Raw genomic sequence first — 43926 nt, forward strand, 5'->3', positions numbered from 1 at the left:
CCAAAAAAATGGTTGATTTTCTGCTTTTTAGTGTTGACTGGGAAACTCGGGATAAAATGCTAAGCATTTTATTAAATTAATATAAAATACAAATAGGTTATAAAAACACTGGTGCACTTTATATTTCATTTAAGGAAACTCAACTAAATTGAGTTTTTTTATTTATTAATTTTAAATATTCTTCCAGAGTTTAGATCTTTAATTATAGAACCGGATAAATTTTCTGGTAAATTATCATTTATATAGAAAGTTAGTGTGTTTAAATCTGTATATCCTTTATATTCTTTATCGTTTTTTACTATTGAAAATAGGTGATTTAACTCGTTATTTAGATAAGTATTTGGTAGTTCAAAATGTAAATAAGTTGTATTATTTATAGTTTCTCTTTTTAAAATATTAATATTTGTTATATTATTTTCGAATGTTGAAATTTTAGTGATTTTATTATTATCGAAAGGAATAAGCATATGGGAAGCATTATTAATAAATTCTATTGAAGATAAATAATATGTTTTATTAGCTTCAAAGAAAGAATCATTTAGCATAATTTCTAGTTTGTTTTTATCTATTAAGTGTAATATTTTTTCTTCATTTGTAGTAATATGATTGTTTTCATCTATTACAACAAAATTTGCTTTTATTTCTGAATTATTTGTAGTTTCTAAATTATTTTTTAGTAAAATGTTTAATTTATTTTCTTCTTTTTGAACAGTAATAAGATTGTTTGTTTCTATTGTATTTTTATTAAAAATAAACTTATTTTTATTTAAATTAATTTCAGTATTGGAATATTCAACTTCAATAAAATCTTCTGTTTGAAAAGAATTTTTAAATTGAAATAATACTGCTTTTTTATTTAAATCTACAACGTTGAAATTATTAACTTCTTCTAACAATTCTTTATTTTTATTATAATGTTTAATTTTAAAATTTTGAGAACTTAAATCTATTCAATTATTTGGATCATTTATAAAAAGTAAAGAACTTTTATTTGTTACAAAAGAATTTTCAAACGAAACTTCTTTATTTTTCGCTTTATAATAATTTTTTATAGTTTCACTAAAATCTTTATAATTGGCAATAATTTTATTTTGTTCATTTGAAGAATTTGCAATTTCTAATTGTAAAATATTTCAAACATATTTATCACTTAATTGATTTAAATCAAAAGAAAGATTTTTTTCTTCAATTGTTCCTAATATTTTTTTAATTTCATTATTTCTATTTTCAAAAATTAAAGAAAAATTATTAAAATTATTTGGATTTTTTATATTTTTATTTAAAGTTTCTAAATTTATAATCAGTTTATTTTTAATGATTTGTCCAAAATTTAAATTTGAAATAGTTAATTTTTCTTTATTTATTTCTAAAAAATGATTATCAATTAAATTATCAGTGGGATTAAAATATAATTTTTTAAGTAAGTATCTTCCTTTTTCTAAATCATTAGGTATATCTATTTTAAATGAATTATTTAATATAGTTATGTTTTTTGTTTTGTTTATATTTGTATTTTCGATATTTTCTAAAGTATAAGTTATAGAATTACTGTTTAAAATATTGGTAAAGAAAATTTCTAATTCCCCAGTTTTTTCCGTATTTTTGATTTCAAAAAAAGGAAAATTAATTTTTATATTTTCTGTTTTTTCAACAAGTGTAATGTCGCTTGGTATCTGAATGGAATAACTACCTTTTTTTGGAATAGATAAATCATTTATATCTATAACTCAAAAATTATCATTGTTAATTTTTTTTCAAGATGCTTTAAAAGTAATGCTTTCGTTTTGTTCATTAGTAAATTCAATTTCTTTGGCTGAATTGTTTGTAGGTTGATTATCTTTAGTTTTTAGAAAAATTTGTCATCCATTGGTGTTTTTAGAAATACTAAAATTAGTTGCTTCATTTTTTTTAATATCAATCTTTTGATTATTTTTATGTTTTAAAACAATAGCAGTTGTTCCTACAGCAACAGGAATTCCGATTGCAACAATTGGTAAAGCTATAAATAATGCTTTTTTTGTTTCTTTTTTATTTTTAAACATTTTTCTCCTTTTGATTATTTAAAAATTACTATTTATAAATTATAAAACTAATACAAAAAAATAAAATAACTTTCTTTATTTTTTATTAATTTCTATAAAAAAACGAAAATAATTCTTTTATTGAATTTATTTTCAATAATAAAGAAATAGTTTTTTAAAAAAGTATTATAATTTTTATTATTAAATAAATAAGGAGAAAAAATGTTTTTTCAAAAAGAATTAGAAAATAAAATTGATATAAAAAACAAAGAATTAAAATCAAAAAAAACCATTTTACTAATAGATGGAGAAGATCAAAGAGCTATTGATGCGGCGGAAAAATTAGTTAATACTGATTTAGTAAATGTTATTTTACTTGTAAATAAAGAAAATAAAAATGTTTCTTCTAAAATTCAACAAGAAGTAATTAGTTCTTCTAAAAAGGAAAAATACGCAAAATTATTTTTTGAAGCAAGAAATGGAAAAGAAACAATGGAATCTGCTCAAAAAAGTTTAGAAAGCAATCCTTTTTATGGAATGATGATGTTAAAAAACAAAGAAGTAGATGGTGTAGTTGGTGGTTTAAATTACACAACAGCCGATATTTTAAGAGCTGGTTTTAAAGTGATTGGTCCTAAAAAAGGAATAAAAACTATTTCATCTGCTATGATAATGCATAAGGAAAATGAAAAATTTATTTTTTCAGATATATCTGTAAATATAAAACCAAATTCAGATCAGTTGGCTGAAATTGGTTTAAATGCAAAAGAATTTGCAAAAAATTTAGGAATAGAACCAAAAATTGCTTTCCTTTCTTTTTCAACAGATGGTTCAGCTGTTAGTGATGAATCTAAATTAAGCTCAGAAGCAACTATTAAATTTAATGAATTAAGTAGTGATGTTAAAGCTATTGGTGAAATTCAATTCGATGCCGCTATTAGCGAAAACGTAAGAAAAGCTAAATATAAAAAAGAGTCATATGATGGACAAACTAATGTGTTTATATTCCCTAATTTAGATGCAGGAAATATAGGATATAAAATAGCACAAAGACTTGGAAATTATGGAGCAATTGGTCCAGTTATTACAGGTATTGCAGAACCTGTAAATGATTTATCTAGAGGATCAACTGTAGAAGACGTTTATAACACAGTTTTAATTACAACATTACAGACTTTTAAAGAGGAAAAATAATATGAATAAAAAAATATTAGTAATAAATGCTGGTTCTTCATCAATGAAATGATCATTATTTAATAAAGAAGATTTTAAAGTTATAGCTTCAGGAATCGCAGAAAGAGTTGGGATAGCTAATTCTTTTATTAAAATGTCATTTGGTGATAATGATATTAAAAAAGAAGTTGAAATGCAAAATCATAAAGAAGCAGCAAATAAAACACTTGATTTATGACAAGAAAATAAAATTATTAATTCTTTAGATGAAATTGAGTTAATCGGATTTAGAGTAGTTCATGGTGGTGAATATTTTAAAGATTCTACAAAATTAACAAAAGAAGCAATTGAATTAATAGATGAATGTTCAAAATTTGCTCCATTACATAATCCTGGAGCAATCCAAGCAATTAAAGCTATGCAAGAAGTTTTACCTAATGCTAAAATGAGTGCTAGTTTTGACACAGCCTTCCATACTTCTATTCCTGATATTAATTCAAAATACGGGATTAATAAAGAATTTGCAGAAAAATACGGCATTAAAAAATATGGAATGCATGGAATTAGTCATAAATTTATTACATTAAAATTAGAAAAAATTTTAAATAAAGAAAAAATAAATTTTGTTAATTTACATATAGGAAATGGAGCATCTTTATGTGCTATTAAAGATTCTAAATCATTTGATACATCTATGGGATTTACTCCATTAGCGGGCATAATGATGGGAACAAGAAGTGGAGATATAGATCCGGCGATTCATGAATATGCAACCGAAGCTGCTAATATTTCTTTAAAAGAATTTACCAATTTATTAAATAAACAATCTGGATTATTAGGTGTTTCTGGTATTTCATCTGATATGAGAGATTTGGTTCAAAGATACAAAGAAAATGATCAAAATGTAATTTTTACTTTAAATTTATATATTCAAAAAATTGTAGATTATTTAGTTAACTACATTAATAAAGTTGGTAAAAAAATAGATGCATTAGTTTTTACAGCAGGAATTGGTGAAAATTCTAGTTTTATTAGAGAATTAGTTATTGAAAAATTAACCTTACCAAATTTAAATATTGAACTGGATAAAGATAAAAATAATGTTTCACCTTCAGAAATTAAAGATTATACATTAATTTCTTCTTCTAAATCCGACATTCCTGTTTATGTAATAAGAACTAATGAAGAATTACTTATTGCACAAGACGCATTAAAATTATATGAATAAAGCAATATTTGCAGGTAGTTTTGATCCTTTTCACGAAGGGCATTTAAATATTTTACAAAAAGCTTTAAAAGTATTTGATTTTATATATGTTGTAATAACTAGAAATCCAGATAAAAAGCAAATAAGTTCATTTCAAGAAAAAAAATCAATAGTTCAGCAAAAAATAGATAAACTTAAAAATGTAGAAATATTGATTAACGATAAAGAGTTGACTGCAGAATTTGCAAAAAAACTAGATGTTAAATTTTTAATAAGAGCAGCAAGAAATGATATAGACTTTAGTTATGAATTAGAACTTGCATATGGAAATAAAGAAATTTACAGCGAATTAGAAACAATTGTATTTTTTCCAGATGAAAAAAACCGAGAAATAAGTTCAACATTAGAAAGACATAAAAAAATTTATGATAAAGGATTTTAGATGTGAAAATTTATAGTATCTTCTTCAAAAAAAGAAAATTGATATTTTCATAAAGGAAAAGAAATTTGTTTTATAGGTAGATCTAATGTTGGTAAATCTTCTTTAATAAACGCTCTTGCAAACACAAAAATAGCAAAAACTTCAAATACTCCCGGTAGAACACAATTAATTAATTTTTTTGAAAACAACGACCAAAAAATAATCGTGGATTTACCTGGTTATGGATATGCTAAAATGTCAAAATCTCTTTCTGAAAAAATGTTCAATATGATTGAAGAATATTTTACTTTTAGGGAAAATTTAGATACTACTTTTTTACTTTTTGATTCTAGAATTGGATTAACTGATAATGACAAAAGTATGTTAGAATTTTTAGAATTTTTAAATAAAAAAATTATTTTAGTTGCAACTAAAATAGACAAATTAAACCAGTCACAATTATATAAAGTCAAAAAAGAAATCGAATTACTAAATAAATATGAATGTTTTTTTGTTTCTTCAACAAAAAAGAAAAATTTAAATTTATTAATTCAAAAAATGGATGAAATTTTAATGTAAAATAAAATCTATTTAATTGATATAATTTTATTAGTAGGATTATTTGTTCATAAAAAATCATCTTAGTTGAATATCAAAACAAATTTTACTACTGATTTAATTTATATAAAGTTAAACATAATTTAATAATATAAATATAAAAAAAAGAAAGGAAAATTATGGCAAATTTATTTAATCCAAATAATAACAATGAACCAAAAGGATTTGAACCTACAGTTGATAATAGTGCAAAAAAACCTGTTTGTTCAGTAGCGGCAAAAGTATTTTTCTGAGTTTTTGGAACATTACTTCTATTTTTTGCACCAATTTATTTCTTAGTTAAAAGAAATGGATTTTTAAGACAACAAAATGAAATCAATGAGGCAGCTGGTACAATCGAAACTCAATTAGCTAAACGTAGTGATACATTAATAAAATTAGTAGATCAAGTTAAATCACACAAAAATTTTGAACAATCTATTCTTACTGATGTAACTAAATTAAGAAATATGACTAAAAGTATTGATAATGCTTCTCAAGTAGAAGGTTTAACTAATTCAGTTTTAGGTAGATTGATTGCTGTTTCAGAAAACTATCCAGATTTAAAAACATCAGCACTTTATGGTGAATTAATGGAACAAACAAGTTATTTAGAAAGAGAAATAGCTGCAGCAAGAAGACTATATAATAGTAAAGTTAACACATTTAACACTTCTATTTTAGTTTTCCCAGCAACAGTTATATCAAGTTCATTACACTTAGAAACTTATCCATTATTCCAAGCAAGCGCACAACAAAGACAAGATGTTTCTATGAAAGATTTATAAAATTAGATGAAAACAATAGACAATTATAAAACATTTTCAGAGTTTCAACATATTTCAAAAGAAACAATTTATCCATTTATTAAAAATACAATAGATGAAACTTTTGATAAGACAAAAGATTTACAAGAAAAAATAAAAAAAGCACATTTAATTTTTTCTATTTTTATAATCACAACACTAGTTTTACTTGGATTATCTATTTTATTTGTTGTTATTTGATTACTTCAAAAAAATGTTTCTTTAACAGTAGCTGCATTAGTTTTCTTTGTTTTAGGTTTAATAAGTTCTTTGGTAGCTTCAATATTTATGAAGAAAAAGAAAAATTTAATTTTGATGCTTCAACTTGAAATTCAAAAAAACCTCAATGTTCCTTCTATTTATAAAGAAAGCATTAAAGTTTTAGATGAAACCTATGATTATAAAATAAATAAAGAAATTGACGAAAGTAATAATTTTAGTTTAGATAAAAGACACATTGAAGAAGTTCAAAGTGATTTAGCAAGAAGCTATGATAAAGTTGTTTTAGAAAGCAAAACATCAATTAAAAGAGTTTTAATTAATCAAAAATATCCTGTTGTTTTTTTAAACTTAAAATGAAAATGTATTGATTATGCTAAGAAAAAAGGGGATAACGATAGAGTTACATACGTAGATAACGGTATTATGCAAATCGATACAACAGTGCTTGGTGATAAAGGTTTTGCCTTTGAATTATTTAGATCATCTTTTTTTAGTAAAAAAAACATAGAGAAATTAGAAAATAAAGATTTTGTTAAAACATTTTCTCCACGTTCAAATAACGAATTAAAAATAAGACAAATGTATACACCTCTTGCAATGGAACTATCACTAAAGAGATATCATGATAAAAACGGTGTTCAAATTACAGGATTACATTTATTATCATCAGGATCTAGAATTTATTATACTTATAATTGTAGTTTTGGTTTTATGGAACTAGATTTTCCAAAATCATCTGATAAAGTTAAAATTTTAAATAAAGTTTATAATGATATATTAGTTGATGTTTATTCTCTATATTATCTAATTTCATTGATTAATAATACTACACTTTATTTACAATAATAAAAAAATGAGATTTAAGTATCTCATTTTTTATTTTCCAAATTTAAATAAACAAATATCGCCATCTTGCATTTCGTAATTTTTTCCTTCTAGACGCATTTTTCCTTGTTCTTTAGCGTTTTTTTCACCACCATTATCAATATAATCACTATAACTAATTATTTCTGCTTTTATGAATTTTTTTTCAAAATCGCTATGAATAATTCCTGCACATTGTGGTGCAAACATTCCTTTGGTGAAAGTTCAAGCCCTAACTTCTTTAACACCTGCTGTAAAATAAGTTGCTAAATTTAAAAGCTTAAATGCTTCTCTTGTTAAAATTTCAAGTCCTGAATATTCTAGTTTATATTCATCTAGAAATATTTGTTTATCTTCGTCATTTAATAAACTAATTTCATATTCTAATTGGATAGAAATAGGAAGTAATAAATTATTGTAAGAATCAACAAGAGTTTTAAGATTATAAAAATGCTTATTATTTAAAGGATTTTCTATATCTTCTTGAGAGATATTTCCAACATATAATATAGGTTTTAATGTTAATAACTGGTAACCTTTGACAATTTTTAATTCTTCTTCTGATAAATTAACGTTTCTTGCTGGAATATTATTATCAAATGCTTTTTTGAGTTTTAAAGCAACTTGATATTCCGCCTTTACATCTTTATCACTACTATTGAGTGCTTTCTTTTCTACCCTTTTAATTACATTTTCAATTACTTGCATATCAGCAAGTAATAATTCTAAATTAATTACTTCCACATCGTTTTTAGGATTTATTTCATTTGCAACATGTAAAATATCTTTGTTTTCAAAGCAACGAACAACTTGAATAATTGCATCTACTTCTCTTATATTAGATAAAAATTTATTACCAAGACCTTCTCCTTTAGAAGCTCCTGATACTAACCCTGCTATATCAACGAAAGTAAAGGTTGTTGGCAAGATTCTTTCAGGATTAACAAATTTTGCAATTTCGTTTAATCTTTTATCTTTTAATTCAACTATTGAAATATTTGGTTCAATAGTTGTAAAAGCATAATTTGCTGATTCAGCTTGCACTTTTGTTAATGCAGAAAACAAAGTGGATTTTCCTACGTTAGGTAATCCAACTATTCCGGCTTTTAATGACATATTTCTCCTTTAAAAAATCTTTAGAGTATTGCTCTAAAGATTTTTATATTATTTTCTAATTATTTCAGATACGAATGGTAATAATGCAATAATTCTTGCTCTTTTGATAGCTGTAGATAATAATCTTTGATGTCTAGAACATGTACCAGTTAATCTTGAAGGATGAATTTTTCCATGACTACTAATATATTTTTTAAGTAATTCTGTGTTTTTGTAATCAATATATTGCATTGATTCTAAACAAAAATTACAAGGTCTTTTTTTGAATTGTTTTTTTACTTTACGATTAATCATTTTTCTCCTTAGTTAATTATAAAAAACTTTCAACATCTCAATCTGTTTCTTCTTCATCATCATTTAAAGTAGTTTTTTCTACATTATTTTTTGATGAATATTCTGAATTATTTACAGTTGAAAATGTTGGTTCTGCAGGATTTGTTGCTGAAACAGAAGGGTTATTATTAATATTTTTTCTTCTATTTTCGCTTTCTTGCTTGCTTTCTAATAAAGTTACATTTTCAGCAGAAACTTCATTTGAAGTAACGTTTTGTCCTTGATTATTAACAAAACTATTTGTAGCAAAGGAACCTTCCACAAGGATTCTAGAACCTTTTGATGCATTTCTTGCTAAAAATTCAGCACTATTTCTTCAAACTACAACAGGTATAAAATCAGTAATTTCATTGCCATCATTAGTTGAATATCTTCTTGATACAGCAACTGTTAATCTTAAATAACTAATATTAGATTTAGTTTTATTTAATTCTAAATTATTCGCTATTCTTCCTATTAATATAACTTTATTCATTGCAAACTCCCTTATTATTCTTTATTTTCAGTTTTTTTTGTAACTCTTGTTCTTTTAACAACTTTTTTTTCTTCAGCTTTTGTTTCTTTATTTTGTTCTGAATTTTCAGAATTAGAATTTTCTTTTGAGTTTTGTTGATTTTTAAAGAATGAAAGTTTACGTTTTTTAGGTTTTACTTTTCTATTTAAACCTTTTTCTGTATCTAAGTTAACAACAAGACTTCTTCAAATTGTTTTTTGAATGTTTGTTTTTCTAACAAATTCAGCAATTTTGCTTTCTTCTGATTCTACATTCATTAAAACAAAAATTCCTGTTTTAGATTTATTGATTGGATAAGCTAACTCAGTTCTTTCTAATTTTTCTACACTTTTAACACCATTTGAAAAAACTTCTTTTGCAATTTTTTCTGCTAATGCAACATCTTCTGTTGGTGCTAAAATTAGCATAATTTCGTATTTTGCCATTTTGGCTCCTTTCGGTCATCAGGATCTTTTTTCAAGATCAAGGAGTATATATTAGAAATACTCTTTTGAATTATATAATATTTTGCTTAATTATCTATTAAATTTGTAAAAAGATTTTACTTAAACATATTTTCTTATACAAAATATAATACATTTTTTTATTATATATTAATTAAAAAGTGTTATAATTAAATAGTTACTTGTGTAACCATTCTAAAAAGGTAGTGACTAAAAAGTCCAATCATTTATAAAATGAACCTCAAAGATGAGCCATATGAGGAGGAAGCATGTTTGCAATAATCAAAACTGGTGGAAAACAACTTATTGTTAAATCAGGAGATACAATTTTTATTGAAAAAATTGATGGAAACGAAGGAGACAAAGTTTCTTTTAACGAAGTTCTTGTTCTTGATAAAAAAGTTGGAACACCTTTTGTTAAAGGTGCAGTTGTTGAAGGTGTAATTGAAAAACAAGGAAAAGCTAAAAAAATCGTTGTTTATCGTCACAACCCTAAATCAACTCATAAAAGAAAATTAGGTCATCGTCAACCTTATACTCGTGTAAAAATAACAGAATTGAAAGGATAATTTAAAATGGCAAAAACCAAAGCTGGTGGTTCTACTAGAAACGGTAGAGATTCGATAGGTAGACGTCTTGGTGTTAAATTAAGTGATGGTCAATTCGCAACTGCAGGAGCAATTATTTTCAGACAAAGAGGAACTAAAATCTTCCCTGGAAATAATGTTGGACGTGGAAACGATGACACATTATACTCACTAATTGACGGATATGTAAAATTCGAAACAAAAAGAAACAGAAAAGTTGCTTCTGTTTATGAAGAAAGAAAATAGAAAAAAAACTTAAAAAATAACTAGATTTAATCATCTAGTTATTGTTTTATTCTGTTTAATGTAAATTATGATATAATTCCATAATCATTACTATTAAATATAACACAAAATTAATTAAAAAAGGAAGAAAAATGGAAAAAAAATTCAAAATTAGAAAATTTGGACCAATAACTGAAAGAAGAGATTATTCAAAAACTAAACATACGTTAGAAACTCCTGATTTTCTTGAAACACAAAGAAAATCATTTAACTGATTTTTAACAGATGGTTTAGATGAATCATTGAATAAAATTTACCCTATTGTTTCTGCAAATGGAAAAATTGAAATTCAATACATACCTGGTTCAGTAAGAGTTGAAATTCCAAAAGATGAATTTCAAGCAATTAAAGAAGCAAAACAAAAAGGAACATCTTATACAGGGAAAATAGTTGGTTCTTTAAGAAAACATACTGTGGAAACAGGAGAAATTGACGAAAGTACAGATATTATTTATGGAGAAGTTCCTTTAATGACAAGTGGTGGTACTTTTATCATAAATGGTTCTGAAAAAGTTATTGTTGCTCAGTTGATTAGATCTGCTGGGGCATATTTTGGTAAAAACGTTCGTAATAAACAAGCGGATGACTTGTTTAACAAAGTTGAAATTATTCCACAACTTGGATCTTGAATTGAAATTTTCCACAGAGTTACAGGTAACTCAATTGATACAGTAAAAATTAGAATTGATAAACATAAAAACATTCCTTTAACCACTTTTTTAAATGGTTTAGGTTTGAAAAAAGAAACAATGTTACAACTATTTGGTAATTCAAGTGTTTTAAAAGAGTCAATTAAAAAAGAAAAAATCGAATCCAGTAAAGATAATTTAGAGTTAATTTATAGAATTATTAGAAAAGGAGATAGAATCACCGATGAAGCTATTTTCAATTTAATTCCTTTAACTTTATTTAATGACAGAAGATACAATTTATCTAAAACTGGTAGATACATGTTGAATAGAAAGTTAAATTTAGTTGAAAGAATTTTAGAAACTTATTTAGCAGAAGATTTAACAAATGACAAAGGGGAAATTCTTTACAAAAAAGAAACTTTTATTACTCCAAAACTTGCTTTAGAAATTCAATCTCAATTTGATAAAGGTATCTTAAAAACAGTAGACATTCCAGATATTACTTCTCAAGTTTATGGAAAACAACTTGATATAAATCCTTCTTTAGAAAAAAGAACAAAAGTAATTATGGTAAAAGTATGACCAAACAAAAGATCTTTAGAAAATGGCAAAGATCCTATTTTAGTTATTGCAAACGATCCTACTTCTACAGAAATGCATTTATTAATTTCTGATATTATTGCAACCATTTCATATTACTTTAATTTAATTGATAATTTAGGAAAAGAAGATGATCCTGACTCACTTGTTAATAAAAGAATAGTTGGAGTTGGTGAATTATTACAAAACCAATTCATTGTGGGACTTACTAAACTAGAAAAACACGCAAAAGAAAAACTATCTACAAAAGAAATGGATAAAATTACACCTAAAAGTATTCATAATAATAAACCAATTTATAACCAATTTAAAACATTTTTTAACTCTTCAAAATTATCACAATTTATGGATCAAATTAATCCACTTGCTGAAATTGCAAACAAAAGAAGAGTTACATCTCTTGGACCTGGAGGTTTAAATAGAGATACAGCTCAATTTGAAGTTCGTGACGTTCATGCAACTCATTACGGAAGAATTTGTCCTATTGAAACACCTGAAGGACAAAACATTGGACTTATTTTAAACCTTGCTTCTTATTCGAAAGTTGATGATTACGGATTTATCCAAACTCCTTATTATGGAGTTGAAAACGGAATCATTAACTATGATAAAGTTTACTGATTAACAGCAGTGCAAGAATATGGTTTTAAATTTGCTCAATCTTCTGTTGATGTTGATGAAAATAACAAAATTTTAGGGGATAAAATTACTGTTAGAAAAGATCACGAATATTTAATTGTTAAACCTGAAGAAGTTGATTATATTGATGTAGCTTCAAAACAAATGACTTCTATTGCTGCAAGTACCATTCCATTTTTAGAAAACGATGATGCTAACCGTGCATTGATGGGCGCAAACATGCAAAGACAAGCAGTACCATTAATTGAATCTGAAACTCCACTAGTTGGAACTGGTGCTGAATATGATGTTGCAAGATATGCTGCAACCAATTTAAAAGCAAAGAAAGCTGGAGAAGTTGTTTTTGTCGATTCACAACAAATTAAAATAAAAAGTAGTGACAAAATAAACGAAATAATCGATTATAATTTAAGAATTTTTGAAAGATCCAATCAAGGAACTGTTATTAATCAAAAACCAATAGTAAAAGTAGGGGATAAAGTTGAAGCAGGACAATTAATTTGTGATGGTCCTTCAACTAAAAATGGAGAATTAGCTCTTGGTAAAAATGTGCTAGTTGCCTTCTCTACATGACATGGATTCAACTTCGAGGATGCTGTTATTATAAGTGAAAAATTAGTTAAAGATGATGTCTTTACTTCTATTCACATTGAAGAGCAAACTATTCAATTTAGAGCATCAAAAGCAGGAGATGATATTCTAACAACAGATATTCCAAATGCTTCTTTACGTTCAAAAAGACATTTAGATGAAAACGGGATTGTTCGTGTTGGTTCTGAAGTAAGTACAGGAGATATTCTTGTTGGTAGAACCAGTCCGAAAGGAGAAGATAATCCAACTCCTGAAGAAAAATTAATGAATGCAATTTTTGGTAATAAATCTTCAAATCAAAAAGATACATCATTAAAAGTAAAACACGGAGATGCTGGTACAGTTATTGATGTGCAAATTCTTTCAAGAGCACAAGGGGATTCACTGGAAGACGGAATTGATAAAATTGTTAAAGTATTTATTGCTCAAAAAAGAAAAATAAAAGTTGGGGACAAAATGGCTGGTCGTCACGGAAACAAAGGGGTTATTTCTCTTGTATTACCAGTAGAGGATATGCCATACTTAGAAGATGGAACTCCAATCGATATTCTATTAAATCCACAAGGGGTTCCTTCACGTATGAACATTGGTCAAGTACTTGAATTACACCTTGGAATGGCTGCTAGAAAACTTAATGTTAAATTTGTTTCTCCTGTATTTGACGGAGTAAAAAATAACGACATAACAAATGTTTTAAAAGAAGCTAACTTACCTACTTCTGGTAAATTTAAACTATACGATGGAATTACAGGAATACCATTTGACAACGAAGTATCAGTTGGTGTTATGTATATGTTAAAACTACAACACATGGTCGATGACAAAATGAATGCTCGTAGTGTTGGACCATATTCACTAATTACTCAACAACCATTAGGAGGTAAATCTCAAAATGGTGGACAAAGATTTGGAGAAATGGAAACCTGAGCATTAGAAGCATTTGGTGCATCTACTGTTTTACAAGAATTATTAACATATAAATCTGATAACATTCAAGGAAGAAATATTCTTTATAATGTTTTAGCAACAGGAGGAAAAATTCCTAAACCTGGAATGCCTGAATCATTTAACGTTTTAGCTTATGAATTAAGAGGTCTTGGAATCAAATTAGAAGTGCACAAAAAAGAAAACTACCTAAAAGACGAAGAATTTGAACAAGATTTTAGTAGTTATGAAGAAAATAACATTAGTATTGAAGACGAATTTTCACCAGAAATTATTAATGATTATAATTTAATTAGTGAAAAAATTGATACTCATGAAAATAATTTTGAAGAAGAAGAAGGAGATTATTAATGATTAAGAAGGAACCAAATAAAATTACAAGAAAATACGCAACAATTGATGAAAATTCTATTGATAAAATTTCACTTTCTCTTGCTACTTCTGAAGATGTTTTAGAATGATCACATGGTGAAGTTACTAAACCAGAAACCATTAATTATAAAACATATAAACCAGAAAGAGAAGGGTTATTCGATGAGTTAATTTTTGGACCTATTATTGATTATAAATGTTCAATTTGTGGAAGAAAATATAAAAAATCCAACGAAGGAACTCTTTGTTCTGCAACAGATCAATGTAAGGCATTAAAATCTGAAATTTTACCAAAAATTTCTAGAAGATCAAGAATGGGACACATTGAGTTACAATCACCAGTTGTGCACTTTTGATTTTTCAGAATTGATCACTCAATTATTTCTAAATTACTTGGAATAAAAACAGAAGACTCAAATAAAGCAGTTTCTAAATCATCATTAGAATCCTTAATTTACTATAAAGCTCACATTATTTTGGAATCTGGAGACATCAAAGCATTACCAAAAAATCAAATTATCGAACTAAATGAAGCTGGAGTTATTTATAGAGATGCATTAATTGAAATTCGTTCCCGTTATAAAGAAGGAACTGAAGCTTATGAAGAATTATCAGAAGCTTTAAAAGATTTAACTGAACTTGCATCTTCCAAAATTGGTAAAGAATACGGAATTGATTTTTATGAATTAAATGAAATTATTGAAGAGTATTCAGATGCTAAAATTTCTACCGGTTCAGCGGCTATTGAATACTTATTAAAAAATATTAATCTTGAAGAAGAAAGAGATAAAGTTAAAAAACAAGTTGATGAAATTCAGCAATTAAGTCCTGAAAAACAAACATCAACAAAAATTCAAGAAAGAGATAAATTGTATAAAAGATTACAAGTTATTAACTCTTTTATTAACTCTCAACAAAAACCAACTTCTATGTTAATTAAACATTTACCAGTTATTCCTGCTGATTTAAGACCATTAATTCAATTAGATGGTGGAAGACACTCAACTAGTGATATTAACGAACTTTATCGTCGTATTATTATTAGAAATAACCGTTTAAAAGGATGAATGGAAAAAGATGCTCCAATCTTGATAATTCAAAATGAATTAAGAATGATTCAAGAAGCTGTAGATGCATTAATTGATAATCAAAGAAGAAGTCCTTCTCCAGTTTCGGCTAAAGATGGAAGACCATTAAAATCTATTTCTGACGCTTTAACAGGTAAAAAAGGGAGATTTAGACAAAATTTACTTGGAAAAAGGGTTGATTATTCAGGGCGTAGTGTTATCGTTGTTGGTCCAAATCTAAAAATGAACCAAGTTGGTATTCCACGGGAAATGGTTGCAAAACTATTTGAACCATGAATTATCAAAAGATTAACTGAGCGTGAATTAGCTTCTTCAATTAAAAGTGCTAGAAAAATGATTGAAGAATTAAATCCAATCATTTGACCACACGTTGATGAAGTTATTAAAGGAAAATTAGTTCTTTTAAACCGTGCTCCTTCATTACACCGTTTATCAATTAGAGCTTTTGAACCGATTTTAGTTAGAGGGCGTGCTATTAAATTGCATCCGCTTGTAACAGCAGGGTTCAATGCTGACTTTGATGGTGATCAAATGGCTGTTCACGTTCCTATTTCTCCTGAAGCAATTAGAGAATCTAGAGAATTAATGTTTGCAAATAAAAACATTCTTGGACCTAAAGATGGTGAACCTATTGTTAACCCTTCACAAGATATGATTCTTGGTTTATACTATTTAACTAAAGAAGAACAAGAAGAAAGCGGTAGAAAAGGAGAAGGAAGATATTTTGCAGATTACGATGAAATGATGAGAGCTCACGAAGTTGGTGTTGTTTCATTACACGCAAGAGTTGCTTTACCTTTTGAAAAAGTTAAAAAAACTTTAGAAACTTCAGTTCAAGGATACGTAGTTTCTACAGTTGGTAAATTTATTTTTAACAATGCTTTTCCAGATAATTTCCCATTTGTTTTTGACACAAATGTAGATAATTTATATGCAGATCAACAAAAACAATTAGAAAAATATGTTATTAAAAAACATGGAAACATTCCTGAATTTATTAAAGCATTACCATTAAATGAACCACTAAACAAAAAACATATTGCTAAAATAATAAGACAAACTTATGACAATTTTGATATCGTGGTTTCAATGGAAGATGTAGCTTCTGTTGTTAAAAAAATAAATTATGAAAATTATAAAGATGTTTTTCAATATTATTCAGAATTAATTGATTACAAAAATGAAATAATTTCTAGCAAACATGCTTCCAATTTAACTAAATTTACAATTGAAGAATTTGAAAACATATATAAAAGAGTTAAATACAGAAACAATAACATTGATAGAGAGTTAGAAAAAGAAGAAAAAGCAGAATTATTGGAAAAAATTTGATTTAAATATACAAATTTAGTTGCTGAAATTCTAGATAAAATTAAAGATTTAGGTTTCACATATTCAATGCTTTCAGGTACTTCAATTTCCATTGGAGATATTAAATTAGCTCCAAGAAAAGATGAATTTATTAAACAAGGTGAAGAACACACTGCTAAACTTAATAAATACTTTAGAATGGGAATGTTAACCGATGATGAAAGATATATTTTAACCATTGAAAAATGAACCAAAATTAAAGATGAAATTCAAAAAGACTTAAATACAGTAACTTTACAAGAACCAAATAACCCTATTTTTATGATGATGAAATCAGGAGCAAGGGGAAATATTTCTAACTTCGTTCAATTAGCTGGAATGCGTGGATTGATGGCTAATAACGTTAAAACATTAAAAGCCGATGCTGAAAATGAGCGTGTGGTACGTTCTACTGTTGAAGTTCCAGTTAAAAGTTCTTTCCTTGAAGGATTAACTTCTTATGAATTTTATTCTTCAACTCACGGTGCTAGAAAAGGGGGAACCGATACTGCTCTTAACACAGCTAAATCAGGTTACTTAACTCGTCGTTTAGTTGATGTTGCACAAAATATTGTAGTAACTCAAAAAGATTGTGGTTCAGACTTTGGGTTTTTAGTAAAAGAAATCATCGATACTAAAACCAATTCTACAATTGTTTCTTTATACGAAAGAATTGAAGGAAGATATACTAACTCACCTGTAATTCACCCAGAAACAGGCGAAATCATAATCGAAGATAATAAATTTATTACTCCTGAAATTGCACAAAAAATTATTGATGCTAACATAAAAGAAGTAGATATCCGTTCTATTTTAAGTTGTCACACTAGAAATGGTGTATGTAAAAAATGTTACGGAAAAGATCTTGCAACCAATAGAATTGTTGCAATCGGAGAAGCTGTAGGGATTATTGCTGCTCAATCAATCGGTGAACCTGGTACACAGTTAACAATGCGTACATTCCATACAGGAGGGGTTGCTGGGGTTGAAGATATTACAGGAGGTTTTGCTAGATTGATTGAATTAATCGATGCTTTTGAACGTCCATGAGGAAAACCAGCACAAATTTCTCCAGTTAAAGGTTATGTAAAATCTATTGATCAATTAATGGATAAAGAAAGAAATCAAACAGATGATAAGTTAGTAAAAGTTGCTTATATAAATAAAGATGGTGAAGAATTAGAAAAAGTATTCCATGTCCCTGTAAATAGAAAATTAAGAGTACAAGTTGGTGATTCTATTACTCCAGGACAAAAAATTACAGAAGGTCCTATTATTTTAAAAGAGTTACTAAACTACACTGATGCTCGTAAAGTACAAAATTATTTATTAAAAGAAGTACAAAGACTATATAGAATGCAAGGAATTTCCATTAGTGATAAATATATAGAAATTATTATTCGTCAAATGCTTTCTAAAATTTTAATTACTGATGCAGGAGATTCAAACTTATTTGTTGGATCTTTAGTTGATATTTTTGAATATCAAGAAGTTAATGGAGAATTACTATCTCAAGGAAAAAAACCTGCATTTGGTAAAATTGTAATTAAAGGAGCAAAACAAACTCCACTATTATCTGATTCATTCTTAGCTGCCGCTTCATATCAAGAAACTTCAAAAATTTTAGTTCACGCTTCAATTTCTTCACAAATTGATAAATTAGAAGGATTAAAAGAAAATATTATTGTAGGACATAAAATTCCAGCAGGAACAAACTCTAAATATGAAGCAAAATCTAAATATGATATTCAAGACCCAATTAATTACTTTAAAGACTAAAATTACAATAAAATAACATTTTGTTTAATTACAAAATGTTTTTTATTTAATTCAGTTCAAATGAAATGGGCGTATAATACTACTTTTTGCAAAAAAGTCAAATAATTTATCTAGAAATAGCAAAAAATTTTAAAAAACAAGAATTTTATTATAAGAAATAGGGTTTTGTTATCAATTTCTTCCAACAGACCTATAATAATTCAAATAGATTTTTAGATCTATTTTAAAAAACTTTAAATATAAAGGAGAAATTATGAAAAAAAGATTTAAATCAGTTTTATTATTAGGTTTACCAACACTAACAACTGTTTTTGCAGTTGTTTCATGTTCTAATCCTGCTAAAACTACTAACGAAACTAATCAATCATTAGATTATACAACCTATGGAATTGCTAAAGCAAACCAAGTAAAAGAAAGAGTATTAGAATTTCCTGCTGCAAGAGGAGAAAATAGAATGGATGAAAACGGAGTTTTCTCATTCCACTTACATAACACACCAGTACAAGGAGTTTCAGGTGAGTGAACAGCTTTTGCAACAGAAGTAAAATCATTAACTGATAACACTCTTGTAAAAGACACAAAAGGAAAACCAGTAGTTAAAAAAGCTATGGCGATGGCAAAAGAAGTAGATGCTTCCAAAGATTTTCCATTAGTATTTTCATGAACTGGTGACAATAAACTTACAGAAGGAAAATTCTATACATTCATTTTTTGAAAAAATGACGGCACAGAAAAAATAACTTTCAAAAATGATTTTATTAAAGACAATAAAGACATTTTCCCTGCAACTTCCATTAAAACAATTACTAATTTATCAATTGACTTTACTGTACCAGAATATGGAGTAACTAAACTTACAACAGGAACTGTAAAAGAAAGACAATTAGAATTTCCAGCAGTTAGAAGTGAAAACGTATTAGATGCAAATGGTATATTTACTTTTAAATTACATAACACACCAGTACAAGGTGTTAAAGGAGAATGATTAGCATTTGCAACAGAAGTAACTTCATTACATGACAATACTTTAGTAAAAGATGCTAATGGAAAACCAATAGTTAAAAAAGCTATGGCTATGGCAAAAGCTAATGCAGACGTAGTTAATGAAAATGCTTTAGAATTTTCATGAACTGGAGACAATAAACTAACAGAAGGAAAATTCTATACATTTATTTTCTTTGCGAAAGATGGGACTGAAAGAATAGTATTTAAACCAGAATTTGTAGTTGAAAGCAAAGATACATTTGAAGCAATAAAAGGAACCTCTACAAGAAAATCAAATTCAACAGAAACAATGCATTCAATGGATAAATCAAATATGATGATGAAAGATTCTAGCGATAAATCAACATCAAAACAAAATCCTAATACTTCAAATGATATGATGCATTCTGATTCTAATAGTATGGAAAAAAATAAAACAACATCAGATAATTCAATGATGAGTGGTGACCAACACCAAGATTCAACAAATGCACCACAACCAATGAAAAATTCATAATATTTATTATCTAAATTTTATGAATTAATTCATTTTTTTGTTTTAAAATAAGAGTTTTTATGCACTTTTTTACTTTTTTTCTTGAAAAATGTAAAAATAGTATTATAATTAATATGTAATAACCAAAAAGTTATTACAATATAGTAAATGCACATTATTAAAAAAACAAATCTAGAATACCCTTTTTAGGGTATTTTTTTAGCCCTATACATATAAAAAAGGAGAAAAATGAAAAAAAGTTTAAAATTATTATCTAATTTTAGCAACTTTAGAGCAATATTTATAATCAGTAATAGAAAAAACAAAATTAAAATAGATAATTTAGGTTAATATGGAACTATATGTTTTAATCCCTTTAGTTATTATCTTTTTTGTTGTTACTTTTTCAATATTGTTATTTGTATATCCTATTTTAATAAGAAAATATTGTGCTAAAATTAGAAAATTAATACAAGATAATTATTTTTCTCTTAAAACTTTAGTTACAAATAAAGAAAAAATAGAAAAAAATATTTACTTTAAATTTAATCGTTATAATACACGGTCATATATTGGATTACTTCCCCTTTGGTATTTTTTGTTTTTGATTATTTTTTCTGCAATTTTAAAGGTTTTAGAAGTTGAAGATAGTTTTTACTTTTCATTTACTTGAGAAGTTATATGAATATCATTTATAGTTATTTTTTCATTAACTTTGATTTTAGAAATTTTGATATTTATTTTTATTTATAGTTTAATACAATATACAAGAAGAATCGTTATCTTCAATGAAATAATTTTTACTAAAAAGAAAATTTTTAGAAAAGAATTCATTTTTATTGATGAATATGAAAAATTACCACAGAAAAAGCAAAATCCAAATTATTTAATATTTTTTAAAATGGATTTAAAAACAGAAAATTTTTATAGAGATTTCATCAAACATTTATCTAAACCAAAAACTATAAATGATTTTAAAGAAATTTTTAGTCAAATTGAAATTCAGTATAAATCAAGAAATGACAATTTTTATTTACCATTTATTGATGAAATTATTTATGATATACATTTTAAAAAAGATTTTCCAAATGTAAAAAAATTTCTAAAATGAGCTTCAAAACTAAAATAATTAAATATCTTGGATTTTCCCTAAGATATTTTTTATTTATGTGATAGAATAATTATGTATGGGGGTGTACTGGCTTCGACATATATAAGTAATATTAAAACTCAGTAGTGTAGTAGACTATAATTACTTCTAGGCTTTTCTAAATGGAAAAGAAAATAAAAAATCAGAAGTAACATTTAACATGTTAGCTTCTACAAATTCAAATCTAATTTTTGCTTAATTAAAAATTAGTTAAAAAATAAGATTTTCCTTTGATTTTATTTTTTAAGTTTTTTAAAAGGATATTTAGATAGATTTAACTAAAATCTAAAGAAATTTATAGTTAAATAAATTAGATTCTTTTTGTTAGTTTTAGACTAATTTATTATAAAAACTAAATAAACTGTAAACTTTTAATAAAGCTTATGTGTGGACCCGGGTTCAACTCCCGGCATCTCCACCATTTTTTATTTTTTTATTTCAAGCATTTTTTCATATTTAATGCTTGTATCATAATAAAAAGCATTGTTGTCTTCAGGATTATTACTATCACTAACTCTATAATAAATTGTATTTGTTTTTGAATCATAACTTAAAAAATGATAGTATTGTTTTTTATAACCGCAAGATAGGCTGTTTTCTTCATCATAATGAGATTTTCAACTGAAAATTTCATTAAAAGTTTTTTTAATTTTTAATTCATTCATAACAAAATCATTATAACACTTAAAAAATAAAAAAATTAAAAAATGAACTTTAAAAAGAAAAAAATCCATTTTTTTGAAGTTTTTTAATTTAAAGTATAAAAAATAGGACTAAATCCTATTTATATTTATGAATTTTATATAGTTTTTACTAATTTTTCTTTAGATAAATCAATTCCATCTGTTTTATTTCTTTGAATATGATAAATTTCAATAGGAACATTACTATTAGTATGAATTCCTTTTTTTTGCTCTCTTATAAAATGAACAATATCTTTTTCTATATCTTCCAGTGAATGTCCTTGAGCAATTACTTCTTTTGTAGATTTTAAAATGGCTTTATATTGATACATATTTACCTCTTTCTTTAATATCTATACAATAAAATTATAAAACTTTTTACAGTAATTTTTAAAAATAAAATTTAAAATAACTATATAAATATAAAAAAATAGATTTTTTTAATTTTTATATAAAAAACCATAATAAAAATCAAAAAATTTATTATAATTTAAAATAAATTATTACATACATATTTAATTCAATAAAATAAGGAGATAAAATGGCTGGACATTCAAAATGAGCTAACATTAAACATAGAAAAGGTGCTCAAGATGCAATAAGAGGAAAAATTTTTGCTAAATTTTCAAAAGAAATAATGGTTGCTGCAGCTAAAGGTGGTGGAGATATAGATACAAATCCAGCTTTAAGATTAGTAGTTTCTAAAGCAAGAGCAAAATCAATGCCTAAAGCAAATATTGAAAAGGCAATAGCAAAAGCAACAGGAGCTTCAAAAGAAGGGATTGATTTTAAAGAAGTTATTTATTCAGGAACTTTAGCTGGTGGTGTAACATTTTTAGTTATTTGTTTAACAGATAATATGAACCGTATTACAGCAAATATTCAAGCTCTGTTTAAAAAAGCAGGAGGGCAAGTAGGAAAACAAGGTTCTATTCCTTATGTTTTTGATCAAAAAGGTGTTTTAGAAATTGAAAAAAATCTTGCAAATGAAGAAGAATTGATGTTATTTGCCTTAGAAAATGGAGCAGAAGACTTTAAATCAGAAAATGAATATTATGAAATTTATTGTGAACCATCAAATTTTTTAAGCTTAAAAACAGCATTAGATAAACAATATAATTTTGAATATAAAACTGCGGAAGTAACTTATATTCCAAATCAAGAAGTTCAATTAGATGAAGAAAAAACAAAAAAATTATTAGAACATATTGAAAAATTTGAAGACGATGATGATATTCAAGAAGTATTTCATAATATGGATTTATCTGTTCTTTCTGAAGAAGAGTAAAAATGAAATCAATATCTAATAAAAAAACAAGAAAGCAATATAGAATTGAGTTAATTTCTGTAATTTATTCTTATGAGTTACAAGATCTTGTAATTGAAAGTAATCGAATTTTTGAGAGTAAAGATTTAAATAAGCAACAAATACAAACATTAGAATTAATAGAAAAACAGTATTTTTTCCATAAAAAAATTATTAGTTCATTTTTTAAAGAAAATGTATTATGAAATAATGTAAAACCTTTAATTAGAGCAATTTTATTGATGGGTGCTTTTGAATTAATGTATTTGGATAAAAGAATAGTAATTAATGAATTCGTAGAAATAACAAAGGATTTTACTTTAGAAGAAGATACAGATTATAAATTTGTGAATGCTATTTTAGATAAAGTAAGTAAAGAATATGAAAAACAATTTAAAATTGAAAAAAATTAATTCTTTAATTAAAAAAAATAATTATGAAAAAGAATATAAATACATTTTTAGTAATAAAAAAATGTATTTTTTAATTACAAAGTTAGCTTTAATATTTAATTTAAAAATTGATATAAAAGAGATTTATGAACAAGAAATTTCATTGATTAAAAAGTTTAATTCAGAATCTTTTATATGGATATCACAACAAATACTTAATACAGATGAAGTTTTAAGTAAAATAGATAATAAAAAAATTTCTACTTATTTGTCTAATTTCCTTTATTTTCGCGTAAAAATGAATCATAATAATATTTTTGAGTTTGAAAAAGAAAGTAGAAAAAAATTTAATTTTTTTGCAAATGAATTAATGGAGTCGACTTGCAATTTTAACTATTATATAACTAAAATTTTAGAGGTAGCAAAATAAAAATGTCTAAATTAACTCTTTTACAACTTTTAGAACAAAAAAATCTTAAAAACGCTGAAACTCTTATTAGGATGGGTAAAGTCAAAGTTAATGGTGAAATTATTTTTATTCCAAGTACTAAAATTTCTTTTGAAAAAGATAAAGTAGAAGTTTTTGAAGAAAAAAAAGAATGAGTTTCTAGAGGGGCTTATAAATTGCTAGAAGCTATTAAACTTTTTAATTTAAATTTTCAAGATAAAACAGTTTTAGATATTGGTTCTTCAACTGGTGGATTTACAGAAGTTAGTTTAAAACATGGTGCAAAAAAAGTTTATTCATTGGATTCTGGAACAAACCAACTTGACTACTCATTAAGAACGAATACAAAGGTAATTCCTTTAGAAAAGACAAATTTAAAGTCAATTTCATTTGAACTTTTTAAAGAAAAAATGGATATCATAGTTTGTGATGTTTCTTTTATAAGTTTAAAAGAAGTGTTTAAGGTAATAAAAGAAATCGTGACATTAAATACAGATATTATGTTATTGATAAAACCACAATTTGAAGCAAGTAGTAAATATGTGGAAAAAGGTGGTTATGTTGACGAAAAGTATCATCAATTTTTAATAAATAGAGTTGTTGAATACGGAAAAGATAATGGTTTTGAACTTATAAAAATTTTCAAATCGCCAATTTTAGGCAATAAATCTAAAAATATAGAATATATAACTTTATTTAAAAGGAGTCAATATGAATAACTACAAAAAATTATTTCCTATGTTATCAAAAATAACATATTTTGATAATGCAGCTTTGTCTCAAAAACCTTTATCAGTAATAGAAGCGGGTGTAGATTTTTACTCAAATTACTCAATAAGCACTAGAACATCAGATTCAAAAATAGGAATCCAGGTGTTAAAAAAAGTGGAAACTGTTAGAAAAAAAATCGCCAAACTCATAGATGCTAAAAAAGATGAAATTATTTTTACTTCAGGAACAACTGAATCGATTAATGTATTTGCTTTAATGTCTAAACAATTTTTAAAAGCAAATGATGAAATTCTTTTATCATTTTATAATCACTCTTCTAATATAGTTCCATGAATTGAAATAGCTAAAGAGTTAAATTTAAAAGTAAAATATTCAAAAAACCTTTTAGAAGATATTAATAAAAATACTAAAATTATTTGCTATTCTCAAGTTACAAATAACATAAACCAAAATTTTAATTCTACTGAAATTTATAAAAAAGCAAAAGAAGTAAAAGCAATAGTGTTCAATGATGCTGCTCAAGCAATTGCTCATGACAAAGTTTCTTTTAAAAATTCAGATATAGTAGTTTTTAGTGCAAATAAAATGTATGGACCTACAGGTTTAGGAGTTTTAGCAATAAAAAGTAAAATTTTAAATAAAATTAACCCTGTTATTTTTGGTGGTGGAGCAGTTGAAAAAATAGATAAATCTAATAATTGAACTCGAAAAAGCGGAATTAGTGCTTTTGAACCAGGAACTATGAATTTAGCGGCAATTTGACAATTAGATAAAGCAATTGATTTAATTAACGAAGTTTCAATTGAAAAAATTCATAATTTAAATTTAGAAGTAGCTAATTATTTATATGACCAATTATCAACAATTGAAGGTATAAATATATCATCTAAAAGGGGTGATTTTATAACTTTATTTAACATAAAACAATATGCACCACAAGATATAGCTTCTTATTTAGGTCATAAAGATATATATGTTAGAAGCGGAAATTTTTGTTCAAAACTTCTTTCTGAAGTAGAAAATGAAAATAATTATGTAAGAATTTCTGTAGCTTTTTATAATGATAAAACAGATGTAGATAAATTAGTACAAGCACTAAAAGAAGGAGGAGACTTTTTAAGTTTTATATAAAATGGACGCAAATCAAAAAAGAAAATTAATAATGGATCATTACTCTAATGCAAAAAATAAAGTTGCAGAATTACCAAACTGAAATAATAATTATTTACATAGTTCTAATTGTGTTGATGAAATTTGATTAGCACTTAATTTACAAGAAAATACAGTAATAGATGCTAAATTTAAAGGTATAGGCTGTGCAGTTTTTTTATCTTCAGCAGATATTTTTCTTGACATTATAAAAAACAAAACAATTATAGAAATTAAAGAAATCATCGAAATTTATAAAAGTTTAATAAATCAAAAGAAAAATGTTGATAATTTAGAAAAAATAGGAAATTTAGTGGCGTTTAATGATGTTAAAACTCACTTAAATAGGCTAGAATGTGCTTCAATGATTTATAAAGTAGTGCTAGATAATATTGAATCATGAGTAAATAAAGGAAAATAAACAAAAGAAAGAAACTTAATTTAACTTCTTTCTTTTTATATTGAAAAAATTTGGTAAAATTTAATATATAAAATTTAAAAAATAAAAAAGCACTATAATGAATTCATTTGGGTGTGCTTGAGAAAAGTGCCAAATGTTCGAAATTATAGGAAGAATAACAAATAAAAAGAGGAAAAAATGTCAGAAAAAAAAGAAATGCATCACAATGCAAAAGAAACACATTCTCAATCAAATGAAAGAGAAATTGTTTCAAAACAAAAATTATTAGAAGCTGGAACTTATTTTGGTCACAAAGCTTCACAATGAAATCCTAAAATGAAACCATACATTCATACAAAAAAATTAGGAACACATATTATTGATATCTTAAAAACTCAAAGAGCTTTAGAATTTGCTTACAAATTAGTTTATAAAGCAGCACAAAAAGGAGCTTCATTTATTTTTGTTGGAACAAAAAGACAAGCTAAAAAAGCAGTTGAAGAGCAAGCTTTAAGAACAAATTCAATTTATGTTTCTGAAAGATGATTAGGTGGAACTATTACAAATAATAGAACTATTTTTTCAAGAGTTAGACAAATGGAAGACTTAGAAAAATTAGCAGAAACTAACTTTGAAGGTTACACTAAAAAAGAAGGAGTTTTAAAAACTAAAGAACTTCAAAAATTACACAAAAATCTTCAAGGGATTAGGGAGATGAAAAGACTTCCAGATGTAATGATTATTGCTGATCCTAAAAATGATTTAATTGCTATTAAAGAAGCAAAAAGAAAAGGAATTAAAGTTATTGGTATTTTAGATACAGACGCAGATCCAGAATGAGTAGATTTTGGAATTCCTGCAAACGACGATTCTGTAAAATCAATTACATTAATTTTAACAATTTTAGCAGATGCTATTGTTGCTGCTAAAAATGGAAAACAATTATTTGCATATCAAGAAGATGAAAAAGTTATTTTACCTGAAGATCCAGAAAAAGAAAAAAGAGAATTTCAAAGAAGAAATAACTTCAAAGAAAATGCAAATAAAGTAGAAAAAGTTGAAAAGGAGTAAATAATGGAAAAAGTTAATACAATGGCTCTTATAAAAGAGTTAAGAGAAAGAACAGATGCTCCTATGGTGGATTGTAAAAAAGCTTTAGAAGCTTCAAGTTGAAGTGTTGAAAAAGCAATTTTATGATTACAAGAAAACGGAAAAGCTAAAGCAGCTAAAAAAGCAGGAAGAATTGCTGCAGAAGGTTTAGTATCAGTAGCAACAAATGGAAAAGCTGCTGTAGTTTTTGAAGTAAATTCAGAAACAGACTTTGTTGCACAAAATAAGCAATTTATTGATTTAGTTAATAAAATAGGTCAAGTGCTTTTAAAAGGGGATTTTTCTTCTAATGAAGAAGCAACTCATTTAAAAGATGAAAACGGAAAAACAATTGAAGAGTTATGTGTTGATGCAACTGCAACAATTGGTGAAAAAATTGCTTTTAGAAGAGCTAAAAAATTATCTGCATCTGAATCACAAAGAATTGGTTCATACATTCATACAAACGGAAGAGTTGCATCATTAGTTTTAATTAACGGAGAAAATGAAGAAGCTGCTAAAAATGTTTCAATGCACGTTGCTGCTATGAATCCAGAGTATGCTCTTGTTTCACAAGTTCCAAGTTCTGAAGTTGATAAATTAACTAAAGAATTTACTTTAGAAATTGAAAATGATCCAAAAAATTCTAAAAAACCAGAGAACATTAAACAAATGATGATTAATGGTAAAGTTGAAAAAGAACTTGCTAAAATTGTTTTAGAATTACAAGAATTTGTAATGGACAGCAGTTTTAAAGTTAAATCATATTTAGATTCTAAAAAATCTTCTTTACTAGAAATAGTTCGTTTTGAAGTTGGGGAAGGTATTGAAAAACAAGAAACTGATTTTGCTGCTGAAGTAGCTGCACAAGTAGCTGAAGCAACAAAAAAATAATATTTTAAAAAATTAGGACAAAAATATTTCCTAATTTTTTATTAATAAATTTAAAAAAAGGATTTTATAAATAAAATGGAAATTGACAAAAGAATAAAAAAAGTGTTATACACAAGAGAACATCTTGAAAAAACAATAAAGGAATTAGCTAACTGAGTTAATGAAACATATAAAGAGTCCAAGGATTTAGTTATTATAGGTTTACTAAAAGGTTCATTACCTTTTCTTGCTCAATTAATTAAAGATATAAAAGTTGATCATATTATTGATTTTATGACTTTATCTTCATATGCAGGTGGGCAACAATCAACTGGATCTGTAAAAATAATTATGGATTTAGCTCATGATATTGTTGGGAAAGATGTTCTAATTACAGAAGATATCATTGATTCAGGGATAACAATTGAAAAAGTTGTGGAATTATTAAAAGCTAAAAAACCAAAAAGTTTAAGAGTTTTAACTTTATTGAATAAACCAAGCGGAAGACAAACAAATTATAATCCAGATAAATTCGGTATTGAAGTCCCTAATGAATTTTTAGTTGGTTTTGGATTGGATGTAAAGGAAAAAATGAGAAATTTACCATATATTGGAGTTTTTGATGAAAAAAGTTTTGATGATATGTAAATATTCTTATATAATTAAATAATATGAAAAAAATAGTAATTGTTGAGTCACCAAATAAAATTAAAACAATTCAAAAATATTTAGGAACTGATTATCAAGTTATGGCTTGTAATGGACATATTTTTGAAATGAAAACAAGCGGTATTTACGGTTTAGGAATCGATTTTGAAAATTGAGAACCTATTTATAAAGAAGATATAAAGAAAAAAACTATTATTAAAGAATTGAAAAAAGCTGCAAAAGAATCTGATGAAGTTTTAATCGCAACTGACCCGGATCGTGAAGGAGAAGCGATTGGATATAATTTAGTTGAAGCATTGAATATTGAAAATAAATATCAAAGAATTAAATATAATGAAATCACAGAAGAAGCTATAAAAAACGCTATTAATAAACCTTTAATGATTGATCAAAATTTAATTAATTCACAAAAATCAAGAAGAATGCTCGATAGAATAATTGGTTTTAGATTATCCAACTTATTAACAAGAAAAATTCAAAATGCAAGAACAAACCCTTCAGCAGGAAGAGTTCAATCCATTGCACTTAAATTAGTTGTAGATCGTGAAGAAGAAATCAAAAAATTTATTCCAACTAAATACCACACAATAAAAGCAACATCAGATAATAATTTAGAGTTTAGTTTCTTTTATAAGGACAAGAAAGAATTTGAAAATTCTGAATGAATTAGTAATTTTAACATTAATAAAATAATGTCAGAATTAAAAGGTGATTTAGTTGTTAAAAATATAAAAATAACAAGAAAAGCAGATGCTAAAATTACACCTTTAAAACAATCTACTTTGTTTAAAAAAGCAGGTATGTCTTCTAAGTTAGTAACAAAAGTTTTACAAGAACTTTATGAAGGTATTGATGAAAGTGGTGGATTAATTTCTTATCCAAGAACAGATTCAACTAGATTAAGTCAAACATTTATAAATAACGCTAAAAGTTATGTAGAGAAAAAATACGGAAAAAACTATGTTTCTAATACTGTAAAAGGGATTTCTGGAGATCAAGATGCCCACGAAGCCATTAGACCTACAGATTGAACATTAACACCTGATATGGCTAAAGTTAAATTTAATTTAAATGATTCACAATATAAAATTTATAATTTAATTTATAACATTTCTTTACAAGCTGTTATGGAAACACCTATTAGAGAAATCGTTCGTTATGAATTCGAAAATAACGGACACTGATTTAAATTAAGTTCTTCCAAAGTAGTTTTTGATGGATATTTTTCTTTAATAGGTCGTGATAAAGATGATTTTATCCCTGATTTTAAGAAAGGTGAAATTGTAAAAGTTAACGAATACATTCCTTCTGAAAATCAAACAAACCCACCAAGCAGATATAATGAAGGTTCTTTAATTGAAGCTATGGATGAAATTAAAGTAGGAAGACCATCCACCTTTTCATCAACAGTTTCTGTTTTAAAAGATAGATTTTATGTTGAATCTAAAAATAATGCATTAATACCTACGGATTTTGGTTATGCTGCTTTAGAAGTTTTAAAAGATTCAGTTCCTAAAATTATTCAAGAAAAATACACTTCTTCTATTGAAGAAGAATTAAATGAAATTGCAGAAGGTAAAGAAGATTACAAATCTTTTATGAATACTTTCTGAAATGATTTTCAAGAAAAAATGGCTGATTCAGAACAAAATAATAAAAAAGTGCAAATTCCACTGGAATATACAGGGGAAAATTGTCCTGAGAATGAAGCACCTTTAATTTATCGTTATAATAAGAAAAACGGTCAAAGATTTATTGGATGTTCTTCATTTCCTGAATGTAAATTTATGAAACCTGATCCAGACGCTAAAAAGGTTTTTAGACGTAAAAAATAAACAAAAACACAGAATTTTTCTGTGTTTTATATTTTTGTTTTTTGAAATTTATATTTATGTTTAGTAATTTGACTAAATAAACTCTTATAAAATGCTTCGTTTATTATAACTCCAAAATATAACAAGTATGAAATATATAAACAAAATGTAGAAAGATATAAAAAAGTAGCTAATGTTCCAAACTTATCATAATTAATAAATTTTGCTGATGCTAGAAAACCAAAAATAATTGAAAATAAAGTTGAAGATAATGCACTAATAAAAGTTCCTGGCAAAATTTGTTTAAAGCTAATTTTAAATACAGGGCTTATTTTTAAAGTAATTAATCATGTAATATAAAAAAACATAAATAAAAATATAATTGAAATTAAATAAAAAGACAAATCATATAATCAAATTTCTTCAATTTTACTTTTTAATGAAATAAAAATTAAAGAAGAAACACTTAAAAATAAAGATAAAATTGTTGAAATTATTATTACAATTAATATTCCTTTTAAACGATTTAAAAAGATATTTCCCGTATTTTTGTGATTATAAATAACAGATTGACTAGATATAAATTTTGCATAACCTGATGACGCAATTCAAAGCGATGAAATTAATAATAAAATAAAAGTAGTTGTTTCTCAAGTTGTGCTTGAAAAAATATTAAGTGTTTTTGGAATTGAATTATTAATTCCTGGAATATAACGATTTAAAATTTGTTCTAATAAAAAATCTTTGAGATTTTCTAAATTATTTGAAAATCAACCAAAATTAATAGAAGAAATAATTGAAAAACTAATAATAAGAATAGGTATAAAGGAAACAAAAAGATAAAAAGCAAATCCAGGTGGTAAAAAAGCAAATTCCACAGAAGCTAACTTATTAATACTTCTAGACACTAGAGTTTTAACTTCATCTTTTCTAGTTTTTCAAGTTTTAGGTCTTATAGATATTTTTAATATTATTAAAATAAAGAAATTTAAAAGTCTTTTTATCAAAAATTTATTTTTCTTTTTTATTAATTTGTCTTTAAATCAATTATTGTTTTTCATTGCTAAATTATACTATTTAGTCTTATAAATTTATGAAAAATTGCTCTTTTTTCCTAAATTAGTTTTTTTTATTATTTTTTATTAAAAAAAAGAAAATTTAAATGGAGGGAAAAATGAATAATATATTAATTTATTTTGCAATAAAATACTCAGGAAATTTTATGGAAATTTATAATGCTTTAAAAACATTAGAAAAAGTACCAGAAGAAGAACTGGAAAAAATAGATGATTTGGTCAAAAGTAAAGAAATAAAAGCAATTACTATAATGGATGAAGAATATCCTGAATCTTTTAAAATATTAACAAATCCACCTTTTGTTATATTTTATGAAGGAAATATAGAACTTTTAAAAAGAGAATGAAAAATGACTTTAACAGGTGATTTTCATAATGAAAAAATAGATGAATTTCTTAATCAATCATTACCAGAGGTTATAAAAAGACATACATTAGTAACTTGTTATTATAAAAACTTAGACATGAAAATCAATGATTTTTATAAACTAAAACAAGGTGAAACTATTTATATTTCAGCAAATGGGTTAAATAATCCTTATTTTGCCAACAAAGTGGATTTGGATGAAAAGACTTTAATTATTTCTGAATATCCAAATAATGTCAATATTTCAAAAAATAAATTGAGAAACAGAAATAGACTGGTTGCAGCATTGAGTGATGCACTTATAATTTATTCTTCAAAAACTAAAAGTGGAATAATGAATTTGGTTAGCAATTTTCTTAATGTCGGAAAAGAAGTTTACTGTTTTCCTGGTGACTTTAGCGAAGAAGATGGAAACTCTAGTTTAATAAAACAAGGGGCTAATTTAATAACTTCTGTAAAGGATGTCTATGAATTTAAGGAGAAAGAATGTTAAAGTTATTTGCTAGCGATAGTGGTGAAGTAATAATTAACGAAATTGCTGAAAAAACAAGTTCAATTGGTTATATTGTTTTATCTGCATTTGCAGGACTTGTAGGTTTTTTATTGATGATTGCAGCGATTTATACTGGTATAAAAATCGTTTATTCTATTGGTGAAAAAAGAAAAGCTAATATTGTACATTTTTTTATAATTTTAGTTATTTTTGTAGTTATAATCATAATTTTCGCTATTGGTGTAAATTTTGCAGTTGATATAAGTAAAAAAGCAGCTTCTGGAATATCATAATGCTAGATGTAGTTGATAGAATTTTTTATTCTATTTTTTCATTTTTTTGGTTTGTTTTCATAACAATACCTTTTAAATTTTTATCTGTAATTACACAAGTTTTTAATTTTTTAAGCACGCCTTTAATTAATCTTTTATTTTTTGGCAAAGCTGCAGAGCAATTAAAGTATAGTGAGATTAAAATACCTATTGTTTTTAGTGCTTTTTTGATAATTAACAGCATTGTATTTATAGGAATTTTTATATCTGTTATTATTAAATTGTCATTCTCAAAGAAAAACGATAAAAATGTGAAAATTCTTAATCTTTTTAAGAATATAATACCTTCAATTTTATTAGTTTTTCTTATTCCACTTTTAAGTTTTATTGTTATTAATATATTTAATAGTATATTTAATATTTTGATTATAAGTTTTAATAGTAAAACTAATATAGCTAACAATATATTTTTAGCACTAAAACCAGAAGATATACAGGAAAGCATTTGAACAAAATTGACAAATAATAATTCTTATTCAGTTATTGATTTTGAAACTTATAAAAATCTTTCTGTTTCATCTTCACAATTGCTATTTTTTCCTGCAATAGTAGGTATTTCGTTAATAATTATTTTTATAAAAAGTGGTATAAATTTAGCTAATAAAACATTTCAATATTTCTTTTTATTTTTAATTTCTCCGTTTATCTTTTCAACAATTTTAATGGATGAAGGTAAGAAATTTTTATATTGAAAAAGAAGTTTCTTTTCAAAACTTATTTCTATTTTTGTTTATTTAGTGATTCTGAATATTTTTTCTTTTTATGCTATTTCTATAAATTCATGAATAACTGAAGTTAATAGTTTAAATTATTTTAGCAAAATGTTTATTTTAACTATTTTGTTAATAGGAGGTGCTATTTCTTGTAATAAGTTTTTAAAATATATTTCAATTTTAACAAATCAAGAATATAAAATAAAAGAAAATATAAAGGAAACTAATAGTGTTTTAAAAGAAATCAAAAATTTTATAAAAAATAAAGAAATAATTAAAAGTCAAAATGCAAATCTTAAAAATAATAAAACAGAGTTAACTAAATTTATTTCCATTGAAGAACTAAATTCAAAAAAAATATCTCTACAATTAGATGATATACATTTGAATAAAACATATAACGATATAACCACTAATTTGAAAGGAAAAAATGCTTCAACCTAAAAGTATCAAAAAAAATAAAATATTGATAGCAAGAAATTTTTATTTATCTGATTTAATATTTCTTTTTTCTGAAATTATAATTTCTTTTTTTATAGGTTGATATTCTGTTCCAGATATTTTAAAATATAAAAAAATAATTTCAATTTCTATTATTTTTGTTTTATCATTGCTTTTTGCTTCTTTATTAATTTATATTCCATCACATAATGCAAGAATTTGAGTTATTCTATGAAGAATTATAATGTTTTGGACAGAAAATAAGAATTTTAGTAAAAGTTCTAAAAAAACAAACACAAATTTTTTTGTAAATTTAGATGATATAAATGATGATGGTCAAATTAAACTTAAAAATTTAATAGAAAATAAATATAAGTTTATATCAGTCATAAAATTTGATGGTTTGAATATTTGAACAAGAAACACTGAAGAAAAGAAATATTTTTTAGATCAGTTTGTTAGTTTTTTTAACACAAGAGAAGAAAAAATTTCTTTTTTAAAAGCAAGAAAAAATATAAATTTTTCTATAAATATTGATGAAGAAAAAGATTTTAAATTTGTAAATCAAGAAGTAAATTCATATATTGATAATTGTAAAGAAGATATAAAAAACCTTCAGAATTTTGAATTTGAAGATGAATATTTTCTTATTATATTTTCTTCAAAAAAAGAAAGTATAAATGAAGAATTAAAATATATTAAAGACTTTTTTGATAAACAAGAAATATCTAATAATACACTAAATAAAGAAAATGTTATAAAATTTTTATTTTCTTTTTTTAATCCTTTTGAAAATCTTTTAAATGATTTTTATGAAATTAATAGTAAAGAAAAATTAATTGATTTGTTAAAACCTAAAAAATTAGTTTTTAAGAAAAATCATTTTTCTGTTAACTCTTTTCAAGGTAAAATTAGCACCATTAATGATTTAGCATTAAATTTAAATGTAGGATGAGCTGAAACATTTTTCAATTCTAATAATTCTTGAATTATTTGACATTTATCACCTATAGCTTCCGAAGATTATGAAAAAATAATAAACGCTGCTAATAATAAAGTGCTTACCAGTATGGCATTTAATAAAAAATCTCAATATAGAAGCAAAAAAGAGTTAAAAAATATTGAAGCACTTGATGAATTATCTTATCTTTTAAATGTGGAAAATTATAAGTTATTTAAGACATCAATGCTTTTTTTAAATATTAATAAAAATTTAAGTGAATTAAAAAATGATGTAAATTTAGTTTTAAATAATTCAATAAAAAAGGAGAAATCAATAATGAATAAATTAAATTTTAGACAAATAGATGCATATAAAACCTTTTCTTTTTTAAATAATGATCAATTAAAAGAAAATATAGAAATGGTTTCAAGAAATATTGCTTATGCTTGACCGTTTACATTTGAAAAAAATATTGATAAAAATTCGTTTCTACTTGGAAAAAATAAAAAGCAATCTATAATTTGAGATATTTGAAAAAGAAATTTTAATCATACAAATTCAAATTGTATTTTTTTCGGTACTTCTGGTAGTGGTAAAACTACTACAATAAAAAAGATTATTTTAGATAATTATCTCAAAAATAATAGTTCAGTTATAATAATTGATCCACAAAGAGAATATCAAAATTTTAAAAATATGTTTCCCATTAGTTGACTTGATTTAGGTACAGGAAAAACAACTATAAATCCTTTACAAATGTTTGTTATAGATTATAAAAATATAGAAAGATCTATAACAAATCAAATAGTATTTTTTATAAATTGAATTAAAATATTATATCCAAATTTAACAGAAGAAAAAGAATACATACTTATAAAAGCGTTAAAAGAAATTTATAATAATTTAAATTTAAAAGATGATATAGTGAATTTCCCTATAATTAGTGATTTAATAATTAAAGTTAAGGAAATAAATTTTGATAAAAATTATAAAGAAATATATGAAAAAGAAAGGATAAAATTGCTAGAATGATTAAAAATTAATTTTGAAAATAGTGGAATTTATTCATCTAATTATAATGGTAAAACTAATTTGGATTTAAATTCAGATTTTATTATTATAGATGTAAAGACATTTACAGAAAATTCTACAAAAGAAAATTCCAATGCTTTTTTCTTTATGATTTTAAATTTAATTCAAACAAAAATAAACGATAATTTTTATAAAAATAAAAGAAAAAGTTTAGTTATTTTTGATGAAGTTCATAAATTTTTAGACCACAAAAACTTGCAAACATTAGACTTTATTTTTGATACTGCTAAAACCATAAGAAAATTTAAAGGTTCACTTATTTTATCTACACAAAATCCATCTGACTTTTCATTAAATGAAAATATGAGAAATAAAACTAATGGAATATTAAAAAATATTCAATATAAATTCTTATTCAATTTACCTGGTGACGATATAAAAATAATTAATTCTTTATTTAATCCTTTTTCAAAAAATGAAAATTTTAATTTAATAAATGAATTTGATACTAACTTCTTATTAAATGCAAGAAAAGGAGAATCTTTACTTGTATCTTCTTTGAAAAAGAAAGTATATTTTAGAGTTTATTATAACGAAATAGAGAAAAATATGCTAATTAATATGGAGAATAATGAAAATTAATAATTTTTTATTAACAACTGTTCCGTTTATACCTTTTATGATGTCATCAATGGAATTGAATGAACAAAACATTAGGGATAATTCAAAAACTAATCATAATTTTAATGAAAGATTTGTAACTGAATTTGAGTTTTCACCTAATTTAAGAGATTTATTAACTTATAGTGAATGAATAAGATCTTTCAATGAAATAAATTCAAATAAAAAACCATTTACTGTTTTTTATGATAGTTATAATTGAAATAGAAAATATGCTCAACATGAATACACAAATAAAAAAGGTGGTTTTGGATTATGAAGTTGAGTAAATTACTTAAATCCCAAATGATATGGAGCTAATATAAATATAGCTTCTGGTTTAGAAGGGTGAACATATCAAAATTTTAATTTTCAAAGAACGGAATTTATAGGATCTAAATTAGCTCCAAATGGTTTAAATCATGATGATGGTTCTTTTGCAATTCACAATTCTTATATTAGATATAATATTTTAAATAATCAACATAAACAGTTATATTTTTACTTTGGATTAGATAAGCAAAATGAAAATTTTCCTGATTTACAATTTTCTACAAGTGGTTCTAATGGTTTGAATATCAGTAAGTATGTTTTTGGCAAGTTAAATGAAAAAGTTGACGAATATAAAGAACGTTTTTCAACAAATAATAAAGAAATAAAAAGTTTTTTTATGGATAATTTAAAAGTAGAATTACAATTTTATTTAACCAATGGACAATTTAATGGCAATAATATAGATAATATTCATGTTAGATTAACAAATTTTAAAGTTAAATTATCTTTTAATTTTCACATTAATTATGATTTATTGAATGTAGACCATTATGAAACTTTAAAAAGTTTAAATATTATAAAAAATAGATTTTTTTCTAATTTTTTAACTAATAATTACTTAGAAATTAATACAGATACAGGTGCATCTAATGGTCTTTATACAGAAAAAAGAAGTAGTTCATTAAAAACAAATATTGAGTATTTAGAAGAAAAAATTAGAAAATTTAAAAGTAGTTATAATGATGTAAAGTTTGCAAACGATATCAATCTTCAATATAGAACAGTTAGAAAATCAAATATAGAAACTATCAATTTTTCTTTAAGATATAGAAATAAAATCACAAATTCAGAAAATATATTGAATTTAACTGAAAATACAACAATAAAATATAAAGAAACTGAAATTTTTAGAAGTCAACTTATGAAAGATAGACTAGTTATAGTTCCTGGTAAATATTTAGATATAACTAATTATAATTCATTAGAGTTGATAAATGATTCAAGAACTAGAAAAGCAAATGATAAAAATATAACTGAAACTTATGGTGGTCATTGAGTTTATAATACTCCAGTTAAAATAAATTTTAAAACCTTACCACAAGAAAATGAAATTCTTTACATTAACGATAGAAAGATAGATGTAATAAACAGAGATTTCTTCTATGACTTAAATTTTAACTACAAAGAATCTACAAATGCGGTCTATAAAATAGATTTGGTGAAATATGATAAAAGTGATATAAATAAAGAAAATAAAAATGAAATCTTCAGATGAACCGCTATTATTGAAATAGAAAATAACAATTTAGATTTAAAATTAAGGTGATTTGCTTGAGATCCAGCAAATAATAAAAATCAAAGAGATTTAATAGAACCTTTTTTAAAGGATTCAAACAATAATTTTATTTTAAATAACGATGGTTCAAAAAAGAAAAACCCATTTTATGACCCATTAATAGATAAAGAAACCGGAACTAAAAAACAGTTAGTTTGAGTTGATTATTCCAATAATTCAAATTTATTGCCTTATGAAACAATTTTTCTTCAAGATCCTATTGACAGTTTAGGAAAAATAAGAAATAAAAATTTTGAAAAAATAGGTTTTATTGCTGAAGCTGTTGTAATAGAAAAAGGGGTAAATTTAAAGGTAAATGATTCAACATCATCAAATAAAAGATTTAAAATTTACAATCAAAATAATGAATTTAATTTGATTGATGATAATGAAAATAACCATAATGGAACACCGATAAAAATAAGCGAAAATGAAAATAATTATTTTTCAAGTTCTGGAATTTGATTGTTTACATCAAAATTGCCAAAAGGATTAACAAATTATAAAATAGCACTAATTGGCAATAAAAAAAGTAATAACAATTTCACTTCAATTTTTGTAAATTCCAAGATTTCAAACTTTTTTGATACATTATATGGAAAACATTTATCTATTTATTTAAAAAATAAATATAAATTTAATGAAGAAACTATAAAAAATATAAATTATGAAAAAATAATAAAGTACTGACAAGAATATGTGAGCAGTTCCATAAATGGTTATTTTCAAAATACAATTTTAGAAAATACCATTGAAATAAATCCTTTAATTAACGAGGAAGGAATTAAACTTCAAGCTAAGTCAATAAATGAAAAAGACTTTGAAAGCAACAAAAATTTTTTTAATGAAAACATTTTGGATTTTGAAAACAAAGATAAAACCATATGAAAAATTGAACAATTAAAAACTAATAAAAATATTATTAAAATAAGTTTTGATATAAAAGAAGAAGTTTCCAATTCTGATTTTGTTATAAATAATAAATATTTTTACATTCCTGTTTCTTGAAGAACTGATTATTTACAAGAAATTGAGCATTTAAATAGTGCTGATAAAACTGAAATTATACCTTCTATAGATAAAGAATATATATCTAAAAATTTTTCTTTAGAACAGGAGTTAAATGCTAATTCTGAATGGTTCAATTTTGAAAATAAAGACAAAGTGAGTTATTTTATTGAAAAACTGGATGACAAATTAATTTTTAATTTTGAAGTTATTCACCATTTTCAAGAGCAATATTTTATAAAAAAAGAAAACTCCAGTATCGTTTATAAAATAAAAAGTAACACTAATTTTAAATTAGTTAAAAAGATGTTTAATAATTTTTCATCCAATAGTATTAATTTAGGAAATGAAACAAATAGTGAAAAAATTTTAGAAAAAATTAAAAATTTTTTAGCAGAAAATATCTCAAATAATTTTAATTATAATGAAGATTATTTCATTGAAAACGAAACTGAAAAAGTAGAAGAAATAATTAATTTAGCAAATAGAAATAAAGAAGATTTTATATATTTAAAAATAAAATCTAATCATAGTGATGAAAATAAAATAATAACTATATTCAATTTTGAAAATAAAACAAGAAAAATAAAGGAAATTTTGGATTTAAGCACTATAAAAATGGAAGATTTGATACTAAAATCTATTGATGAAATAGAGATTAAAAATAAAATAATTTCTTACATAAATACTTATTTTATTAATAATAATATTTCTTTTCCTAATGAATTAGAAATTGAATATTTTGATGAAAAAATTTTATCTTTAATTGCTCATAGAAACAAATTCATTTTTTTCAAAATAAAAGGAAAATATGACAATATAGTTAATTTTTCGACACTCAAAGTAAAAATAGAAAATATAGAAAATCAAAAATTAATTGATTTGAGTAATTATAAAATTCCTGAATTAAAGACTGAATTAGGAAATTATTTTGAGTTAAAAAATAAAATAATTAATTATATTAAAGATTATTTTAATGAATTTTTGTTTAATTATGAAAGTGATTATTTTATTTTAGATATAGAAAATAAAGAAAAAATAGAGAAATTGGTATCAAAAAGCGGTAGTAATATTTTGAATTTTGAAATAATTCCCAATTTAAATAATAAAGAAAACAAATTGGTTGGTAAAACAAGATTTTATGTCATAAATTTTTTGTCAAAAGAAAAGTTTAAAAACATAAAAGAAACTTTTAACAAAGAACAGAAAAATAATAAATCAAAAAAATTTAACTTTCTTTGATTAATACCTATTTTTGCTTTTTTAACCACTTCATCCACGTTAATAGGTATTAAATTTTATAAAAAATTCTTTAAATATAGAAAATAATTTGATATAACCATTATTTTTTTATATCATAATATGTTTCTTTATTTGGTATAATTAAATTCAAATTATACAAAGAAAGGAAAATTATGAAAATAAAAGATTTATTTAAAAATAAAGATACTATTTATTTAAATAAAGAATTTAGTTCTAAAAAAGAAGTTTTAAATTTCTTTTCTAAAGAACTTTATTCTAAAAAATACAGTGATAATCAAGAAACTGTTTTTAATTTATTTTTAAAAAGAGAAGAACAAGATTCAACTGGTATAGGTGACTATATTGCAGTTCCACATATGAGTGATGATTGTATTAAGGAATCAACTTTATTATTTGCAAGAGTTAATAATTTAGATTGAAATTCCATAGATGGAAAACCTGTTAAATACATTTTTGCTATGGCTTTTTCTAATCAACAAAGAGAAAATTCTCATTTAGATATAATGTCAAAATTAGCAAAATTTTTAACCAAACCTGATTTTATTGAATCTTTAGAAAAAATTCAAACAGTAGATGATTTTATGTTATTAATTGAAAAATATGAGCAAGAAAATGATAAAAATACAAATAATAACAATTTAAATCAAACATATGATATAGTTGCTGTAACCGCTTGTCCAACAGGAATTGCTCATACTTATTTAGCCGAGCAAAAATTAATTGAACAGGCTAAAAAAATGAATCTTTCAATAAAGGTAGAAACACAAGGTGCAGATGGAATAAAAAATCCTTTATCAAGTGCTGAAATCGAAAAAGCAAAAGGTGTAATTTTAGCTGTTGATAGAGAAATAGAAAAAGAAAAATTTGCCAACTGTTCTAATGTTATTGAAATTTCAACTCAAAAGGCAATACATAAACCAGAAGAACAAATTCAAAAAATTTTAGATAATAAAGGAACCAAAATTAAATCTGTTTCTTCTGGAAATAAAACTGAAAACGTAGAAGGGGAATTAAGTTTTAGTGGTTTTGCTAAAAAAATGCATCGTTCCCTATTAACTGGTATTTCATATATGTTACCTTTTATAGTTTTTGGTGGAATTATTTTAGCTATTGGATTCATTATCGATTTAATAGTAGGTAAAGCATTAGGTGTTGATATTCAATCTAACGGATTTTTAGCATCATTTGGATTTAATAACGGTGTTGCTAATCTATTTTTCAAAATAGGTAAAGTATCACTTGGATTAGCGGTTCCTGTGCTTACAGCTTATATTTCTTTTGCTTTAGTAGGAAGACAAGGGTTATTACCTGGTTTTGTGATCGGGACAATAGCAAGTGGAGGATTATCAGATACATATTCATTCTTGTTACCATCAATTACTAACTCAGGAGTAAATAATGCTGATAAATTTTTAGGAACTGGGTCAGGTTTTGTTGGTGGAATACTTGGAGCATTTTTTGTAGGTGCAATGATAATTGTATTTTCTAAATATGTTTTTGGAAAACTTCCAAAACATTTACAAGGAATTAAAAATATTTTATTTATTCCTTTATTTGGAACAATTGTTATAGCTTTAGCATTTTGAGTTGTTAACATAGTATTAATTTATGTAAATTTAGGTTTAGTATTATTTTTACAATTAATGCAAAATAAACCTTATTTAGCATGATTACTAGGACTAATTCTTGGTTCAATGATGGCAATTGACTTAGGTGGACCAATTAATAAAGCTGCATACATTTTTGGTACATTAACAATTGTAAATGGTCAATCTTCAGTTTCTATGGCTGCAGTAATGGCGGCTGGTATGGTTCCTCCTTTAGGAATTTCATTATCAATGTTTATTAGTAAAAAATTATGAACTAAAGAAGAAATTGAAGCTGGAAGAATTTCTAACATAATTTTTGGTTTATCATTCATTTCAGAAGGAGCAATTCCTTATACTTCACAAAGACCAAAAATATTAGTACCTGCTAACATTGTGGGTGGAGCAGTTGCTGGTATAGTTTCTGCACTTCTTGGTGTTAATATTGTTGCACCACATGGTGGAATGTTTGTTGTCTTTTTAGCAAGAACACATCTATTTAATAGTTTTGGATTGCAAATTGGTTTAGGTATTGTATTTTGAATTTTAGCTATTTTACTTGGATCTTTTGCATCAGCATTAACAATAATTTTAATGCACAAATTTGCAAATAAAAAACAAGCTAAATAATATGAGTAAAAATATTTATACTTTAACACTTTCTCCATCAAAAGATTTGGTTATTGAAAACGCAACTTTTAATTTAAAAGAAGTAAATAGATATATTGATTCACACATTTTCCCAGGCGGAAAAGGAATAAATGCTTCAATTATTTTGAAAAGACACGATATCGATAATACAGCAATAAGTTTTTTTGATGCAGATACTTATAAAGAATTTAAAGAAATTTTTAATACTGAAAATATTAAATTAATAAATATAGATCACCCTAAAAAAACAAGACTAAATATAAAATTTTACGGAAAAAATACAGATTTTGAACTAAATGGACCTAAAACTAATTTGTCTTATGATTTAGTTGGAAAACTCAAAAAAGAATTAAATAAAATAACCAAAAATGATCTTCTTTTAATCATGGGACATAGCAATGAATTTATAACAGAAGAAATTATTGAAATTATTTATCAAAAAGGAATTAATTTTGTTTTAGACATTGATACAGAAAAAATGCAAACATATATTAAATACAATCCTTTTTTAATTAAACCTAATAAGGACGAGTTAGAAAGAAATTTCAATACAAAAATTTCTTCAGAAAAAGAATTAATAGAAATAATGAAAAAAATTCAAAACAATGGATGTCAAAATGTTATGGTTTCATTGGATAAAAATGGTTCATATTTATTAACTAAAGAAAAAGAAATTTATAAAGCATCAGTAATTGAGAAAATAAATGTTGTTTCCGCCACAGGAGCGGGAGACACAGTTATTTCTATGTTTGTTTCAAACTATTTTTTAAACTTAGAGAATGCTGAAAATTCTTTTCGTATAGCTAATGCAGCAGCAATGGGGACTGTTGCTTCTCAATGATTAGGAAATAAAAAATTAACAGAAAAATTTTTAAATAACGTAAAAATTGAGAAATTATCTTATTAAACACCATTTAAATTATGGTGTGCTTAATTGTAAGATCAAGTGCACCACTTTAAAGTAAAATTTAAAGTATGGGAC

General features: G+C 24.5%; 36 protein-coding genes, 1 other RNA gene and 1 pseudogene. 30 read left to right on the forward strand and 8 right to left on the reverse strand.

Annotated elements, in window-relative coordinates; genetic code table 4:
• Positions 1–158 precede the first annotated feature (158 nt).
• Positions 159–2042: a hypothetical protein gene (locus ACXX86_RS00735; protein ID WP_458560952.1), complete on the reverse strand. Its 1884-nt coding sequence runs from the start codon at positions 2040–2042 to the stop codon at positions 159–161.
• Positions 2043–2243: 201 nt separating this feature from the next.
• Here ACXX86_RS00735 and ACXX86_RS00740 point away from each other — a divergent pair, with 201 nt between their 5' ends.
• The 6 genes from ACXX86_RS00740 to ACXX86_RS00765 all read left to right on the forward strand — a co-directional run bounded on the left by ACXX86_RS00740 (position 2244) and on the right by ACXX86_RS00765 (position 7293).
• Positions 2244–3215 (forward strand): phosphate acetyltransferase, encoded by a 972-nt coding sequence (locus ACXX86_RS00740; protein ID WP_458557483.1) that lies wholly within the window; start codon positions 2244–2246, stop codon positions 3213–3215.
• 1 nt (position 3216) lies between these two features.
• Positions 3217–4422, forward strand: coding sequence for an acetate/propionate family kinase (locus tag ACXX86_RS00745; protein ID WP_436359090.1), 1206 nt, complete (start codon positions 3217–3219; stop codon positions 4420–4422).
• Complete coding sequence (gene coaD, locus ACXX86_RS00750) at positions 4415–4843, forward strand: pantetheine-phosphate adenylyltransferase (RefSeq protein WP_458560953.1); 429 nt, start codon at positions 4415–4417, stop codon at positions 4841–4843. The genes ACXX86_RS00745 and coaD overlap by 8 nt, the downstream gene beginning before the upstream one ends.
• On the forward strand, positions 4844–5401 hold the full coding sequence (yihA, locus tag ACXX86_RS00755) for a ribosome biogenesis GTP-binding protein YihA/YsxC (RefSeq protein ID WP_436359092.1): 558 nt from the start codon (positions 4844–4846) through the stop codon (positions 5399–5401).
• Positions 5402–5559: 158 nt separating this feature from the next.
• The gene (locus tag ACXX86_RS00760) at positions 5560–6207 is read left to right on the forward strand and encodes a LemA family protein (RefSeq protein ID WP_436359093.1); all 648 of its coding nucleotides are present in this window, start codon (positions 5560–5562) and stop codon (positions 6205–6207) included.
• A gap of 6 nt (positions 6208–6213) precedes the next feature.
• Positions 6214–7293, forward strand: coding sequence for a hypothetical protein (locus ACXX86_RS00765; RefSeq protein ID WP_436359094.1), 1080 nt, complete (start codon positions 6214–6216; stop codon positions 7291–7293).
• Between the two features lie 30 nt (positions 7294–7323).
• On the opposite strand, the gene ychF is transcribed toward ACXX86_RS00765, so the two are convergent.
• Genes ychF through rpsF form a run of 4 tightly spaced genes read right to left on the reverse strand, consistent with a single transcriptional unit; the run spans position 7324 to position 9699 of the window.
• A complete protein-coding gene (ychF, locus tag ACXX86_RS00770) occupies positions 7324–8427 on the reverse strand; it encodes a redox-regulated ATPase YchF (protein ID WP_436359095.1) in 1104 nt (367 codons plus the stop codon).
• Positions 8428–8475: 48 nt separating this feature from the next.
• The gene (gene rpsR, locus ACXX86_RS00775; protein ID WP_458560954.1) at positions 8476–8721 is read right to left on the reverse strand and encodes a 30S ribosomal protein S18; all 246 of its coding nucleotides are present in this window, start codon (positions 8719–8721) and stop codon (positions 8476–8478) included.
• Positions 8722–8737: 16 nt separating this feature from the next.
• A complete protein-coding gene (locus ACXX86_RS00780) occupies positions 8738–9235 on the reverse strand; it encodes a single-stranded DNA-binding protein (protein ID WP_436359097.1) in 498 nt (165 codons plus the stop codon).
• A gap of 14 nt (positions 9236–9249) precedes the next feature.
• Positions 9250–9699 carry a 30S ribosomal protein S6 gene (gene rpsF / locus ACXX86_RS00785; protein ID WP_458560599.1) on the reverse strand — a complete coding sequence of 150 codons (450 nt, stop codon included), beginning with the start codon at positions 9697–9699 and terminating at the stop codon, positions 9250–9252.
• A gap of 287 nt (positions 9700–9986) precedes the next feature.
• On the opposite strand from rpsF, the gene rplU reads away from it, so the two are divergent.
• From rplU to ssrA, 7 genes and pseudogenes are all read left to right on the forward strand, one after another.
• Positions 9987–10286 (forward strand): 50S ribosomal protein L21, encoded by a 300-nt coding sequence (gene rplU / locus ACXX86_RS00790; RefSeq protein ID WP_436359099.1) that lies wholly within the window; start codon positions 9987–9989, stop codon positions 10284–10286.
• 6 nt (positions 10287–10292) lie between these two features.
• Complete coding sequence (rpmA, locus tag ACXX86_RS00795) at positions 10293–10550, forward strand: 50S ribosomal protein L27 (protein WP_436359100.1); 258 nt, start codon at positions 10293–10295, stop codon at positions 10548–10550.
• Between the two features lie 131 nt (positions 10551–10681).
• On the forward strand, positions 10682–14347 hold the full coding sequence (gene rpoB / locus ACXX86_RS00800; RefSeq protein ID WP_436359101.1) for a DNA-directed RNA polymerase subunit beta: 3666 nt from the start codon (positions 10682–10684) through the stop codon (positions 14345–14347).
• Positions 14347–18240, forward strand: a pseudogene (locus ACXX86_RS00805) (DNA-directed RNA polymerase subunit beta'); the annotation flags it as partial. The gene rpoB and the pseudogene ACXX86_RS00805, both read left to right, overlap by 1 nt.
• Before the next feature lie 598 nt (positions 18241–18838).
• Positions 18839–20086, forward strand: coding sequence for a hypothetical protein (locus ACXX86_RS00810; RefSeq protein ID WP_436359103.1), 1248 nt, complete (start codon positions 18839–18841; stop codon positions 20084–20086).
• 331 nt (positions 20087–20417) lie between these two features.
• Positions 20418–21194: a hypothetical protein gene (locus ACXX86_RS00815; RefSeq protein WP_436359105.1), complete on the forward strand. Its 777-nt coding sequence runs from the start codon at positions 20418–20420 to the stop codon at positions 21192–21194.
• 60 nt (positions 21195–21254) lie between these two features.
• Positions 21255–21636, forward strand: a transfer-messenger RNA (tmRNA) gene (ssrA, locus tag ACXX86_RS00820).
• 4 nt (positions 21637–21640) lie between these two features.
• Here the strand turns inward: ssrA and ACXX86_RS00825 are convergent.
• Positions 21641–21880, reverse strand: coding sequence for a hypothetical protein (locus ACXX86_RS00825; RefSeq protein ID WP_458557563.1), 240 nt, complete (start codon positions 21878–21880; stop codon positions 21641–21643).
• Between the two features lie 134 nt (positions 21881–22014).
• Positions 22015–22230: an MAG6790 family protein gene (locus ACXX86_RS00830; RefSeq protein ID WP_436359110.1), complete on the reverse strand. Its 216-nt coding sequence runs from the start codon at positions 22228–22230 to the stop codon at positions 22015–22017.
• 209 nt (positions 22231–22439) lie between these two features.
• On the opposite strand from ACXX86_RS00830, the gene ACXX86_RS00835 reads away from it, so the two are divergent.
• From ACXX86_RS00835 to topA, 10 genes are all read left to right on the forward strand, one after another.
• Complete coding sequence (locus ACXX86_RS00835) at positions 22440–23186, forward strand: YebC/PmpR family DNA-binding transcriptional regulator (protein WP_458557562.1); 747 nt, start codon at positions 22440–22442, stop codon at positions 23184–23186.
• 2 nt (positions 23187–23188) lie between these two features.
• Positions 23189–23617 carry a transcription antitermination factor NusB gene (locus ACXX86_RS00840; protein ID WP_458557561.1) on the forward strand — a complete coding sequence of 143 codons (429 nt, stop codon included), beginning with the start codon at positions 23189–23191 and terminating at the stop codon, positions 23615–23617.
• Positions 23586–24026 (forward strand): hypothetical protein, encoded by a 441-nt coding sequence (locus ACXX86_RS00845; RefSeq protein ID WP_436359115.1) that lies wholly within the window; start codon positions 23586–23588, stop codon positions 24024–24026. The genes ACXX86_RS00840 and ACXX86_RS00845 overlap by 32 nt, the downstream gene beginning before the upstream one ends.
• A 2-nt stretch (positions 24027–24028) precedes the next feature.
• Complete coding sequence (locus ACXX86_RS00850) at positions 24029–24763, forward strand: TlyA family RNA methyltransferase (RefSeq protein ID WP_436359116.1); 735 nt, start codon at positions 24029–24031, stop codon at positions 24761–24763.
• Positions 24756–25907 (forward strand): aminotransferase class V-fold PLP-dependent enzyme, encoded by a 1152-nt coding sequence (locus tag ACXX86_RS00855; RefSeq protein WP_458560955.1) that lies wholly within the window; start codon positions 24756–24758, stop codon positions 25905–25907. Before ACXX86_RS00850 ends, ACXX86_RS00855 begins: the two co-directional genes overlap by 8 nt.
• A gap of 1 nt (position 25908) precedes the next feature.
• Positions 25909–26346, forward strand: coding sequence for an iron-sulfur cluster assembly scaffold protein (locus tag ACXX86_RS00860; protein WP_436359118.1), 438 nt, complete (start codon positions 25909–25911; stop codon positions 26344–26346).
• 177 nt (positions 26347–26523) lie between these two features.
• Positions 26524–27396, forward strand: a complete 873-nt coding sequence (gene rpsB, locus ACXX86_RS00865) for a 30S ribosomal protein S2 (protein ID WP_436359119.1) — start codon at positions 26524–26526, stop codon at positions 27394–27396.
• Positions 27397–27399: 3 nt separating this feature from the next.
• On the forward strand, positions 27400–28308 hold the full coding sequence (tsf, locus tag ACXX86_RS00870) for a translation elongation factor Ts (protein WP_458557557.1): 909 nt from the start codon (positions 27400–27402) through the stop codon (positions 28306–28308).
• A gap of 75 nt (positions 28309–28383) precedes the next feature.
• Complete coding sequence (gene hpt, locus ACXX86_RS00875) at positions 28384–28935, forward strand: hypoxanthine phosphoribosyltransferase (protein ID WP_436359121.1); 552 nt, start codon at positions 28384–28386, stop codon at positions 28933–28935.
• A gap of 23 nt (positions 28936–28958) precedes the next feature.
• Entirely contained in the window at positions 28959–30791 is a 1833-nt protein-coding gene (gene topA / locus ACXX86_RS00880) for a type I DNA topoisomerase (protein WP_436359122.1), read from the forward strand.
• A 26-nt stretch (positions 30792–30817) separates the two neighbouring features.
• On the opposite strand, the gene ACXX86_RS00885 is transcribed toward topA, so the two are convergent.
• On the reverse strand, positions 30818–31831 hold the full coding sequence (locus ACXX86_RS00885) for a YhjD/YihY/BrkB family envelope integrity protein (protein ID WP_436359123.1): 1014 nt from the start codon (positions 31829–31831) through the stop codon (positions 30818–30820).
• Positions 31832–31944: 113 nt separating this feature from the next.
• Between ACXX86_RS00885 and ACXX86_RS00890 the strand changes: the two genes are divergently transcribed.
• The 7 genes from ACXX86_RS00890 to ACXX86_RS00920 all read left to right on the forward strand — a co-directional run bounded on the left by ACXX86_RS00890 (position 31945) and on the right by ACXX86_RS00920 (position 43851).
• On the forward strand, positions 31945–32706 hold the full coding sequence (locus ACXX86_RS00890) for a DNA-processing protein DprA (RefSeq protein WP_436359124.1): 762 nt from the start codon (positions 31945–31947) through the stop codon (positions 32704–32706).
• Positions 32700–32999 carry an Mbov_0395 family pilin-like conjugal transfer protein gene (locus tag ACXX86_RS00895; RefSeq protein ID WP_436359125.1) on the forward strand — a complete coding sequence of 100 codons (300 nt, stop codon included), beginning with the start codon at positions 32700–32702 and terminating at the stop codon, positions 32997–32999. Before ACXX86_RS00890 ends, ACXX86_RS00895 begins: the two co-directional genes overlap by 7 nt.
• On the forward strand, positions 32999–34195 hold the full coding sequence (locus ACXX86_RS00900) for an Mbov_0396 family ICE element transmembrane protein (RefSeq protein WP_458560956.1): 1197 nt from the start codon (positions 32999–33001) through the stop codon (positions 34193–34195). Before ACXX86_RS00895 ends, ACXX86_RS00900 begins: the two co-directional genes overlap by 1 nt.
• Complete coding sequence (locus ACXX86_RS00905; protein ID WP_436359127.1) at positions 34182–36809, forward strand: Mbov_0397 family ICE element conjugal transfer ATPase; 2628 nt, start codon at positions 34182–34184, stop codon at positions 36807–36809. The genes ACXX86_RS00900 and ACXX86_RS00905 overlap by 14 nt, the downstream gene beginning before the upstream one ends.
• Entirely contained in the window at positions 36799–40773 is a 3975-nt protein-coding gene (locus ACXX86_RS00910) for an Mbov_0399 family ICE element protein (RefSeq protein ID WP_458560398.1), read from the forward strand. Before ACXX86_RS00905 ends, ACXX86_RS00910 begins: the two co-directional genes overlap by 11 nt.
• Before the next feature lie 86 nt (positions 40774–40859).
• Positions 40860–42923: a PTS fructose transporter subunit IIABC gene (locus ACXX86_RS00915; protein WP_458560957.1), complete on the forward strand. Its 2064-nt coding sequence runs from the start codon at positions 40860–40862 to the stop codon at positions 42921–42923.
• 1 nt (position 42924) lies between these two features.
• On the forward strand, positions 42925–43851 hold the full coding sequence (locus tag ACXX86_RS00920; RefSeq protein ID WP_436359132.1) for a PfkB family carbohydrate kinase: 927 nt from the start codon (positions 42925–42927) through the stop codon (positions 43849–43851).
• Positions 43852–43926: the final 75 nt, after the last annotated feature.

The sequence above is a fragment of the Mycoplasma sp. CB776 genome (assembly GCF_054343395.1).